The following is a 57,671-nucleotide window of genomic DNA, read 5'->3' on the forward strand; positions in this document are numbered from 1 at the left end:
GTAAAGCATTTTGGAGATTTTTTCTTTATGAAATACGTCGTCATCCATCAAGTAATTGATATATTCTCCCGAGGCCAGGTCGAAGCATTTGTGCCAGTTTTCAAGAAAAAGGTTTTTCTCGTTTTTATAGTATTTAATCTGAGAGAAAGACGACAAATAAGCTGCTTCCAGCATTTGTTGCACTTCGCTATTAGAGCTGTCGTCGCAAATGACGATTTCGATATTCGGGTAGGTTTGTTCAAGTACGCTGTCGATGGCTATTTTTAACGTATGGGGCCGATTATAAGCGGGAATCACGACACTAACCAACGGATGTACCAAGATAACTCCACCTTTCATAAAAATGAGTTGTGACCCTCATTGTACGATAGGATTGTTCCTCTCAGACTATGCAGTCTTAAGCGAATTGTGTATTCATATAAGGCTTTTGGGTGGACAAATAGGAGAGCAGCGGAATACACTACGTAATGTGAAAGAAGAGAATGGAGCGACACTTGGGTCCAACTTGTGTTCGACATTTGGGAAAGGGGGAATCAACTTTGTCATCGGACTTCATTCCTTTATTGACGGTTCATCTGTTTTTGACAGACAAGATTTCGAAGGATAAATTGAAAGAACCGATCCTGGGGTTGAAAGAAAACCACATCACCGTGAAAATGTATGGACCTGATGATCCATTAGTCGATGCCGTTCCCCGGAAGCCGCGTGTCTATGTTTCCATAGGAGATGATTGGAAACCTTTTGCAACCCTGAATTCGCTGCCTATTCAGGAAAAAAAACGTTGGCTGCACTTCCATTCGCCGGACGAACTCGAATCGCATAAATTGTTTTACTGCTGGATCAGAGCCACGGATCCTCTCCCCGAAAACAAAGCCGTACCTCCTGCCCGTTTTTCTTCCGATACGCCTCTCATATCCGTGTTCACGGCCAGCTACAGGTCAAAAGAACGAATTCAACGTCCTTATCGATCGCTTTTAAATCAAACTTACCCGAACTGGGAATGGGTCATTGTGGACGATTCCGGAGATAACGAGGAGACTTACAAGAATGACCTGCTTCCTTTGAATGACCCTCGCGTGCGCAGATACCGCCAGGATTCCCGCAATGGCTATATTGGGGCGATCAAAAGGTATGCCGCAGGCCTTTGTACAGGGGAAATCTTAGTAGAGGTGGATCATGACGACGACCTGATGCCCGATTGCCTGGAGAAAATCGTTAAAACATTTCAGCAAAATCCCGAATGCGGCTTTGTTTACGGGGATTGCACCGAGGTATACGCAGAGAATCTTCATGCGCATTGGTATGGCTGGGATTGCGGTTTTGGATACAGCGTCTTTTATCGGGTTTGGCTGCGTGAAATGAACCGCTGGCAGAATGCACACAAACATACGACGATCAACGGCAAGACCGTACGCCACTTAGTCGGGCTGCCGAATCATCCCCGTGCATGGTCCCGGGATTGTTATCATCTAGTGGGAGGTCATCGCGATGAGTTGCTGGTGGCCGACGATTACGACATGTTGATTCGGACGTTTCTTTGTTCCAAGTTCGCGGCAGTTCCTGATTTACTCTATATCCAATATCGGAACGAAAGAGGAAGCAACACCACGTTTCTAAGAAATAAGCAGATTCAGATCTTGGTCAGAGAACTGGAACGGGTATACCACGATAGAATTCAATCGAGGCTGACCGAGCTGGAGCTGCCGGAGCATCTGCCGAATTGCCGCATATGGGAGACCTCCGTACACGATCCTGCCCGCAAAACGGCTCATGTCATTCATGAAGATACTTCTCGAGTGTCGATATTGTTCCCGATTCCTTACTCTCATCCGGAAAGAGAGCATACTCAATTAAGTAAGACCTTGCAAAGGGGGATGAAGGCGGGCTTTAAGAATACCGAGGTTATTGTTGTAGGCCATATCCCCAAAGAAGTGGAATTTTTCGCTTCCCAAGCGCCTGCGGGGGCAATCCGCTGGTGGCCGATGGAGCCGGACGATTCTTTGGAGACGTGTATCCAGTACGCGAAGTATTGTGCATCCTGTAAAGAGAAAGTGGTTGTGATGCCTTAAAAGACCGGGCGAACGAGATAGGAGATCAACGACCATTTTCGAAATGTGTATCATGCCAGCGGAAAACCCCTACGTTACCAATGAAGCATCCCCCGTAGAATGGCTGGATACAATTTGAACCAGACGCCGATAAACGTAAAAAATTTATAGAGGATTATTTTAAAACAGTCCTCGAGGGATACAGATCAGAGACCCAGATCGAAGATTCAATGTTAGATAAATTGCCTTTATTTCTCCAAGTAAATCTCTTCGAAAATATTATTGATCAATTTGTGGTAATGCGAAACAACGGAAAAGATCCGGAGTGTCATGAGGAGCTGTCGTATCGCATAAAATGCTTGGAAGATATCCCGTATATGGGATTTTTCCATGAGATATATTCGAGTGATGAACCCTTTATGTATGAAGAACGAAATATTTAAGCTTTGTGTGCGGATTGCAAATGGCGAACAGCCGGCTCTTTGAGGCCTGCTGTTTTTTTTAGCTTTTTTTCGTGAAGATGAAAGGTAGAAGAAAAATTCAGTGAGGTTCCGCGCTTCGTTCGCTGAACTAATTTACGTACATAATCGTTTTGTTGCGCGTGTCATTCTCGTTTTATCTTCATTGGATATAGAAACTATTCCGCCCGATTGAATCCTTTCATGATCAGCCATATTGCCAATATCAATTGTTGAACAGCGATCGGCACGTTCAATAACATGTAGGTTGCGTCCAGACCGATGAAGCGAATCATAAATAATAGGCTTGCCAATATAGATAGTGCTGAACCTATCAGACCCGGAACTGACAGCCAGCGTGGAACGATTTTGGTCTGGACAAATATACAGGTAAATAAGAACATAGCCAAAACAAAGGCCAGTGTTGTTGCGACATGGTTCACCAAATCACGACCGTCCCGCAACAATTCGCCCAGGGTGTGGAAATAGGATACGTTCAGAGCATCAACTGTTGCAAATTCTTGACTTACTGTCAGTAACAGCAGCAGAATGATAACTCCAATCATAATGAACACACCCGCGATTATGCCGCAAGCAACAGATCCAAGAGCTAAACTTTTATGATGTTTGCTTATTATCGGATACAGCAAAATCGGAATCCCAACATAGGCAACAACCATTAACAACTGTGAAAACGCTCCTATCAGTACTTGACTTTCATTTGTAGAAGCGTTGACCAGGTAGTCTGCTCCATCAATAACAGGCACAACACTACATATCCCTGCAACCAACCCGACTATGAATAACAACCCAACCATTACAGTAGACTTTCTACTTGAATGGATACTCTTCCTCAGCATAATGAACCTCCTTTTCATATCTATCGTGGGGTCTACTATCAAAATACTCCGAGTCGCTTACTGACATGACAGGGTCGGGAAGGAAGAATTTCTAAGTAAAGTTGTATCAATCAAGTTGGAGTGTAAACGCAATGAAGGGAAGGCGTCACAAGGGTTTCAAACAGATCAATGAAAACATGAACGAGTGGCTAGATGAAAAACGCAGCAGATATGCTTTCTCAATCTGTACCTAACAATATTACTTCGGAAATGGGTCTGGCGCTGTTGGATGTCGCAGATGTAATCCGCCCTTATCGGGAAGTTACCAATAGTTTACATAATGTGATTATGATTAACTTTTGTGATGGACTGATTCAGTTGAAGGGTGGACAGGAGACCCAAGACGCGTACTCTGCTTTTCTGTTTATCTATACAATGGCCACGTCACCGAAGTTGGCGGATTGATGACCCATGGGGCCGTTATCGCACGGGCATATGGCTTGCCAACAGTTGTTGGTGTAGAGAATTGCTACCAGGCTGAGCAGAGATGGACCATTAATTCGCGTGCATGGAACAGAAGGGGATATCGAAATATTGTAAAACAGCAGCGTATAAACAAAAAGGATGAGCAAGATCCACATTTGTTGATGGATTTAAACTCATCCTTTTTACAATTATAAATAATCGCATTCTATTTCTGAAAGCCTTAATTATATGCAATGTTGCTGCTCGTTACAGCAGACTCATCAGCTTCTAATCGATTCGGATCAAATTCATTCTCCATCTTGGCGATAACTACTGTTGCTACACCATTTCCGATCAAATTCGTTATTGCGCGAGCTTCGGACATGAAACGGTCAACACCCAGCAGTAGGGCCATGCCTGCGATCGGAATTGATGGGAAAGCAGCTAAAGTTGCAGCAAGTGTAATGAATCCTGATCCTGTAACCCCAGCAGCACCTTTGGAAGTTAGCATCAATACGAACAGAAGGGTAATTTGCTGCCAGATGCTTAGATCAACACCAGATACCTGAGCGACAAACAGCGCAGCCATTGACAGATAAATCGATGTACCGTCCAGGTTGAATGAGTATCCTGTTGGAATAACGAGTCCCACGACGGATTTGGAAGCACCGTATTTCTCAAGCTTTGACATCATTCGCGGCAGAGCAGATTCGGATGAAGAGGTACCGAGCACTAGTAAGATTTCTTCTTTAATGTAAGAGATAAACTTGAAGATGTTGAATCCGAATGCTTTGGCGATGAATCCGAGTACGACGATTATAAATAGGAACATGGTCAAATAAACAGAACCCATCAGCTTGCCAAGTGTGAACAACGAGCCAAGACCAAATTTGCCAACCGTATATGACATTGCACCAAAGGCGGCAATTGGTGAAACCTTCATAATGATATTTACGATACCAAAAAATACGTGTGAGAGCTTATCGAATAATGAAATGATGGCTTGCCCTTTTTCACCAATAGCTGTTAGAGCAAAACCAAACAGGACTGCAAATAACAATACCGGAAGAAGCTCACCGCTAGCAAAAGCCCCGATAACATTATCAGGCACGATGTTCATGATGAAGCCCATTACACTATTCTCATGCGCTTTCTCCGCATATTGGGCAACGTCACCTGTAGCCTTTGAAATATCGATTCCAGAGCCTGGCTTAACTAAATTTACTACAAGTAGGCCAATTGCAAGTGCTATGGTTGTTACAATCTCAAAGTATAGTAATGCCTTACCACCGATGCGACCGACCTTTTTCATATCGCCCATACTAGCGATTCCATGTACGACGGTGAAGAAGATGATTGGTGCAATTACCATCTTAATAAGCTTGATAAAGATGTCTCCAAGCACCTTCAGTTCAACGGCATATTTAGGGAAAAATTGTCCGAAGAGAACCCCAAGAAGAATCGCGAATAATACTTGAACGGTCATGTTTTTCATGATTTTTTTATCTTCATGTTCTTACCCCTCGCTTTCACCATTGTAAGCGCTTTATTCGATGTGCTTAAGTGTAAGAGAGAGGGGAGAAGGTGACAAGCATATGGTCATATTGTTCTTTTTGGTCTTTAAGGCCCAGAGATTTCGCTCATTACATCAGCCCCGATTTTCATTGCGAAATCTTTATAAAGCTCCTTTGAGGCTATCCTCCATTCCGCTGTTTGTTCTTTCGTTAATATGGAAATCTGCAAATTCTGGTTCGTATTAATCTCGTTCATATGCGTCTCATTTCTAGCTGCTTTCTTATTTGCCTGCTCTGTTGTTTCATCCAGTGCTTCCATGAGCAGCTGTTGCACATCAGAAGGCAGGCTATCCCAGAAGGATTTGTTGAAAATAACGGCATAGCCCAAATAACCATGATTGCTAATCGTCATATATTTCTGCACTTGGTAGAGGCGTTTGCTTACGATATTCGATATCGTGTTTTCCTGACCATCTACTGAGCCGTCGGCTAGATTGCGATAAGCGTCGTTAAAAGGAATAACACTTGTCTTCCCTCCCCAGTTCTTCATGTGCCGTTCAATTAATGGACTTGGTTGTATGCGAAACTTTAGTCCTTTGAAATCTCGAGGCCCCAGAATAGGCCGTACATTGTTCGTCACTTGTTTAAAGCCATTGGACCAGAAGGCGACTCCCTTCATGCCATGCGGTTTAAGCGTTTGGAATAGCTTGTCTCCAAGCGAACCATTCAGCTTGCTTTCAACCTCATTCTGATCTTTGAAAGCAAATGGCAGATCCATTACTAGCCATGCTGGATCGATCTCGCTCATAGTTGAGAAGGATGGGGCTATCATTTGAATATCACCACGCTGAAGTGCAGCAACTTCATTATTCTCACCATATAGCATGCCATTTGGGAACACTTGTATCTCGACGCGATCCTTTGATTTCTTCTTTACTAGATCAGCGAATTCAGCTGCAGCGAGGCCCTTTGGTGTGTTCTCAGCAACTACATGACTGAATTTGATGACGATCCGTTGCTTAAGTCCAGTTTGTTCATCATCCTGATAGAGCTGTTCATTCCAGTTTGGTTGATATCCGACGAGATATGCAGCTAACAATCCAACAATAATGAACATTCCAATACTTGCAATCGCTTTCAAATTTGTCTCCTCCCAGTTGCTAAATTAGACTTATTATTGCACAATAGCAGATAAAGGTAAATATTTCGAAAAGGAGGGCGCTAAACTTGAACCGAATAGGAATCTACTGGAAAATTATTTTGCTTTCATTCGGTTTGGTTCTGTTCTCCCTCCTTATTGCTGTAGAGGTCTTGCTTGGAAGCTTGACTAGCGTCAAAGAAGAGAGCTTACGTCAACGGCTGATTACGACTGCCCAAACCGTTGCTAATCTACCGGGAGTGGCAGAATATATCAATCAGCAGAATGGAGCTGAGCATATTGCTCCCGTTGCTGACAAAATTCGCATGCTGAATGAGGCTGATTATATTGTCGTGCTGGATATGAATCGCAAGCGCTTATCACATCCTCTATCGGACCGAATAGGAACTTATTTTAGTGGCGACGATGCGGATGCAGCTTTTGCTGAGCATATGTACGTTTCCAAAGTAAAAGGTGAAGCAGGTGTTGGCTTGCGGGCATTCGTGCCGATCATGAACGCGAAGCATGAGCAGGTTGGCGTTGTAATGGCAGGAGGACTTCTGCCTACCATGAAGGATATTTTTCCCGAGCAGCTCAGATCGGTTATGGTAATGATTATATTGGCGCTTTCGTTTGGAATGATGGGCTCAGCGATGCTTGCTAAACATATCAAGAAAGAGATGTATAATTTAGAGCCGCATGAAATTGCCTCGATGTTTCGTGAGCACACGGCTGCATTCCAAGCTATGCATGAAGGAGTAATCGCCATCGACAGCAAGGAGCGAATCACGATTTTCAATGAACGGGCCAAGCACATTTTTGGCGTGTCCAAGGATGTGCTTGGACTGAACATTTGGGATGTGATTCCCGATTCTCGCTTGCCCGAGGTACTTAAGGTAAAAACACCGCTCTTGAACCACGAATTGCTGGTTGGCGATACGCTCATCTGGAGCAATCGAATACCCATAATCGAGCAGGGTATTACACAGGGAGCCATAGCGATTTTCCAAGACCGAACGGAGGTTACGCATATGGCAGAAGAACTGACAGGTGTGCGAGAATTTGTGAATGCCTTGCGAGCCCAAAATCATGAGCATATGAATAAAATGCATACCGTTGCTGGGCTTCTCCAGCTTGGAAAACATGAAGAAGCATTAAGATATTTGTTTGAGGTATCTGATCAACATGAAGAGACAACAAGATTTATGCAGGAGCATTTTGAGGATGATGGAGTTGCAGGCTTACTGCTTGGTAAGATCAGTCGAGGAAATGAGCTTGATATAGATGTGATCATCGATCCGAATTGCGGTTTGCGTCAATTTCCAGATTCGCTTGATCGACGAGATATCGTGCTGCTGGTAGGCAATTTGATTGAAAATGCATTTGATGCACTTTCCAATATCAAGGTTGATCAGAAGGCAGTGTATCTGTACATTGGGCAAGATGAAGATTATTTATCGATCTTAGTTGAGGATAATGGCTGTGGTATGACAGAAGACACGAAAGCAAGAATGCTGGAACGCAGCTTCTCGACCAAAAGTGGAGAGCATCGTGGAATAGGCCTATTTCTGATAAGTGGGATTATCGCAAAAGGTAAAGGGCTACTTCGGTGTGAATCCTCCCCAGGACTCGGAACATCAATGGAAATCGTTTTTCCGATGAAGGAGGCGGCAAGAGATGCAGGAGCAATGTAAACATATCGTGCAAGTATTGCTGATTGAAGATGATCCAATGGTTCAGGAAGTGAACCGCATGTTCATCGAAGGGGTGAATGGTTATAAAGTTATTGGGACGGCAGGTAACGGTCAGGATGGCTTGCGGATGATCGAAGAACTGAAGCCCGATCTAATCTTTCTGGATGTGTTTATGCCTTCATTTGATGGAATTAGTACGCTGCAGGAAATTAGGGCGCGTGATCTACCAGTGGATGTGATCGTAGTTACGGCTGCTAAAGAGACGGAAACATTACGAGCGATGATGCGAAACGGTGCAGTAGATTATATTATCAAGCCATTTAAACTAGAGCGGGTTAGACGGACATTGGAACGTTATCGTGATCGATACGAGACGTTAACCGACGATCATACAGTTACCCAAGAGCAGCTTGATCGCATTCTGCAAATGGGAGATGAGATCCGAACGGATAGCACTGTGAACGATGGATCTTCTCTATTAGGGCAGAGTGTAATACAAGAGAAGAACGTTATCGAATCATCACCACCTGCTGAATTGTTTATACCTACGGAAGAACTGCCAAAGGGATTAAATCCAGTAACACTTAAACAAGTGCTTGCAGTAATGGCTGATAAAGGTGGGAAGCTATCCGCAGAAGAAACAGCCGAAGGGGTTGGGATTGCAAGAGTGACAGCAAGAAGATACCTTGAATATTTGTCAAAGATAGGATATGTCTATCTAGAGGTGAATTATGGAGGCGTAGGGCGACCAATTAATCGGTATACGCTTCATTCAAGACCAAAAAGACTAAAATAATCCGAAACACGCCTTATCGTGAATCTTACAATTACAAATCAAAATGTTACACCAAAGTAGTGTAGGCTAATGACTCATGAAGCAGATGAAGGTTGCCATTGCTTATTGCAATGAAATATCTGGTATGTTAATATTGCGCTAACACTTACGATAGGAGTTGAAGAGGATAATGTAAAATTTCTTGCTAACGTTTAAAGAATAAAACAAGTTCTATTTGTGCTGTTTTGTTCTTTATTGGCAAGAAAGTTACCTTATTCTTTTCACTCAAAGAATATATTCTTATCTGACTCTGCGTAGGGTTGGATTTGTTTTATTTTTTTGAGCTGTAAGAAAGGTCAACTTTCTTGCAGCTCTTTTTATTTGTGACCAAGGAGGTTTCTGGAATGTCATTGATCAAGGTAACAAACTTGACGTTTGCCTATGACGGCAGCTACGACAACATTTTTGAGCATGTAAGTTTACAAATCGATACCAACTGGAAATTGGGCTTTACGGGGCGGAACGGCCGGGGCAAGACTACGTTTCTCAACCTGCTGCTCGGCAAGTATGAATACAGCGGAACGATTTCCTCTAATGTCAGTTTCGAGTATTTCCCGTTCCACGTCGAACACAAGGAACATTATACATTCGACGTGGTAGCAGACATCTATCCGGACTATGAACACTGGCAGCTTATGCGCGAGTTTTCGCTGCTGAAAATGTCAGAGGATGTGTTGTACCGACCATTCAACTCGTTATCCAACGGAGAACAGACGAAGGTAATGCTCGCAGTCCTGTTTTTGAAGGAAAACAGCTTTTTGCTTATCGACGAGCCGACCAATCATCTTGATCTGCATGCTCGGAAGCTGGTAAGTGATTATTTGAACGGCAAGAGCGGGTTTATATTGGTGTCACATGATCGGGCGTTTCTCGTCAATTGTGTGGACCACATTATTTCAATCAATAAGACCAATATCGAAATCCAGAACGGAACTTTTTCAGACTGGTGGGAGAATAAACAAAGACAGGACAATTTCGAATTGGCTGAGAACGAGAAGCTGAGGAAGGACATTAAGAGGCTGTCCGAAGCGGCCAAGCGAACGAGCAACTGGTCGCACGAGGTAGAAAAACGAAAAACGGCACCCGCAACTCTGGCTCCAAGGTCGACAAAGGATACATCGGCCACAAGGCCGCCAAAATGATGAAGCGATCCAAATCGATCGAGCAGAGACAGAACTCCGCTATCGAGGATAGATCCCAGCTTCTGAGAAATGTCGACAGCTCGGAAAGTTTGAAAATATCGCAGATGACTTATCATAAACATCAATTGGTCGAGCTTGACCGCGTTTCGATTCATTATGGTGAAAAGAACGTGTGCAACGACATTAGCTTTACTATCGAGCAAGGGGATCGCATCGTGCTCTCCGGTCCGAACGGCTCAGGCAAATCCAGCTTGCTCAAACTGATTTGCGGCGAGGAGATTCCTTATACCGGCGCGGTTCGAAAAGGGAGTCAGTTGAAAATTTCCTACGTTTCACAAGATACCTCGCAGTTGCAGGGCAATTTGTCGGAATTCGCCAGATCCAGCGAGATTGACGAAAGCTTGTTCAAAGCGATTTTGAGAAAACTCGATTTTTCACGCTTGCAATTTGAAAAGGACATCGCTTCTTATAGCGGCGGTCAGAAGAAGAAAGTTCTGATTGCGAAAAGCCTCTGCGAACACGCTCATTTGCATATTTGGGACGAACCGCTTAATTTTATTGACGTCATTTCCAGGATGCAAATCGAAGAACTGCTGCTGGAACATTCGCCAACGATCCTTTTTGTGGAGCACGACAGCGAGTTTTGCAAACATATCGCAACTAAAACTGTGGAATTGAACGTTTAACAGGTTTAATAAACTATAGGAGGATGAAAACGATGATCATTGAGGTTGAGGTTGTAGATGATACTGTGAACCGGTTCCTACCGGCTGACCCGGTTCACAAAAAATAGATCTGTTGCCGGAGGTTTACCAATCTATCGACAGATGCACATAGCGATTCTATCAGCGAACGCATCGTGTTTAGTTGGTTAAAGACGCATGAAAGCGCCGGATGACGGTTGCTTTTCATGTATTTCTCCGGCAGTAAGGAGAACACATGAAACCAACCTCGAAATATGAAACGATTAAGCAGATCTTGTCCGACTTCAAGCAGCCTGCGTACCGGTATAGGCAAATTATAGATGCTATTTTCGAACAAAAAGTTGCTGAATACGAACGGATCACTATACTGCCTGCATTTTTGCGAGAAGAGTTGGCCCGGACGCTTGGTCCGAACGTCTCCAGCGTTATTCCGGTAAAGGAGCTCACATCACAGCAGGTCAGCAAGGTGCTGTTTGCCATCGGTGGCGGCGAACGCGTAGAGGCTGTAAGACTTTCCTATAAACGGGGATGGAAATCGTATTGTATTTCCACGCAGTGCGGCTGCGGGTTCGGGTGCCGTTTTTGCGCCACGGGTACCATCGGCCTAAAACGAAATCTGACTGCCGACGAAATTACCGATCAATTGCTTCACTTTCACTTGAACGGCCATGCCTTGGACAGCGTGTCCTTCATGGGCATGGGGGAGGCGCTCGCCAACCCGCACCTTTTCGAAGCGCTGGCGATTTTGACTAACCCGCATCTCTTCGGTTTAGGACATCGAAGGATTACGATTTCAACCATCGGCCTGTTGCCAGGAATCGATAGGTTGACGCGGGAGTTTCCTCAGGTCAATCTAACCTTCTCGCTGCATTCGCCGTTCGACGAACAACGGAACGAACTGATGCCGATTAATAAGCGTTTTCCGCTTCGCGACGTGCTGAATGCATTAGATCGCCATATCCAACATACGGGAAGAAAGGTGTATATCGCGTATATTCTTCTTCAAGGGTTCAACGACTCGACGGAGCATGCGAAAGCACTTGCCGCTCATTTGAGGGGAAGAGGATGTTGGGAACACCTCTACCATGTGAACCTCATTCCCTACAATTCTACAGATGTGACGCCTCAGAGCTACTTGCCATCTGACCCCGAAAGGATTAATACGTTCGTGCGGACGTTGAAAATATTCGGTGTGAATGTAACGATCCGAACTCAATTCGGAGCAGATATTAATGCGGCATGTGGTCAGTTATACCGAGCTGATTCTAAAATGAATGGATAGGAGAGATATGGAATGAATACTTTCGTTCTCGATTTTCAGGAAATGAAAAATACACAGCTATTGCTCGTTGGCGGAAAAGGGTTGAATGTAGGGGAGTTATCAAAAATGGAGGGAATACAAGTACCGGAAGGATTTTGTGTGACAACAGCAGGATATCAAAAAGCAATCGAGCAAAACGAAACGTACCATGCTTTGCTCAATCGACTAACGATGCTACACGTAGAAGATCGAGATCAAATTGGTGAAATCAGTAGGGAGATTCGACAAATCCTTTTGGAAGTAGAAATTCCTTCTGATGTAGTGAAAGAAGTAACTCAATATCTCTCCCGGTTTGGCGAGGAACATGCATATGCCGTGCGTTCTAGTGCGACTGCTGAAGATTTGCCGCATGCCTCTTTTGCTGGTCAACAAGACACCTATTTACATATTATCGGCAAAGAAGCCATCCTGCAGCATATCAGCAAATGTTGGGCCTCCCTATTTACGGATCGCGCAGTCATTTACCGGATGCAAAATGGATTCGACCACAGTCACGTTTATTTAGCTGTTATCGTTCAAAGGATGGTGTTCCCACAAGCTTCAGGGATATTATTTACCGCTGATCCGATTACTTCAAACCGTAAGGTGATATCCATTGATGCCAGTTATGGACTTGGAGAAGCACTGGTCTCTGGCCTGGTCTCTGCCGATTGTTATAAAGTAAAGGAAGGAGAGATCATCGAGAAGAGGATCGCGGCCAAAAAATTAGCGATCTATGGACGTAAAGAAGGCGGAATAGAGACACAACAGATTGATCCTGAGCAGCAAAAGACTCAAACTCTTACGGAGCAACAAATCTTGCAACTAGCACGCATCGGAAGGCATATCGAAGCCTATTTTGGTTGCCCGCAAGATATCGAGTGGTGCCTGGTTGATGATACCTTTTACATTGTCCAGAGTCGGCCAATCACGACATTATACCCGATTCCTGAAGCGAATGATCAGGAAAATCGCGTTTATGTCTCTGTCGGTCACCAACAAATGATGACCGATCCCATGAAACCGCTGGGATTGTCTTTTTTCCAGTTAACCAATCCAGCACCCATGCGTAAAGCCGGTGGCAGATTGTTTGTTGATGTGACACCCATGCTGGCTAGCAGAGACAATACATTACATTACCTGGGTCAATCCGATCCGCTTATCAAAGACGCACTGATGACCATAATAGAGCGAGACTTTATAAAAACGTTACCAGATGAGAATATAAAACCAAGTCCAATCAAAAGCATTACAGATACGATTCGTGAAATTGAAAACAATCCGTCAATCGTTCCTGATTTGATTCAGCGTAGCCAAGCATCGATCGAAGCGTTGAAACAAAATATCCAAACGAAATCAGGATCGGATTTGTTTGATTTTATTCTTGAAGATCTCGAGCAATTAAAGATGTTTGTATTTGATCCGCAGAGTTTACGTGTGATTCTGGCTGCAATGGATGCTGCAACATGGATCAATGCAAATATGAACGAGTGGTTAGGTGAAAAACACGCAGCAGATACACTTTCTCAATCTGTACAGGACAATATTACTTCGGAAATGGGTCTGGCGCTATTGGATGTCGCAGATGTGATCCGTCCTTATCCGGAGATCATTGAATATTTGCAACATGTCAAAGATGAGCACTTTTTGGATGAACTGCTTACGTTGGATGGCGGGCAGAAAGCCCGAGACGCGATCTATGCTTATCTCGACAAATACGGAATGCGATGTGCCGGAGAAATCGATCTTACCAGAACGCGCTGGATCGAAAAACCAATTACGATTGTCCCGTTGATTCTTGGCAACATCAAAAACTTTGAGCCTAATGCGAGCCAGCGGAAATTTGAGCAAGGGCAGCAAGAAGCTTTGAAAAAAGAACAAGAGTTGTTGGAACGATTAAAGCAATTGCCGGATGGCGAACAAAAAGCGAAAGAAACAAAACAAACGATCGACTTCATCCGGAATTACAGTGGGTATAGGGAATATCCGAAATACGTCATGGTTAATCGTTACTTCGTGTATAAACAGGCTTTGCTGAAAGAAGCCGAACAACTCGTACAAGCGGGCATCATTCATGAAAAAGAAGATATCTTCTATCTCACTTTGGAGGAACTTCACGAGGTTGTACGCACAAATAAACTGGATTACCACATCATCAGCAAACGGAAAGATGATTACAACTATTATGAAAAATTAACTCCGCCACGTGTTATCACGTCTGATGGTGAAATCATTGCAGGGGAGTACAAACGAGAAAATCTCCCGTCTGGAGCATTAGTAGGTCTGCCTGTGTCTGCCGGGGTAATAGAGGGACGCGCACGTGTCATCTTGAAATTGGAAGATGCTGATCTAGAAGATGGAGATATATTAGTCACCGCTTTTACGGATCCTAGCTGGACCCCCTTGTTTGTATCTATCAAGGGTCTCGTCACCGAAGTTGGCGGACTGATGACCCATGGAGCCGTTATCGCACGGGAATATGGCTTGCCAGCAGTTGTTGGTGTAGAGAACGCTACCAAGCTGATCCAAGATGGACAACGAATTCGCGTGCATGGAACAGAAGGGTATATCGAAATATTGTAATGGCTGAGTACGTCAAGTAATAACCTTGTCATTAGGAGGTTTGTTATTCAAAGCCCATATGCTACTGTCGCGGGCAACGACAAAAACATATGGGCTAATCGCTTTGCGGCAAACATATGCGCATAATCGAGGAAATGAGAATTGAAGGGAAGAAAAGGGGATGAGGGTGTTAAAAGCGCTGTTATCTGCAACCTTAATCTAAAAGGTTCTATGCAACAAACTCCAACACCTTCCAGGCACATCGGATTGAAACATTTCAATGCTTCCTGTATCAGACATTGTCACATAGCAGGTTCTTCCATCAGGCCCCCCAAATGTAAGGTTGGTGCAGTTTTTACCAATAAGATAAATTTCACCCAGCAATTGACCATCAGGGGAAATCTTCGCTACCACACCTTTTTCAGGGCGAGTAACAAACAAATTGCCTGCCACATCACAACGCATTCCATCAAGTCCAAAATCCCGAAACTCTATCAATAAGCGTTTATTACTCAATTCATTCGTACTAGATAGATCATATACCCATATTTTTCTTTCCAATGATTCATTCACATATAATTTTTTCCGTCAGGACTCACCTCAATTCCATTTGGCGTTCCCATATTCCTTTCTAATAAATGCGTGTTTCCATTTGTAAGAATTCGCCACAATTGTCCCTTATTTTGTTGGAACCAGTTAGGGTCACTAGCGAATAAAACACCTTGTTCGGTTATCGCTAAATCATTAGGCTGATTCATTGAAGGGTTATTAGCATGTATACTGATCTCTTTCGTTTCAAGGTTAACGGCGAATATATTATGTTTTTTATAATCTGCAATGTACAAAGTTCCATTAGGGTCAATACGTGTCCCGCATCCGATACTATCCGGGGGCAATGCAATAAAGACACTGCTTTTTCCATTTGGAGTTACTTTGCCAACCGTGCCATCTCTTTGATAATTTACGGCGTAAATATTCCCGTCTTTATCGCATGAAGGACCTTCTATTTTGTTTGTAAATCCATCCGTTAGAATTTTGCTCTTAAATAACTCAAACCGCATGGTTAAAATCTCCTTTCCTTAATACCTGGATTCACTTAGAATGTTATTTACCGCTAAGTCAAAAAAGTACGCTTAATGCAAAAATTCTCTTATCGAAAGACGGTCGGTGCAATAATTGCAAGTTAATGACATGACCAACAATCGACCATGCAAAGTAGGTAACTTTTGCGTTTTGAGTGTGAATTACGGCGGGCTCAGGCACCTAAGTGTAATCCGAAGCTATTTGTCGATATAGACATTGTGACTTTTGTTTACAGTTTGAGCGATTTCAAAAGCCGAGGCAGCTTGGCCAAATGCTAAAACAGCCCGCAATTTATTGATACAAAGAACTCTAGTCCAATCCCATTTATCATTTTAGGGCTTACTTTTTCAATCACTGGGTTATTATGGTGCCTATTTATTGCCTATTTCTCCTCTTATGTTACCCGAAAAATAAAAGCAAACCAAAGGCTGAGTGCGTATTTAAACAAAATTACCGGCATACTCTTTATTGGATTAGGTTTACATCTTCTTCGAACCAAAGCTCCTCAATAAAGCTCAAAAAAACATTTTAAGTAGACGATTCTTTACAGTCAGAACAAATCGTAACGTTACAGTCCGGCCCGTATTAGTTTTGCGGGTCTTTTTGTTTTTAGCATAGGTGTAAAGGAATAACTACGGTGCCTACTTCTGTATCTTTATTTAACAAGCCGACCGGCTCATTCATAGTTGTCACGATGTTGTATCATTGGGTTGATGATCGGCGGGAGGAGCCTTTTACAAAAAATCCGAACGACCGGCACGAGCTAATGGTACAGATGTATTATCCTACAAGTAATAAAGGCGAGGGAAATCGTGAGCCTTATATCCGAAACGCGCATGAGGTTGCAAAGGGATTGGAAGAAGATTTGTCCATCCCGGCATTCGTATTGAGTCATCTGAATTTGGTGAAATCGAATGCGTTCACGGAAGCCCTTCTATCAGACGCAGAGAGCCGTTATCCCGTATTGATCTTTTCCCATGGTTTAAACGGTTTTCGCAATCAAAATACGTTTCAGGTCGAAGAGTTAGCAAGTCAAGGTTATATTGTGTTATGTATCGATCATGCCTATGACGCTGCGGCTACCGTCTTTCCAGACGGTCGAACCGCATACTTTCAGTCCGGTAATCTAATTAATCTTGCTGAAAGAGATCGCCATCTCCAATTATGGAAGGAAGATGCCGCTTTTGTGCTAAATCAAGTGGAGAAGCTTAATCAAGGGGATGTAGACGACCGCTTTACGGGAAGGATCGACACCACTCGAATCGGGATGTTCGGCCATTCTTACGGTGGAGCTACCGCTGCACAAATGCTTTTCGAAGACAACCGTATCAAAGCAGCAATTAACATGGGCGGTCTGTTATATGGGACAACGGTTACAGAAGCAGGAATCGGCAAACCGTTTCTGCTCATGAGTGCAGAGATCAACGAAGATCCAGATGAGGATCACACAGCATTCAAGGTTCGCAATGAGCGCGCTCTTGCCGGTAGAGACATGTCGATAGTCATTCCTCACACGGATCATACGAGCTACTCTGATTTTCATTTGATTTCACCTTCTTGCGAAGTCCAGGCGAAGATCCGCGACGTGTTCATCGTATTATTAACGAGTTTAGCCTCGCTTTTTTTGACCTTTATGTGAAACAGACAATCGACAGCTCGGCATTGGACAGACTGGCAGCCATTTACCCGGAAGTCAATTTTAAAATGAATTAGCGATGTATCTCAACATCAGGTCTCAAGTCCATTTTCATGACGGAATATTTCCATTTCAATAAACTTGACGATGATTGGAGAATGGATTAGAATGACTCCAACAAAACGTTTACGTATTTAAACCTTTCGTTACAACGTCATGAAGAAAGGATAGAATATGGGAAAACAGGCATTCGAACAATTTCGCACATGTATCCCTTTTTTCCAATTGTTAGTTGATCCGCATCGCCAAGATATCATCCTGTGGCTTAGTGAACAGGGGCCAATGTCAGTTGGTGAAATTACAGCCCAATCTACATTATCGCGTCCTGCGATTTCTCATCATTTAAAACTGCTGCGGGATCAAGGCTTAGTTACAATGGAGAAGATCGGTACAGAGCGTTATTATTCCGTAACCTTGGATACTGCTGTTGATTCGTTAAAAAAACTATTATTGTTACTTGAAGATGAGTGCCTTTAGAATAAATCTAAAGGCATTTATAATCATATATATGTCGAAGAGTTTGAACGTTTAGATATTTAGGTGTTCGGAATTGTTGAATGGATAAGAGCATAAGGTGTTTATGCGGTGAGAATAGATAAGGAGTGATTCGGAATGAATCAAATAGAGAAGGTGGACACTGAATGCATTCTTGCGGAACATAAGAAATTTTTTCAAAAAGGGGCAACACGTACTCTAGAATTTCGCCTTGAACAGCTGAAAAAATTAAAAGAGGGTATTAAGCGTAATGAAGATAAAATTACACAAGCACTGTATCAGGATTTAGGGAAAAGCGAATATGAGGCGTATTCAACGGAGATCGGCTTTATATTGGATAGTATTAAGAACACGATGAAGCATGTGAAGAAATGGATGAAGCCCCAGAAGGCAAAAACCCCCATAGCCTTATGGCCGTCAAGAAGCCGCATAATCAAAGAGCCATATGGGACAGTACTCATTATAGGACCTTATAATTATCCGTTCCAATTGCTGATTGAACCTCTTATTGGAGTAATTGCTGCAGGAAATTGTGCGGTACTTAAACCTTCGGAACATACACCTCACACAACGCGAGTCGTTCATGAAATGTTAAACGAGATCTTTGACAAGAGTTACATCCGCGTCGTAAAAGGGGAGAAGGAAGCAACGTCAGCACTTATTCATGCCCCTTTTGACTATATCTTTTTCACAGGAAGTGTACAGGTGGGAAAGATCGTGATGGAGGCTGCTGCCAAGAATCTGGTTCCCGTAACCTTAGAACTTGGAGGGAAGAGCCCTGTCATTGTGGACAAGACTGCGAACTTAGAATTATCAGCGAAAAGAATTGTATGGGGCAAGTTTATGAATACAGGCCAAACCTGTATAGCGCCTGATTACATGTTGGTACATTCGGAAATCAAAGACGCTCTTATTTCAAAAATGAAAGAGGTCATCGTGAGTTACTATGGAGAAAATCCGATGGAAAGTAAGGACTATGGCCGTATTGTGAATGAGCGCCAATTCGATAGATTGACTTCAATTCTGGAAAAAGATCAAGATAACGTAATAGTTGGCGGTAAATCAATAAGAGAGAAATTGTATATCGAACCAACATTGCTAGAAGCAAAATCTTGGACTGATGCGGTTATGGCAGACGAGATTTTCGGACCGATTCTACCGATTATGGAATACGAGCAGTTAGATCGTGCAATTTATGCGATTAATGAACGTCCAAAACCGTTGGCCTTGTACTTGTTTACCGAGGATAAGAAATGTGAGGAAGAGGTGTTGCGAAGAATCTCATTTGGGGGAGGATGTGTAAACGATACGATTCTTCACATTGCGAATCGTTATTTGCCATTCGGTGGCGTTGGAAATTCGGGGATAGGCGCCTATCACGGGAAATACAGTTTCGACCTTTTTTCACATCATAAGAGCATTGTGAAGAAGACCACAAAAATCGATACCCGTTTTATTTTACCTCCTTACAACGATAAGAAGCTGAGATTGGTTAGAAAGTTTTTAAATTAGAATACTATCTCTTACAGATATCATTAGGACAATAACATGGATGGGAACGAGTTGAATATGGAAACGGTAGCATTAGTGGTGGGAGCAACTGGTTTGCCTTTTTAACGAGTTAGGGATCTATTGAAGCAAGGAGCAGTTTGCCGAGCAGCTGCTCCTATTGGTGTGCGACTGGTTTATTTAAAACATGGAATATATAGGTTGACAAAAGGTTGAATTACTCTTATTATACAATTAACACATTGGTAATTGTTAAAAGAGAGAAAGGGTTGTGCTTACCATGTCAAACAAAGAAGCCTTAGCACAATATGATGTCAAACAATATCGAACGCCGGATGGATATACATCGGACATTGCTGTATTTACGATATTGCCTGTTACAATCCAAGAATTCAAACCGCCCGAGATGGATCTCAAGATTATGCTCATCCAGCGGAGTGAACTTAACAGCGAAGGAAAGCCAAATATCGAAGCAGGCAAGTGGGCATTGCCTGGTGGCTTCGTCAATCCAGATGAGACTGCCTATGAATGTGCACAACGCGAGCTGCAAGAAGAAACAGGCGTTGAGAACATTCACCTTGAACATTACGGCGTTTACGATAAACCAGGACGCGATCCGCGGGGCTGGATGATTACAAATGCCCACTTTGCAATAGTTCCAGAACACAAGTTGTCCCAAAGACAGGCAAACGATGATGCTTCGGATGTTCAATTGTTCTCCGTAAAAGAAGTCATGAATCTCGAGCTTGCTTTTGATCACGCACAAATCATTGCAGATGCGATTCATGTGATTCGCCAGAAGCTGCTCGAAACGACTGTCGCCAAGGAATTTCTGCCCGAAGAATTCACATATTCGGAGCTGCAAGCCGTTCTCCTTACGGTCACAGATGATTCCGCAATTGCGTTGGAATCGGCATTTGCAAGAAAGATCAAATCTTTGCCCTTTATCCAAGAGGTTGAAGGGAAGAAGACAACCCGAACATCGAAACGACCGACACAGTTGTACCGATTCGTCGAAATGGATCTGAACAAATCCATTTACCATACCAGAATGTGATTGATAATAGATGATTACAATAAGATGGTGACTAAAGTAAATAGCATTTCGAAATCGATGTGTGATGGGTAAGGTGCTATTCTAACTTTATTGTCACTACTCTTTTTACCATATTCAATTAACAATTATACAATAGTTAAATTAGAGGAGGAGTCTAGAATGAACAAGAAAAAAGCGCTCATTCATATTGACTATACAAAGGACTTCGTTGCTGCGGATGGGGCATTGACTTGTGGAGAACCAGGGCAAGCGATTGAAGGGCGAATGACTGAAATTACGAAAGAGTTTATTCTAAGCGGTGATTTCGTTGTTTTCGCTATCGACATGCATAAGGAGAATGACGCATTCCATCCGGAAACGAAGCTGTTCCCGCCGCACAACATTGAGGGAACCGATGGTCGAAAGCTTTTCGGTCAATTGGAGGATCTGTATCAAGCAAATAAAGACGCAAATAATGTCTATTGGATGGACAAAACAAGATACAGTGCATTTGCTGGAACGGACTTAGAACTTCAACTTCGATCAAGAGGAATCATTGAACTTCATCTTGTAGGCGTTTGTACAGACATTTGCGTACTCCACACCGCAGTAGATGCTTACAATAAAAGCTTCGATATTGTCGTTCATGAGGATGCCGTTGCAAGCTTTGATGCAGAAGGTCATGTATGGGCGCTTAGACATTTCAAAGGATCGCTCGGAGCTGCAGTAGTCAAAAAGGAGGAAAACAAAGATGAATAAAATTGAGCTTCCGGTTTTCAATCATGGTGATGACAGTCTCGCGCTGCATACCGATAAATATCAAATTAATATGGCGCAGGTCTACTGGCAACATGGCATGCATAACCGTAAGGCAGTATTTGAAGTATACTTCCGCAAGCTTCCATTCCAGAACGGATATGCGATCTTTGCAGGCTTGGAGCGGGTCATTCGTTATTTGAATGACTTTTGCTTTACCGAGAGTGATTTGAGTTATCTTCAGGAAGAAGGATACAACGAAGAATATCTGGACTACCTTCGGACGATTCGCTTCACAGGAACCGTTCATTCGATGAAAGAAGGGGAACTGGTTTTTGCGAATGAACCGATTATGCGAATTGAAGCAGCACTAGCCGAAGCACAGCTCATTGAAACTGCGATCCTAAATATCGTTAATTATCAAACCCTTATTGCAACAAAGGCATCTCGTGTGAAGCAAGTTGCGGTTGATGATCATTGCATGGAGTTCGGAACTCGAAGAGCGCAAGAACTGGATGCCGCGATTTGGGGGACGAGAGCTGCTTACCTTGCGGGGTTCGAAGCAACATCGAATGTAAGGGCAGGGAAGTTATTTGGCATCCCTGTCTCAGGCACACACGCTCATGCAATGGTTCAAGCCTATCGTGATGAATATAGGGCATTTAAAGCCTATGCTGACACGCATAAAGACTGCGTATTCCTTGTTGATACCTATGACACACTGAGATCCGGTGTCCCTACGGCAATTAAAGTGGCGAAAGAGTTCGGTGATCGAATCCACTTTAAAGGCATCCGACTTGATAGCGGAGACTTGGCGTACTTATCGAAAGAAGCTCGCAAAATGCTTGATGAAGCAGGCTTTCCGGATGCCAAAATCTATGCATCAAACGATCTTGATGAACAAACCATCATGAACCTAAAAACACAGGGGGCTAAAATTGACGTGTGGGGCATTGGCACCAAGCTGATTACAGCGTATGATCAACCCGCTTTGGGTGCCGTATACAAGCTGATCTCGATAGAAGACGAACACGGAGATATGGTCGATACGATCAAAATCAGCTCGAATCCTGAAAAGATTACGACCCCTGGACGCAAACGTGTATTCCGCATCGTCAACAAGGCGAATGGGAAATCGGAAGGCGACTACATTGCATTGGAACATGAAGAACCGCAGTCGGAACAGCGCTTGCACATGTTTCATCCCATTCACACGTATATCGCAAAATTCGTAACGGGATTTGAAGCGAGAGAACTTCATCATGCCATCTTTGAAAATGGCGACTTGGTGTACGATGTACCTACGCTTGATGAAATTAGGGAGTTTGTAAAAGAAAATCTCAATGTGTTGTGGGATGAATATAAACGTACTCTCAATCCAGCAGAATACCCGGTTAACCTCAGTCAAGCATGCTGGAATAATAAGATGCGATTGATTGAAGAAGTACGAAATAAAGTTCAAGCGGCTCTCAAAGCTTAGAAGGAGGCTGGATGCGGTGGCGAAAATCGGTATTTACGGATCATCCTTTGACCCGGTCACGAATGTCCATCTTTGGACAGCAAGCACCGTAGCGCATCGCTGCAAGCTGGACAAGGTGATTTTCCTGCCTTGTTCCAGTAAGCGGCAAGATAAACAGTTGAACGTTTCGGATGAACATCGGATGAACATGGTTCGTACTGCGATAGAGGGCAACGACAAATTTGAAGTTGACGATTTTGAAATGAATCAACCTGCTTGGGAAATCGCGACGTACCAAACTATGAAGCATTTTCGAGCGAAATATCCGAATGACGAAGTGTATTTCATCATGGGGGCTGATCTGCTCGTCGATATCGGTGAAGGGAAATGGAAGCGGGCAGAAGAGCTAATTCGTGAAAATAAGTTCATTGTCATGGCAAGAGACGGCATCAATATGCTGTCGGCCATTAGCAAATCTCCAATTCTTCGGAATGCAGATGATGGCCATACGTTTCATTTGATCGACAAGGGGCTGGCCATGGAGATCAGCTCTAGTTATATTAGAGAAGAATTCAAAATGGGCGGAGAACCTCGCTACTTGGTTCCTGATCAGGTTTACGAATACATTAGAATCAATCGCCTATACAAATAGTGAAAGGGGAAGCGGGATATGAATAAGCAAACAGATATTATCAACGCACTGCATGTAAAACATACGATTGTACCTGCGGAAGAAATCCGTATTCGGGTAGATTTCCTTAAAGATTATTGCCGTACAGTTAGAGCGAAAGGATTTGTCTTAGGAATCAGCGGGGGGCAGGATTCGACACTTGCAGGACGATTATCCCAATTGGCGGTTGAAGAGCTTCGTGCAGAAGGCTATGAAGCCAAGTTTATTGCGATCCGTCTGCCTTATGGGAGACAACAAGATGAGGATGATGCCCAGCTTGCTTTGCAATTCATTACTCCTGATGATACGCTTACGTTCAATATTGAGGCTCCTGTAAATGTATTTGCAGAAGCATATAAGAGTGCTGACGGAAAAGCCCTTACGGATTACCACAAAGGGAACGTGAAGGCAAGAATGCGAATGATTGCACAGTATGCTGTCGCAGGCGAGCATCAATGCCTTGTAGTGGGAACCGATCATGCCGCAGAAGCAATCACTGGCTTCTTTACCAAGTTTGGTGATGGGGGAGCTGATATTCTCCCGCTAGCTGGACTTACAAAAAGTCAAGGGCGTGAACTCTTGATCGAGCTGCACGCACAAGAACGTCTATATCTGAAGACGCCAACAGCCGATCTACTCGACAACAAACCGCAGCAATCCGATGAAACTGAGCTTGGTTTGGAATATGCCGTACTTGATGAATACCTAATCGGCAACGAAGTTGCTCCAGACGCGAAATTGAGTATTGAGAACCGCTACGCGGTGACACAACATAAACGGGAACTGCCTGTAACACCATTCGACCAATGGTGGAAGTAAGGAAAACAGACTAGATTCTCGTAAGCTACTAAGCTAAGAGCCTCTTTTTCGAAAGGGGCTCGTTGGTGTAGATGGCTGATTGACTAGCATCATGATAGTAGGAGCTGCGAACACCACGGTTTTTCTAAAGTGATGCAAAAATAGAAGTACTAGCCTAAAAATTAAGCGTTAGACTGAAGTATATCAAGTAGGGAACTAACGAGGCGATGCTGGTTGTTCCTAGAGGATTAGCATATTTCATATAACAGGAAGGCTGGCACTTAGTTCAAGCAATTCCACCATATTATGGGGCGTTTCTATCTCCTTAACAATTGTCCTCTAAATGTCTAGGCTGGATGTCTGCTCTCGAAGCTTTCATGGATGAACTGTCGTACTTAGCTTGACAATCCGTCTTATATAAAAGAAAATTGCTGAATGTAAAAGCCGGGGCTTGCTGCCTATGAGCTTGATCCGGGCTTTCTGAAACACGGGAGCAGACCCGCTCGGGGATCTGCATGAGCACTTCCTTTTTCCAATGATGGTCACTCTCTGAATCGGGGTCGCGCCAAAAACATGTAATTTAGGATTTAGCATCCGTTTATAGCATCAATAAATAATGCTGTACCTGCTGCTTGCTGTAGGCGACGTGTTTATTATCTCTTTCTAGTTTGCTAGCCATAATACTTCCTTCAAAAATTGCAACAATGAAGGAAGCCACCGCTTTTGTATCGATATTAGGCTTTAGCTCTCCGAGTTGAATACCTTCTTCGATAATCTCTTCAATCATGTTGAGAAAGGTGCGGAGCACGCGAAGCGCCTTTTCCCTTAGAAGCGAGTTGGTATCATCACTGTCTACGGCGGTATTCAGCAACGGACATCCCCCTTTTATTGGGGGATTATTTATTACATCTTCATATACATCAAAAAGGGAGCCTATTTTCCCCTGAACGGTAGTAGCATTGGATATCGCTTCAGCAAAATGTTGAGCGACCGTTTCAATCGCGAAATCAAACGCCTCTGAAGCAATCTCATCTTTACTTTTGAAATGCCGGTAAATTGCCCCCTTTTGCAGTCCTGTAGCCTCCATAATGTCATGCAATGAACAGCCAGCATACCCTTTCTGATTAAATAATTCTGCCGATTTTAGGACGATGTGCCTTCGTGTCTGTTCACCTTTACGCATAATATCCTCCATCATTTATTCTGTTAAAAAAGTGTAACATATTTCAGTTGTACATGAACATACAGTAAGTTACCATAAAAGGGACTGATCGGTCTCTTTTAAATGGAGAAGAGAAGAGTAAATTGACACCAGAAATTTAGTTAACGAAGGAGGAATCATTATGAAAATCGCAATCATGCTTTTCGATGGAGTCACAGCATTAGATGCAATTGGTCCATACGAGGTATTTGCTGCAACGATGAAATGTGAAGTAAAGTTTGTCGCTAAGAAAAAGGGTTAATAAAATTGGACTCAAGTATGGGATATTTGCACGCCGATTACGATTTTTCTGAAGTTGATTCGGCTGATATTCTGGTTGTTCCAGGCTGCAGTCCGCCAAATTATAAAACTCCAATGAATGATCAAGTTACGTTAAATTGGATTCGTCAAATCCATAAAACAACGAAATGGACAACGTCAGTTTGTAACGGATCTTTGATTTTAAGCGCCGCAGACATATTAAACGGAACCATAGCCACTTGTCATTGGGGATCCTTTGACCTGCTCAGATCGCTTGGCACCATTCCAACTGATGAGAGAGTGGTTCGACAGGGTAAAATCGTTACAGCAGCCGGTGTATCCTCGGGTATCGATATGGCACTCCATATAGTAGCATGGGAGTTCGGAGAAGATATCAGTAAAGGGGTCCAATTGATTTTGGAATATGATCCTCAACCTCCATTCGATGCTGGTTCACCCAAGAAAGCGCCCGCATTACTGGTTGAACAAATAAGAGGGATGTTGCAAGAGTTTGATAAACGGTAGCCCAATGTATGACTTAGGGCCAGAACGGTTGGACGAATAATAACGATAGCCCAAGAAAGACAGTTAAAGGCAGCCGACTTCCTTTGATCAGCTGCCTTTTATGATCTTGTACGGTGAACCGTTAATTAATAGGGATCGGCTTCGTGGCTTTTCTTTACAGCATCTTTTGTTGCTTCGTTCGCAGATAATGTACCTTGACCATATTTCGATTTGCCCGATTCCTGGCCAGGCACTTTATTTTCCGCCTTTATTTCCTGAAGTTCTTTCATTTTCTTTTCAATACCTTCCTTCACACGTTGGCCATATTGTTCATCGGCTTGTGTGAAGTGATCTATCATAGCTTCTTGGATTCGTTTATCGCAAATTGCAAGTGCTTCAGAAAGGTTTTTGATCAATTCATCGCGTTCCCAATCTTCAAAGCTACGGTACGTGTGTCCAGCCTGACCGTAGTTGTTAGGACGGTCAATTGGCGCACTCATTGCTGCCGCATGATACATAGGTTGGTGTGGTACACGATCTTCCTTGCTTGCTTCCTGAAAGCCGCCGAGCATGGATGGCTCATAGTTAATATGTGGATTTCCTCCAGATTCTTTCGGATCACGGATATCCATTTGGCCACGCTGCTGATTCGTGCGAACAGGCGCTTTTGGCGCATTCACAGGCAATTTCAAATAATTCGCACCTATTCGATAACGCTGCGTATCAGAGTAAGAAAAAGTACGGCCTTGCAGCATTTTATCGTCTGAAAAATCCATTCCATCAACGAGAACCCCTGTGCCAAAGGCTGCTTGCTCAATCTCTGAATGGAAATCTACTGGATTTCGATCAAGAACCATCCGACCCACCGGCAACCATGGGAACCTATCCTCTGGCCAAAGTTTCGTATCATCAAGCGGATCAAAATCGAGCTCCGGATGATAATCATCCTCCATGATCTGTACAAAGAGCTCCCACTCCGGATAATCGCCACGCTCAATCGCTTCATATAAATCTTGTGTCGCATGGCCGACGTTCTTCGCTTGAATCTCGTTTGCCTCTTCTTGTGTTAAGTTACGGATCCCTTGCTTCGGCTCCCAATGATACTTCACCAACACAGCTTCTCCCTTGTCATTTACCCATTTATAGGTGTTTACACCGGAACCTTGCATGTGACGGTATGTTGCCGGTATACCCCATGGAGAAAATAGGAAGGTAATCATATGCGTTGCCTCAGGTGTACGGGAAACGAAATCAAACATCCTCTGAGGGTTCGGCACATTCGAGGCTGGATCTGCTTTAAACGCGTGAATCATATCAGGAAACTTCATCGCATCACGAATAAAGAAAATTTTAAGATTATTTCCGACTAGATCCCAGTTTCCATCTTCTGTATACATTTTTACCGCAAACCCGCGTGGGTCACGAGCCGTTTCTGGCGAATCCTTCGCCCCTGCAACTGTAGAGAAGCGAACCATAAGTGGCGTTCTCTTCCCAGCACCCGAAAATACTTTTGCACGAGTATACTTCTCTGCGGGTTCGTTTCCAACTTTTCCGTATGTTTCAAAATATCCAAATGCTCCTGTTCCTCGTGCGTGAACGACGCGTTCCGGTATCTCTTCACGGTCAAAATGGGAAATCTTTTCGATAAAATGGTAATTTTCAAGTGTAGCCGGACCGCGATTACCAATTGTACGGATGTTTTGGTTATCCTTCACAGGATGGCCCTGGCGTGTTGTCAATGTCTCACGCTTTACATCTTGTTCGTTTGAAGCATTCATATCTTTTGGTTCCGCCAAAATAAAAACCTCCTTATCATAGATAGCTTTATCTTTCACATCTAATTGGGTAATTTATACAGCAACTAGGGGGTTGTAAAACAATCTTATAACGTTAATTTATCTATATTTCATAACCATCTGGATTATTTATAAATCCCCATACTATTTAAAGTTATCGAGCCACCAGCTCTCTCATGCTTGGCACGTTCGTTGCGAAGGGAGACATCTTATATTTTGGCAGTTCGACAATATAACAGGGCTTTCTACACTAATTTTTATTTCATAGTTTTCAAAATAGTGCATTAGAACCTAATTTGGTTATTTATGGAATGATATAATCATTGTCGGTGATGGGTATTTATTCCATCACACATTTTCATTCCAGGAGGGTTTCCCAATTGTTCAAGAAATCATTAATACTCACTACAATGGCCGCTGTACTATCTTGTAGAATTCTCCCGGTAACACAAGCATTTGCTGCTGCAAAGACTATCCCTGTAACATCTGTAGCTGTTAATGTTACGGACGGACAAGTGGAAGCTTCCGGAAAGTTGGGTGTGCTGGTTAGAGGTGCTCTCGGTGTAATTAAGGGAGCCGTTAAAACCGGTGGCGATGTACTCTACAATGTTGTAAAATGGCTTGATAAAGATACGGCAAAATATTTTGCCAACAACTCCAGCAAAATCATGAAAGGTATCGATAATGCAATAGCCAAAATCGATACGGCAAGGGATTATGCAACTGGAACGATCAGAACCATCGTTCTTGATGGCCTTCGCATAGCAGGTGTTCCTGATTCATACGGTGTGGCAATTGCTGAAGCAATTGCTACGACAGTTGACTGGCTTCTGCTGTAATTAAATTCGATATAGAGGGGGAGGGATCTTCAATGTTCCTCCCTTTCTATTTATGCACTTGAGGTGAATGGAACAATGGAACAACGACTTGCGGAGTTAATAGAACTAGTTAGAAATCAAAGCAATCAAATTCTTGAGATGCAAGAAAAAATAAATGTATTGGAAGATAAAGTGTTACGTTTATCGATCTGTAAGATCTCCAATGGAAACTATCCTTACTACGATTTTATTTTGTCCTACGGCATGACACCTGATCAACAAACTCGGATCAATAGGTTGTTTATGGCTTTATCCGAAAAGCTCGTCGGCAATAGATTACCTTCTGGTCTCAAGAAAGAGGGTTATTCCACTGCGTTTTTATTCAGTGATGAATCCATTCAATTGGATGACGTAAAAAAGGCAATCACAGATATATGGCCTGTTACAGATGATGACCTGCTATTGTCTTTAATAAAAGCGATGAAAGACCAAGGAATGCAGATTGAGGTTTGTGATTATCTGCTTTCCCAAGCGTAAATAACCATACATTTCGATTAGATTGGTTGTGACCTATTATGAGAAAGTTCTGTTTTCTCTTTTTAATATGTTTGTTGGCTGCATCTTTTACTTTTGCAGAGGAATACATATCAGCTCAAGAAGCTAAAACAAAGTATTTAATTTCATTTCAGACCTCGATTGATTACAACCTAATTCATACTCTGGAAGGCAAGATAGTAAGAGAATATCAAGAAATGCCTGTTGTACTGGTGGAAATTTCAGAGGGCAAGGCTTCGAAACTAAACGACTACTCCCAAATTCAATTTTATGAGCCAGATCTCAAAATCAAAGGTACACCAGAAATCGAAGCTCTTTCCGAGAGCGGCATAAACCCTGAAGGGACAGTCCCCTTATCACAATCAACTCAGGAAATCCCTTGGGGAATTGAAAAAGTAAATGCGTTGAAAGTTCAAGAGAAAGGTTTTACTGGACAATCTATAAAGATTGGAATCATAGATTCTGGAATTGACTATAAACATGACGATCTATTGGTATTCGGTGGTATAAGTTTCGTCGACGGAAACCCAGATTATTTAGATGATCACGGACATGGCACTTCAGTGGCAGGAATTATCGGTGCCCGAAATAATGATATAGGTATCCTAGGTATTGCCCCGGAATCTGAACTGTATGCAATTAAAGTCTTAGATTCAAATGCTAATGGAAATATTAGTGATGTAGTGTCGGGGATAGAATGGTCCATTCAAAATAAAATGAACATCGTTAATCTGAGCTTGGAGACGACTACAGACAGCAAAATACTGAAGAAAGCTGTGAAAGAAGCTTACAAAAAGGGTGTGTTACTGGTATCAGCCGCCGGAAATTATGGATTCAACGAAGGCGATACAATCGCTTACCCCGCTGCATATAAAGAGGTTATCGCTGTAGGGGCAATAAATAGCAGAAATGAACGGACATTTTATTCGGCCTCGGGTAAAGACCTAGAATTGATGGCTCCTGGAGCAAGTATATTTACTACGTCACTGAATAACCAATATGCGATGAACCTAGGCACCTCAATGGCCTCTTCGCATGTGGCAGGCGTAGCTGCCCTGATTTGGCAGGCTAACCCCCAACTTGAAAATAAAGACATCCGTAAGATTTTGGATAGGACAGCTACCGAAATGGGTGAAAAAAGACTGTATGGACATGGCCTTGTTGATGCATGGAAGGCCTTAGATGATATGACGAAATAGAATAGCAGAAACAAACAAAGGGATCGATAGTTATCGATCCCTTTAATCTTCAAATAAATGCCTAAGTACGATCTGCCGATTCTCTAAAAACCTCCGGGTAATCTGATAATGATCGGTATCTTCATAAGCGATCTGTGATATAGGGTTGCTATCGAAATTGATGATTTGGGCGTCTGGGTAACCTAATAGAATAGGTGAGTGAGTTGCTATAATGAATTGTGATGAATCAGACAGATCCTTAATTATTCGAAGCAGCGACAGTTGTCTTGCTGGTGATAGTGCTGCCTCTGGCTCATCTAACAAGTATATTCCTCTTTCTTTGAATCTATGTTTGAACAAGCTCAGAAAAGATTCACCGTGAGACTGGCTGTGAAGGGAACGACCACCATATGAATGATATCCCCCTATGAGGTCGATGTGTGAAGCAAATTCATAAAAAGACTCTGCTCTCAAAAAAAGCCCGTAGTTATTTTAGGGAACCAGGATAATCTTACGAAATTCCCAAGCGCAGCTTCAGAAGACTCTACAAAATAGGCATTGTTTCTTCCTCCGCCTGCTGTATTGAACCCGCATTGATAGGCCATCGCTTCTAATAGTGTCGATTTGCCCGAACCATTTTCACCTACAAAAAAGTAACTTTATTTGAAAAATCTATGGATTCCATCCTCTTTATTAACGGCAGGGAAAATGGATACGCATGGAAGTTATTCATTCTTTCCTTTAAGATCGTTACACTTCTTAGAAACATTGTTTTCCTCCTTCTAGGGAAGAAATTTTTTTCTTAATTATTCGCTGCATATTAATTTTATCAGTTAAGGTAAAAATACCATGTCCTCTAATGTAAATCAAGATTTGAGGTAAGCCGTGAGGGAAGAACCGGGATTTTGGAATAGGGAGAACGGACGCTCGAGAATTTCATTCACGTTCTTAACTAGAAGAAAACTAATAAAAATGAATCAATCGCGTTGTTACCGATAAATTTCATCAAAGTGGATCTAAAAAAGGGGCTGAATGGATGACAGGCTTTTTATCGTTAACCGAAAATGGACAAGAACATTGTGTGACATCAATAAATAATCAGTTGATTATATAAGTAATCGCTTATATAATAAGCATGAAATCAAGGAGGTGAATCGGCACATGATAATCTCAATAGAAGAAATGGCAGAACAGTTTAAGTTGTTAGGTGATAAAACTCGACTTAGAATTGTCTCACTTTTATCTCAACAACCGATGTGCGTCTGTCATTTAGTTGCGCTATTGCAAACGACTCAACCAAATATTAGCCAGCATCTTCGTAAATTAAAGGACGCGGGTTTAGTGGTCGAGGAGCGAAGAGGACAGTGGATTTTTTATTCTCTTTCCATTGAGGGTAAACCTCATTTAAAAGAAGCAATTGAATATTTGCCGAAGGTAGGGGAAAAAGAGCAGGAAAAATTAAACGCGTTGGTGTGTGAATAAGGAGGTGGATGTTATGAGTCAAGGTAACACCAAGAGACTCTCTTTTCTGGATCGCTATCTCACCTTTTGGATCTTTGGGGCAATGGCCATTGGATTAGGGTTAGGGTATCAGGTTCCTAATTTCTCCGAAGTACTTTCCAGCATGCAAATGGGAACAACTTCGGTACCGCTAGCTATAGGTCTGATTGTGATGATGTATCCGCCGCTTGCAAAAGTGAAGTATGAAAAGCTTGGACGGGTGTTTAAGGATTGGAAGGTACTCCTTCTCTCCTTAGTGCAGAACTGGATTATCGGTCCGATTCTGATGTTCTTCTTAGCTATTTTGTTTCTAAATGATATGCATGAATACATGATCGGACTAATTATGATTGGGCTTGCAAGATGTATTGCGATGGTCTTGGTATGGACTGATCTGGCTAAGGGAGATCCTGATTACACAGCAGGTCTTGTTGCATTCAACTCGATCTTTCAGATCCTGTTTTATTCCGTTTTTACGTATGTATTTATTACAGTGCTGCCAGGCTGGTTTGGGGTTGAAGGCGCTGTTGTTGATGTCTCCATGAGACAGATTGCAGAGAGCGTGCTAATCTACTTAGGAATTCCGTTTGCAGCAGGGCTGCTGACACGTGTGATTGGAATCAAGCTGAAGGGTCAACAGTGGTATGAACAAGTGTTAATTCCGAAGATTAGTCCACTGGCCCTGATTGCACTACTATTTACGATTATCTTGATGTTCACGCTTAAAGCAGAATTAATTGTTGAGCTGCCACTTGATGTAGTTCGTATTGCGATTCCAATGATCATCTACTTTGTGGTGATGTTCTTAGTATCCTTCTTCTTATCGAAAAAGTCAGGAACCTCCTATCCAGTGGCTTCATCCTTATCATTTACGGCTGCAAGCAATAACTTCGAACTGGCGATAGCTGTAGCGATTGGCGTATTTGGTCTGGATTCAGGAGTTGCATTCGCCGCGGTAATTGGGCCGCTCGTTGAAGTGCCCGTATTGATCGGGCTTGTAAATGTATCGCTGTGGATAAAGCGGAAGTATTTCGAGTCTGCACGAAATAAGTAAGAGCTAGGAGAGATTAAGGATGAGTAAGCCATTGATTTATTTTCTATGTACAGGAAACTCTTGTCGGAGCCAGATAGCAGATGGATGGCTAAAAGCATTAGGCAGCGATCAATACGAGGTCAAGAGTGCAGGGTTAGAGGCGCATGGTTTGAATCCAAGAGCGGTTCAAGTGATGAATGAAGCTGGAATTGATATATCGAACCACACCTCTGATGTGATCGATTCTGAGACTCTCAATCGTGCAGATTATGTCGTAACCCTCTGTGGGCATGCGGATGAGCACTGTCCTGCGATCTCAAATCCCCGAGTGGTGAAATGGCATTGGGGATTTGATGACCCGGCGAAAGCCGTTGGAACCGAAGAGGAAATCATGACTCAATTCCGTGAGGTGCGAGATGCAATCAAAGCCAGAATCGAAAGTTTCCTAGTAGAAGGAAAATAATCAACGCTTTGAACCGACCCTTGTGGTCGGTTTTTACTTAGGGCATGAAGGAGTACGTAACATGAAAGGCACAACTGATTTAACCCAAGGTAAGATAATGCCGACTTTGATGAAGCTATCACTTCCAATCATAGCGACCAACTTCATCTCTACAACTTATGGACTTGTCGATATGATGTGGGTCGGCAGGCTCGGAAGTGGCCCTGTTGCAGCTATTGGGACGGCGAGCTTCTATATTAATCTAGCGATCGCTTTGGCCACGATGATTACGATCGGAACGGGGATAAAGGTGTCCCATTGTATGGGAGCAGGCGAGGGCGATAAAGCAAAGACCTATATCAAAAATGGATTCATTATGTCTGTCTTGCTAAGCCTTCTTTATATGGCATTCGTCTTTTTGACAAAGGATCAGCTTATCGGGTTCTTTGATTTAGGTAGTGGTGAAGTTGAATTGATGGCAAAGCAGTTCTTATTAATCTCCATCTTGGGTACTGTCTTTTCCGTCGTAAATATGTTGTTCGCGACCATATTGAATGCGATGGGAAACAGCAAGCAGCCGTTTCATATCTTCACGGTTGGCCTTATTCTTAATATCATTCTCGATCCTTTTCTGATTTTTGGCGTAGGATCATTTGAAGGGTTGGGCGTTGTAGGGGCAGCTATTGCGACTTTGATGGCAAACCTTCTTGTGACGGTATTATTTATTATTCGAACAAGACATTCCGAGTTGATTACCAAATCATCCGCATGGAATAGCAGCCTTATGAAAGAAGTCATTCGACTGGGACTACCAATCACCATTCAACGGGTGACCTTCACATTGATTTCCATCATCATCGCAAAGATCATTGTGCGCTTTGGTTCGGATGCAATTGCGGTTCAAAAAGTCGGTATTCAGATTGAATCAATTTCCTACATGACCATAGGTGGGCTGCAAGGCGCTATTGCTGCTTTCTTCGGACAAAATTATGGAGCGCGTCGATTAGATCGTATCCAGCAGGGATACCAACAAGCTTTGCTGCTGACATCGGGATTCGGTATCTTTATTTCGATCATCTTTATTCTCTTCCCTGGGCAGCTCTTCTCTGTATTTTTATCTGATGAGGCGAGTTTAGCGCTAGGGACGGATTACATGCGGATCATTGGTTATTCCCAACTGTTTATGTGCATGGAGCTTATGACGGTAGGTGCCTTTAACGGAATCGGGAAAACCCATATCCCACCGATTTTCAGCATTACCTTTACAGCATTACGAATACCACTGGCTCTGATTCTATCCGAACCATTCGGCTTGAATGGGGTGTGGATGTCTATTGCATTAAGCAGTGTGTTCAAGGGAATCGTTTTGATCTTCTGGTTTAGGAGAACACTGCGCAAAATGAAAGTTCCACAAATTTCGGCTTAACATATGAATGAAGGAAGGTTCAACATGTGAATTTGCTACATCGTGATATCATACAACAAATCGTCGATAAATCGTTAAATATGGACTTGTTTCGAGGTCAATTTGGCTTAGAGAAAGAGAATGTTAGGGTAGATCATGAAGGTAAATTGGCGCTAACCCCACATCCTAAGACGTTTGGAAGTAAAACGGAGAATCCCTATATCCAAACCGACTTTTCAGAGAGTCAGATCGAGATGATTACCCCATCTTTTGACTCGATTGAAGAGACCTATCGATTCATGGAAGCTATCCATGATATTGTGTCATTAGAGCTTGATGGGGAGTACTTGTGGCCAAGCAGTAATCCTCCAATCTTACCTGATGAAAAAGAGATTCCTATTGCTAAGGTAAATGATCCTGTTGCGGATGAATACCGACATGAATTAGCAGATAAGTATGGTCGCAAAAGACAACTGCTAAGTGGAATCCATTATAATTTCTCGTTTGATGAACGGCTCTTACGAAAGTTGCATGAAACGCTAGGGCAAGGTGAAGCCTACAAGGACTTCAAGGATGCAATTTATTTTAAGATCGCACGCAACCTGCTTCGGTACCGTTGGTTGCTCATCTATTTAACAGGGGCAAGTCCAGTCTTTGATAAGACCTATATTTACAAGTGTGTGTCATTAGGCCATTCAGATGATAACAAGAGCTACTACTTCCCGAATATGAATTCGCTGCGAAATAGTGTATGTGGCTATCGGAATGAAAAACCGTTCTATGTATCCTTTGATTCAACACATGACTACGTTCGGGATTTGAACAGGTTAATTCGGCAGGGCGAATTGCTAAATGCAAAGGAATTCTACAGCCCCGTTCGCTTGAAAACAGCCAAAGGGTTGAATCCTTTGCAAGAACTTGTAGAAGACGGAGTAGCTTATTTAGAGCTGCGCTTGATTGATCTCAATCCACTACATAAGATTGGGATTAGTAAAGATACGATGTATGTTATCCACCTATTCATTCTCTTTATGCTGCTCAAAGAAGATGAGCCTTTCGGTACGGAAGACCAGAAGATGGCGGATCTCAATCATGATCAGGTGATCACGGGAGGCATGGAAGGGAACTTATATGATTCTAGGGGCTCCCGCAGCACGATGAAGGAGTTGGCACTTGCTTGTATCCGTGAGATGCAAGAAATGGTGCGGCTTTTGAATCCTGACGGGGAAGAGTTGATCCAAATCCTAGATGGGGAGATGCAAAAAATCCTTTATCCCGAGTTGTGCTTTGCCTACAGGATTAAGTCGGACATTCAGAAATCCACTTATATGAAATATCATCTGGCTAAAGCCAAAGTGTATGCCGAAGAGAGCGAGAAGAGTGGGTACCGTTTTGTTGGATATGAAGATTTAGAATTATCGACTCAATTGCTTCTAAAGGCAGCTATCAAACGTGGGATTACGTTCAAATTAATCGACCGAGACGAGAACTTCGTTCTGCTTACTAAGGGAGATCACAAGGAATATGTAAAGCAGGCTACCAAGACATCGCTTGATTCCTACAGTACGGTATTGATCATGGAGAATAAAATTGTGACGAAAGAAGTTCTAAAAGAGCGTGGCATTCGAGTACCGAATGGGGATGCCTTCCGTAGTCAGGAAGAGGCATTGGCTGCCTATGAAACGTACCGTGACAAAGCTATCGTCATTAAACCGAAGTCCACCAACTTTGGGTTAGGTATCACCATATTTAATCGTTCGTTCACGAAAGAGGACTACCAAAAAGCATTCGAGATGGCGTTTAAACACGATCAGACGGTTCTGTTTGAAGAATTCATGACAGGTAAGGAGTATCGATTCCTAGTCATGGGCGATGAAGTTGTAGGGATACTGCATCGCGTACCGGCGAATGTCGTGGGTGACGGAGTTCACACGATTGAGCAGCTCGTCCATGAAAAGAATAAAGATCCGCTACGGGGTCGCGGTTATAAGACGCCTTTAGAGAAAATACAGCTAGGCGAAGCAGAAACCATGTACTTAAAGAATCATAACCATCAATGGAGTGAGATCCCTTCCTTAGGTCAAGTTGTCTATTTACGGGAAAACTCCAATATCAGTACAGGTGGAGATAGTCTTGACTATACCGATGAAATTCCAGAAAGTTATAAGAGATTAGCCATTGAATCAGCAAAGGCCGCAGGGGCTACTTTATGTGGAGTAGACATGATGATTGATGATATTACAATTGAAGCATCCGATTCCAATTACAGTATTATTGAGATCAACTTTAACCCAGCCATTCATATCCACTGCTATCCATACAAGGGGAAGAACCGTAAGGCGGATGAGAAAATTATCGACTTGCTGTTTGGAGAATTGGCAAACTAATTATGAATAGCCGATCTGCTTATAGCGATCGGTTTTTTTCTTTGTAAGTAAAAATAAAAAACTATGGGTAGTGGGTACCTAGTGGTTAATGGATTCAAACCAATCTTCTGCCCGGTTATTACAAACCGTATGGAAGATTGGTTTTGATGATATAAGAAGCTGCTTATACTTTACGCTTTGCGACTTCTTGATATAATGTCTCCAGATGTTGTTGAACGCTTCGAAGTTCATCCTTTCCTCTTAATGTAATATCGTATAGGGAACCTGTGATCGTTAGATAACCTTCGCTCGTCAGATGATCCAGCTCTTGTTTTACTTGCTGTGGACTACATTGATAGCCGTGGCTGTTCATTTCAGGTTGGATCTCCTCAGGTGCAAGTGCATGTTGATTCGCATGATACAACAGGTGAATGCGTGTAAATGCGTTTTCGAAATCTGAATGCATGGTGAAAAATCCCCTTCTCATAAATGGTATTCAATCACAGTTATCATTGTTTTTCTGTCCCTGCATTATGCATTCCCCCGACGAATCGGTTGAAAAATATACTTGATCATGGTTAAACTTCTTGTATGATCAGCTAGCATTCACTTTACAACAATCAACGAGGTATAAATCATGACAAAAACCATTCTAATCGTCGAAGACGAGCATATATTGCGGGAAATTATGAAAGACTATTTTAGCAACGAAGGATATAACGTTCTAGAAGCAGGGGATGGCAAAGCAGCATTACAAATATTTCAGGAAAATAACGTGGATCTGCTTATTCTTGATATTATGCTGCCAGAATTAGATGGTTGGTCTGTATGTCGTCGGATTCGAAAAATTTCAAATGTTCCTATTATTATGCTGACCGCTCGCGTAGATGAGGACGATACATTGCTCGGGTTTGAACTGGGGACAGACGACTACGTTACCAAGCCTTACAGCCCTCCAATCTTACTCGCACGAGCGAAGCGATTGCTAGTAAACCGACAAATGCAAGAAATGGACAACGAAATGATCACTAGCAGCGGCATTTCAGTCTATGTGCAGTCTCGTACGGTTACAGTAGATGGAGTTAGCTGCAGCTTGACTCATACTGAATTTGAAATACTTGCGTACTTAATGAAGCACAAAGGGATTATTATCACGCGCGAACAATTGATAACGAAAATATGGGGTTATGACTATGAAGGCGATGAACGGACGATCAACAGTCATATACGGAATTTGCGTCAAAAACTAGGGGACAAATCTGATTGCATCGTTACGGTTGTTCGGTCTGGCTATAAATTTGAGGAGATAACATGAAAAAAGGGATCGTATTCAAATTATTTGTGTTAACAACAGCGCTATGTTTGCTTATCCTCGCCATCATTTATTTTGGCCAAACCGTATTTTTCAAGAAATATTATGTCCATCAAAAGGTAGAGAATGTGAAAGCAAGCCTTGAAGCATTCGCTCAAAACTATGCTAACCCAGACAATCACACGGTAGAGATACAGCGGCTGGAACAGGAATTTTATCGAGAGCATAATACATGGGTAACTGTACTGGATCAACTCGGCAATATAAAAGAAAGCAATGATGACTCGATCGAAGTGAAAATAAATGGCGTTAGTGGTGGGGATTTCGCTGCCAAAACCATCACAATCCCTTTATATAGCTTTAATGATTTTCAGGGAATCCGACAAGGACATGAATTTCTACGAAAAGGGACCGACGCCGTAATTCAAGTCCTTAGAAAAGGGATAGAAGTTATTCCTTATCGAATGAGCATATATAACTTCGCACTTACGTGGGAGAATAATCAAATTGCAAACAAAGAACATGAGCTCTTTCCAAATGGAAATGAAGAAGATTGGAATAATGAGAAATTCCCCAGTCTTTACTTAACCGGTACCATAACGAAAACGACACTTCCTGCAAAAAATGAACCTATACGATTCATTTATTCGAACCATCTGTTCTTAGACCGAATCAGAGCATTTCAAGCAGAATTGCTATTGAAGAATGTAGAAGCGGCAACCGCTGCATTAGAGGGTGCGTACGAAGAGAATGAGATCAAATATAAACAGTTTGTTATGCCTATAAAAGACAAAGAGGGGAAGGACGCATATCTATTTGCAATGACCTCCCTGCAGCCAGTTGATGAAGCCGTGCAGATGATCCAGGATTATTATGTTTATCTCATTGTATTCGTTCTGGTGCTCATATTGCTGGCCTCATTCTATTATTCCAAAGGTATCGCCAGACCTTTATTGCGAATCAATCAAATGACCAAGAAAATAACGGAGCTGGATTTCTCTGAAAAGCTTCCGATTACGTCAAAGGATGAGATCGGGGCTCTCTCCCGCAATATTAATGAGCTATCGGACAAGTTGCATTCCTACATCCAAAAGCTTCAGCATGACATTGAAAAGGAAAAGCAGTTGGAGCATACACGCAAGGAATTCATTTCCGGTGTGTCACATGAATTGAAAACCCCTCTGAGTGTCATCCAGAGCTGTCTGTCGATATTGAAAGATGGGGTAGCGAATCACAAGAAGGATTACTACTTTGCTGCGATGGAGAGTGAAGTGAAGAGAATGGATCTTCTCATCGTGGACATGTTGAAATTAGCGAAATATGAATCAGGTACCTATAAAATACAACTGGACACATTCCGTATCGATACAGTCATTGATGAATCGTGTAAGAAGCTCTCTGCAGAAATCGCAAAAAAGCAATTGAACTTACATGTATCCCTTGCTCCGATCGAAGTCGTGGCCAATCAGCTCCTCATCGGTCAAGTCATCGTCAACTTTATCAATAATGCGATACGCTACACTCCAGAGGGGCATTCCATTCATATTTCCATGAATGAGGAACAGAAATCGGTGAAGGTATGTATTGAAAATACAGGTGTCCATATACCGTCAGAGAAAATCGAGAAAATATGGGATCGCTTTTATCGGGGAGAAGCTTCCCGCCATCGTTCTACTGGAGGAACTGGCCTTGGGCTAGCCATTTCCAAAAAAATATTGGAACTACATGAGGTTAATTACGGTGCACGCAATACAACAGATGGTGTTCTGTTCTTTTTCTACCTCAAGAAAAGCAACTTCTAAAAAAGCCATAAGCCAAACCAATTCAGATTCGGTATCCAGGAGCAGTTCTTGTCAACATCAAGAACTGCTCTTATTTTATTTCAAATCAATCTCTTCTGCACTTTATCTGCATCTCTCCACATTAAACTATCCATTGTTATGAGGTAAGACAACACATACATCAATGGACAAAAAAGGGAGTCACAGGAGAGGAAGATGATAATGTTGAACACATGGAAAACGATACTGCTGGCAGGGATGCTTGTTATTTCCCTAACTGCTTGTGCAAATCAAAATGGCGGAACATCTTCGATGGCAGTTGATACAGAAACCTCAACGAACAAAGACGCAACAACGCTAAAAGAAGCCGCAACATCAATGAATGAAAATGATGAATTGAAATCGTTGTTCAAAAAAAGTGTATTCTTTGGCGATTCCATTACAGAAGGGTTTATGTTTCATGATGTTTTAGACATCAGGAATGTATTTGGAGAGGCCGGCAAAACAGCCTTCTTCGCGGTAAAAGACAATGACGCGGCCAAGCTGGTCGAGAGAAATCCTGAGCATTTATTTATCGCTCTCGGCTCAGATGACATCCTCTGGCCAACGGATAATCCGTTGCAGTTCGCGATTCAACAATATGGCTTGCTGCTCGACCAGATCAAAGAGAAGCTCCCTTCAACCAAAATAACGATATTGTCGGTAACCCCGGTAACAGAGAAAGCATTAAAAGAAGAGCCGCGGTACTCCAATATTGCCGCTTACAATCAAATGTTGAAAGAACTGGCTGGCAAAAAACAAGTGAAGTTTGTAGATGTATCCTCTATTGCTGAGCAGAATCCAGCTCTCTATGAGGAGGACGGCATTCATTTCAAAGCTGAATTTTATCCGCTTCTGCTCGACTTTCTGAAAGGCGAACTGTAATACGCTTCGCATGAAGGAGGTCGACGAGTGTTGGTATTTAGCAGTCTGATTTTTTGTACCTGTTTTTGCCGATGACCCTTCTCATCTATTTTATAGCACCGAATCAACTGCGAAATGTAATTTTGATTGTAGCAAGCTTAGTGTTCTATGCATGGGGAGAACCTGTTTACATCTTTCTCATGATCTTTTCAACTGTAATCGATTATGGGTATGGGTTGCTTATTGATAAATATCGGTATCGAAAAAGTACAGCTAGAGCATTGTTGGTCTGTTCCCTTGTCGGAAATCTTGGGATTCTCGGTTTCTTTAAATATTACGGATTTCTGGTTGAGAACCTCAATTCGCTGTTTGGCTTGCATGTAGAAGTAACGACACTCCCGCTCCCTGTAGGCATTTCCTTTTACACATTCCAAACCATGTCTTATATTATCGACGTGTATCGAGATAAGGTTCCCGTTCAGAAAAATCTGATCGCTTTCGGCACCTATGTGACGATGTTCCCGCAGCTTGTTGCAGGGCCTATCGTTGCATACGGTGATGTTGCGAAACAACTTATACTGCGAAAGATTACATTATCGCGATTTGGGGAAGGCACACAATTGTTCGTTAGAGGCCTTGCAAAAAAGGTGCTGCTTGCGAATCATATCGGCATGCTCTGGTCAAGCATCAAAGCATCACCTGCGTCTGACTTAACCGTAGCATCTTCTTGGATCGGCATTCTTGCCTTTAGCCTGCAAATCTATTTCGACTTCAGTGGATATTCAGATATGGCGCGCGGCCTTGGCAAAATGTTCGGTTTTGAGCTCACAAAGAATTTCAATTATCCGTATATTTCAACCAGTGTCTCAGAGTTTTGGCGTAGATGGCACATATCACTAGGTTCTTGGTTCCGGGAGTACGTATACATTCCTCTAGGCGGGAACAGGGTAAGGGGCGTGAAGCAGTTCCGCAATTTATTTGTTGTATGGTTCCTGACCGGATTGTGGCATGGTGCAAGCTGGAATTTCATCATATGGGGTCTTTATTTCGGATGCTTTATTGCGATTGAGAAGCTGTTCCTGCATAAATGGTTGATGCATCTCCCTCGCGTAATGGGGAATTTATATACACTTTTCATAGTCATGGTGGGATGGGTATTCTTTGATCTAGATGGTTTATCGGCAGCCATCTCATTTCTAGAAGCTATGTTTGGCTTCAGCACATACCATTATGCTGATAACAACACTTATTATTATTTGTCGACGAATCTAGTTGTATTGCTGCTTGCAATGCTAGCAGCTACGCCGTTGCCGAGGAAGATGTTGTCAGCACTGAAAAAAAGATACCCATTAGGGAGCGCAATTTTATCGCCAATCGTTTATGTTCTATTCCTGTTACTCTCAACAGCTTATTTGGTCAATGACACGTATAATCCCTTCTTGTACTTTAGATTTTAAGAAAATGGTACATCACATCTTACTAAGGAGGTGATTTCACTTGAATCGTTATGACAAGTTGTCTCAGTCTGTTATCGCTGTATTGTTTCTTTCACTAATCGGCCTTATTTTCATACTCAACCTGATCCTGCCGAAGCGGGAATTCTCAGAGGAAGAAAATCGGAAGCTTGAGCAGTTACCGACGTTTTCATTTCACAGCTTTATTTCGGGGAAGTTCACATCCAACTTTGAGAAGTTTATGACGGATCAATTCGTAGTTAGAGATGTATGGGTCGGTGTAAAGTCAAATGCGGATCAAGCGATAGGTAAAAAAGAAAGTAACGGTGTGTATCTTGGTAAAGACGGCTATTTAATTCAGAAATTCGCTGAAATAAATAAAAAAGAGCTCGAAGAGAAAATTCAATCGATCAATGCTTTTCATTCTGCGACGCCTGACCTTAATAAGTATGTAATCCTTGCTCCAACCGCTGTTAGTGTGCTGCAAAGCAAGCTCCCTACATACGTATCTGAGAATCGAGAGCTGGACGCTCTTCATACCGTAAAAACTTCTTTGAATCCAGGGATTCGCTATGTTGATGTATACCCAGTGCTCTCTTTGCATCAGAATGAACCGATCTATTATAAAACCGATCATCATTGGACAAGTAAGGGTGCTTACTATGCGTACCAGCAGCTAAGCAATTGGATGGGGTTCAAGCCGGTGAAGGAAGAGGAATTCGATATACAGACGGTAACATCCGATTTCTATGGTTCCTTATATTCAAAGAGCGGATTTAGGAATTTGCACCCGGACAGCATAGATTTGTATGTGCCGAAGCACGAAGGGAAGGTAACCGTCGATTATGTCGAAGAGGAACAGTCCACGAATTCGATGTATGCGATGGACAATGTGAAGAAGAAGGACAAGTACACCGTATTTTTTAACGGCAATCATTCTATGATTCAGATTAAAACAAGTAATCACGAAGGAAAGAAACTGCTGGTGATCAAGGATTCCTATGCGAACAGCTTCGTACCTTTTTTAACATCGCATTTCAGTGAAATTTATATGGTTGACCTTCGATATGATGAAGGAGATGTTGCTGCGCTTGCGAAACAGCATCAAATCCATGACATGTTGATTCTGTATAACATGAATACATTCATTGAAGATCCATCGATCAATTATATAGCGAACGAAGAAGGGTAAGGAAGGAGCGGGATCATGCCCATGAACTTTTATCATCATATTGCTAGAAATAAACGTTTCTTTGCATTACTCCTATTCATCTTTGCAATTAGCGCATTAGTAGGATGTGCTTCGGAGCAGTCAGACATTAATGTGTCTGCTGCCAAGATAGAGGATCAGATGAAACAATCGGTCAAGTTCGATAAGCTGAAAAAGGGGACGCGCATAAGCTGAAGAAGCTGTACGACCTTGGTACAGAACAAGTTGAGGACTTCTTGGTATATACTGCTTCTTCTAACGTCAGAGCGGATGAAATTGTTGTCATTAAAGTGAAGGATGAAAGTCAGATAGATAGTGTCAAGGCAAGTATTGCACGAAGAATCGACGCTCAAGCAGTTAAATTTAAGGATTATCGCCCTGATGAATATGCTCTTCTTGAAAAACACGTACTAAAGGTGAAATCTCACTATGTTCTGTTTGCGGTCTCAGCTGATGCTGAGCAGATCGAAAAGGCATTTGACGAAGCATTAAAGTAAAAATAGGTTACTGAACGATTCGGCCTATTGCGGGAAAGCATCAAACAGGTCGTATGTACAAGATTTATATGGTTATCGGCTGCATCAGAACATTTTTCTGGTGCAGCTTTTTGTATAGAAGGACTGATTATATCGGAAGGGTTATAAAACATATCGTCCATCGCCGCTATGGTTTTCTTGTACACTTAGCAGCAAACTTATGTTACCATCAAATAGGTATTATATTCCATAAGGACTTATAACGTCAAAAATAGATTGTTGAGCTAACCATAAATAAATTAGTGGAGATGTCCATGATCAAAGTACTTGTGGTCGATGACGAGAGCAGCATCCAGGCGGCCTTAGTGTACGCGCTGAGCAGGGAAGGTTATGAGGTGGAGACAGCAGCCGACGGTCAGGAGGCGCTGGAAAAGGTGGAGACGTTCTCGCCCGAAGTTATGGTGCTCGATGTCATGATGCCTCGTGTAAGCGGTTATGACGTATGCCGCAAGCTGGATGGACAGCCGCGGCCTGCGATTCTGCTGCTGACTGTCAAGAATGATATTGTCGATAAAGTGCTGGGGCTGGAGCTGGGCGCTGACGATTACATGACCAAGCCTTTTGATATGCGGGAGCTGTTGGCCAGAGTCAAGGCTCTATCACGCCGGGGAGGTTATGTACAACAAATGCAGCAGGAGCAGCAACAGGATGTGCTGAGATTGGGGGATTTAACCGCAGAGATGTTCAGCCGCACGGTATCTATCGAAGGAGAACTGCTGGATTTAACGCCTAAGGAATTTGATCTGCTGGTCTTGCTGATGCGCAATCCGGGTCGAGTCTATTCACGGGAAATGCTGCTGGAGAAGGTATGGGATATGGATTTTGCGGGCGGCACCCGCACCGTAGACATCCATGTACAGCGGCTGCGCAAAAAGCTGGGCACTCACCATGGACTTATTCAGACCGTGTACGGAATCGGCTATAAAAGCACGGGTCACCCTAGATGACCGGAAAATTTCGACTGGGCCTAAAGGGGAAAATGTCTTTGCTGCTCGCCCTGCTGCTGGTTTTTGCGTGACCTGCCTGAGCGTGCTGGTGCTGAGCGGCATCCGGGAGAACCAGCGAACCATGCTTGAGCAGTCTTTTACCCGCCAGGTAGAAGCTGCTAATCTGCGCGTGCGGGAAGAATATCTGACCGAAGACAGGATGCCGCCGAATCAGTTTATGCAGCAGATGGGTCAACGGCTGGCCGTGGATTTGGGCGCACAAAGCGGCATGGCGGTGACTCTGTATACGGTGGATGGCTCCATTGCCGGCACCTCGCTGCCGTTTCATCCGCAGGCCGATGTGCAGGATGCGCTGCAAATTACAACACAGGGGCAGTCGGCGTACATTACCGAAGGGGATCAACTATTGTTTCTGGCTCCCCTGTACAATGCCGAGCAGCATCTTGGCACGGTGCAGTTTCATGCTTTGCTCACCGAGCAAAATACGTTTTACGCTCAAATTCGCCAGTTGTTTCTAGTTGCCGGAGGCATCGTGCTGGGTGTCGGTTTTCTCATTGGTTACGTGTATGTCCGGCGGCAGGTCAATGTCATTGACAAAATGAACAGGGCGGCATCGCAAATTGGGCAAGGCGATTATCTATCGGGTCCTTCGGTAGTCAGAAAGGATGAGCTGGGGGAGCTTGCACAAGGAATCTATGAGATGAGCAGGAGCATCTCCACGTCAGTCGGTGCTCTGCATGAAGAAAAGCAGAAGCTGCTAGAAACGGTGGGGAGACTGCGAGAACTGGAGCAGCAGCAGAAGCAGTTCATCGGCAATATCAGCCATGAGCTGAAGACACCGTTAACCTCGATTATCGCGTACGCCGACCTATTGAATATGTACAGCGATGATCCTGCCCTGTTGGATGATGCCGGAAGGCGCATCCATAAGGAGGCACAGAGGCTGTACAGTCTTGTAGAGAAGGCGCTGCAGTTGTCAGCGATGGATGTTTACGAGTTTGAGACACATGCGATGGCGGTGTCGCTGCAGCCATTGCTGGAGGAAGCTGTGGCCCAGCTGCAAGGAAAGGCGGACATCTGCAGGGTTACGATCCATACTTCGCTTGCTGCAGGTGAGGTGTGGGCCGATCCGGAGAACGTAATGCATATCATGCTAAATTTGCTGGACAATGCGGTGAAATATAACCGACCAGGCGGACAAATTCACCTGCTAAACTACCCTGTAGCGTCAGCAGACGGAGCACATCGGATGATCATCGAGGTTGCCGATACAGGAATCGGCATTCCAGAGGAAGCTGTATCCCGCATTTTCGATCCGTTCTATACAGTCAGTAGAGACCGATCAAGAACCAGTGGCGGAACAGGACTTGGGTTAGCGCTGGTTCGCAATCTGGCTGAGAAGCAAGGGGGAACGGTGCAGCTTGCCGAGACGGGATCGGGCGGTTCGCGGTTCAGGGTTGAGCTTCCACTACATGCTCCTGGTTTGAAAGTTCAATCTATACTCCCATACAAAGGCGAAGCCCGGAATGAATGAAATCATCCGGGCTCTTCACAATGGTTAAGCGTTCAGCTTTCTGAATTGTTTACAAGTTCGTTACAAGCCAGATATGTTTGCGCAATATTGTCTCGCTATTCTAAGGGCATGGGGGAGCTTGCAGCCGGTTGGTTCGGAAGGAGACAACAACTGGATCAAGCGACCTGGGTCTGAATAACATTATTGAGCAGGAGGACCCCGATGAAGATCAACAAAGGAATATACAGCGCCGTACTGCTTGCCGCGACTTTCCTGTCATCCGGCATCTTATTCGGCTGTAACGCAGAGCAGAAGATCAGCACGCCGGTTACAATAGGCCAAACCAGCGCCGGAGAGGGAGGAGGAAAACGTGAACTGATAGTCGTCAAGGAGAGCAAACCGCCCGCTGAGCAGGGAATTTCCGTTCAGCGCATACACCGGATTGATGGCGCTAATATAGAGAAATGGCTGTCAGACCATGAACTGGATATCCAGGTAACCACGTTGGAGAAGCAGGTCACCGCTGCGAAAGAAGCGCAATATAGCTACCACCGGTTCCGTTATGATCTAGAGACAGGAGAGCGGCAGAGCATCAAGGAACAGACAGGAGCGGGTCAGGATGAGGTCATCAAATCATTTCGATCACCTGATGGGAAATATAGCTTCATTCAGACTTGGAAGAATAAATATGAGGCCGTGAATGCGATCAAAAATATGGTTACAGGCGAGCAGCGTGAAGTCGCGGTCGACAATTATATGGAAGTAGGCGGCTGGCTCAATAATGACTCCTATATTCTTGCCGCCGGCTCGATGGAGGGCCGAGGCGAGATATGGAACATATCCGTGGATGGTACCCGGAAAAAGATCGATCTGCAGGATCCCGAAATCGAGATTTTCACCGAATTTGCTGTGGGTAACGGGAAGATTTATTACACAGATGCCAAAAGCCGTCTGAAAAGCTTCGCCCCTACACAATCTAAGCCAACCCTGCTTGCGGCGGATGTCTCCACGTTGAGCCTGTCTCCCGACAGTCAGCGGATTGCCGTCTCCACGGCAGGAAGCAGTGGGAAGGAAGAATCTCGTCTGCTCATCTACGATACGGGTGGTCATGTACAAGGTTTGCTAATTGGGAAAGGTGATGTGCTGACCTACCCATCCTGGTCTCCCGATTCCTCCAAGCTGGCCTTCGCGGTTTATACCGAGGATAAGGGCGGCATGAATGGTGTCTATATTTTTGATACAGTCTCCGGCAAGGTATCGCCGCTAGGGTTGACGTACTACCCGGCATATCCGTTAAGCTGGAACCCTTCCGGCTCCAGACTGGGTATCACCGTGAATGACAAAGAAAAGCTTACCGTAACCCATATTGTCGATTTCAAAATGTGAATTTGTTCAATAAAGGAGAGATTCATTGTGAAAAAAACACTTCTGTCCGCTATCGTATTGGGAATGACTTTATCGGGAGCCGCTGGTGTATATGCCGGAAGCAAGCTGGAGAAGATCAACGTTTATCTCAATCACGGCATTACCTTTCAAGTAAACGGAAGCGATCAATCTTTAACAGATAGTAATGGCAATAAGCTGGTGCCGATCACCTATCAAAATACGACGTATTTGCCTGTGCGGGCCATTTCCGACATGACTGGAATCAATGTCGGGTACGATGCCGCCAGCCAGCAGATTCGGCTGAAAACGAAGCAGACCGGCGATAGCCAGCCAGCAGGGGAATGGACAACGATCAATTACAATAAAGCACAGATAAAGGCGATCAAAGAGGCTTACGCTGATTTTGAATCCTTTGAAACGGCCTATGCTCCAAAGCAAATGGCCAAAACCGACAGCTATGTTAAAGCTGTAGCTTCGAGCGATGGAGTCAATTTGATTTTTAAGCATATGACTGTTAATGTGTCGCCACGTGATTATTCGAGCGACTATACATTCAAGGAGGTAAAGCTGTCCAACGGCGTCAGCGCCAAGTGGTATACACCTTCCAAAACGCCGTTGCTTGGTTTCAAACTGGACGACCGGACGGTGACAATCAGTTCCCCTGATGGGACCCTGAGCAGCAGTCAAATCGAACAGGTCGCTGTTAGTGTAGCGAAACTGACTGATAATTAACAAAATCCCCCCTGATGAAGTTGAAATCAGGGGGGATTTTTTAACCCGAAACAAGGAACTCGATCAACGGGCACACTTAGATACATAAAAGGTGAGGCAAACAATACGGCTATTCAAAATTTCACATTAGAGACGTTTATCTTTCTGGAAATTTAGACGGAAGTGTTTTGCATCGCTGTATACACTGAATTTATATCCTTTCTCTTTATAAAATGTAATGATTTCAGGAAGTGCTTGTAAGGTTTGAGCTCTTTCATGCATCAGCACCACTTCTACTTGTTCAGTTGTCTGCTTTTTAACATTTTCGATAATCTGATTCGGATTATCCTTCAACTCCCAATCATGTGAATCAACAGTCCAATCCCAAACTTTTAAGCCAGCCGCTACGATTTGATCCCTTATATATTGACTTTTTAGTCCTGGTACGGAACCGTAAGGTGCTCTTACTAGCTTAGGATTTGTATTGGTAATCACCTTAATAAGAGATAGTGTCTCTCTCATTTCGGGTACAAACTGTCCGTCATTATACAGCTTCTTATGGTTATGGGTCATACTATGTGCTCCAATATAATGTCCTTCTTTACTTGCACGCTTCACATTCTCCTGAAATTTAGTAGTTTGTAGGTTATTGCCCTGCATAAAAAATGTTGCTTTTACATTGTATTCTTTTAGTACATCTAGAAATTGTCCAGTTAATTGACTAGGGCCATCATCAAATGTGAGATAAACAACTTTCTCTTTTGCCAATCCATCAATTGTAATAGGATTTGATTTTCCTAATATAAAGAACAAATTAATTGAAGTTATAAGAACAATGCAAAAAGTTAAGGCCACCTTTCTTGCTCTACTTTTTCCAGTACCATGACTTGAAATGCTCATTTTTCTACTCCATCCTTATTATGAAATGATTTTACATGAAAATGGAAATGTCCCATACATGAACAATAAGAAGAGTAATAGATGGAGATGTAGAAGAGATGCAGATAAGATATAAATCATTTCAAGAATATCCGAAGGGACGGAATCAAATCAGTAAAACACTCGATATGGAGAGCGTCTGCACCCAGAATTGGATCTCCTCTGCACCCGATATTGATTTTTCTATTCTATGATATGGGTATCTTGCAAGAAGGAGATATTGCATATGAAAAGGGTTCAACGATGGGGAAGCATTATTCTATCAGCGGCGATTCTATGGACACTTGTAGCCTGCGGCGCGGCAGACGACAAGGGTCAACTCCGCTCGCTACGACACAGGCGCCTGCGGGCAGCGTTCAGGATTTGTTCTGCAGCAGCTTGTTCGTAGGCGACTCCATTATCGGGGGAACGATGACCTGCTGCCTGAAGCGAACGAAATGGGTTTAACTGTTGGCTCAGACCATCCAGGCTGCGGCTGTGAATAAGGAAACCCATTATTAGACTCTATCGTGCAAATCATGGTAGGGTCTTAATCATTTTCTTCATGGATACTCCACATCGTCGGAACGAATCATTGTTTCCACAACATGATCTTAAACCGTCTTACCTTGAAGATGAAAGTAGTGATTCTCTGTTAAACAAAGGTTTACACGACATTGCATATAAGGTAGTATATAGATGTTAAATCGATCAGAAATTACCATTATAAATGTGTGAATGAAGGAGATTGAAGTCTTGTATTGGAGGTGATCTGAAAATTCAACCCGTTGCCCATCAAGATATGTTGCTTAGTTTCATTACTTCTTTAATAAGACAGCATCCTTGTTGATGAAGAGAAAGCTAAGAAGGAGGCATAATGATGGAAGAGGCTGCACGCAGCGAGAAACATATCGTGAAGAAGGCGATATTCTCAACTGAGATTCGCAAGAAAGTGCAAAAGCTGCAGAAGAGGAACAATTGGTATAACTTTTTCGCAATTAGTTACGACTGGCTCATTATTGCAGGAGGAATCTATTTGGCCAAAGCTTATCCAAGTTGGTGGATGTACTTGATTAGTTTCTGCTTAATTGGCAGTAGGATGAGGGCCTTCGACAACTTAATGCACGAGGCCAGTCATATTTTATTATTTGAGAACCGCAATTTGAATAAGTGGATGGCTTGCTTTTTTGTAGCATTTCCCGTCTTTACTTCCTACACGACTTACTGCAAATCACATTACATGCATCACAAGCACCTGTGGGATCCAGAACATGACCCTGATACGAAGCGCTACGCGTTAATCGGGCTGGATAAGCCCCAGGACAGTATCAAACAATTTCTGTTTCGTCACATCCTCAAGCCCTTAACCTTAACACATGTTCCCAAGTATATTTACGGAACGATTCGTGTAAACATCCTATCCAAGGAAGAACCATGGTCAGAAAAGCTTGCCAAATCAATTTATTGGCTTACAATAATAGCAAGTAGTATTTACTTCGGCTTTTGGAAAGAACTCTTATTATTCTGGTTTGTGCCATTGCTAACGACCTTCCAGATCTTTCGATATTGGGCTGAGATGGCAGAGCATTCCGGTCTGAAAACAGACAATGAACTGTACGCAAGCCGCAACACGTTCGGCAATCCAATTGAACGTTTTTTGATTCACCCACACCACGACAATTTCCACCTTGTTCATCACCTGTTTCCGGCAGTACCGCATTACAACTTGAAGAAAGCACATCTGCTGCTAATGGAGGACGAGGAATATAGGAATGCACATCACTGCACTGGATTTTTTAAATCATTTGTTCCCGGTTTTTTTAGCGCCATTGAAGACATCTGTGGAAGGCACTTTGGCCGCAATAAAAGAATTGAATAGCATCTCAGCAGGACAATAGGAGGAAGGATCTTGACTGTTGCATTTTTTCATGGCGTTGCATTAGCTTTCGGACTTATTATTCCACTAGGGGCGCAAAACGTATTCGTTTTTAATCAAGGCGCATTGCAGAAAAGATTGTCACGAGCATTACCCGTAATCCTAACTGCCGCATTATGTGACACCCTGCTTATCTTGCTGGCTGTGTTGGGCGTCTCCCTCGTTGTGTTGCAGCTTGCATGGCTGCAGCTTATTCTCTTTGGTGCTGGGCTAGTGTTTCTAGTCTATATGGGATGGTCCGTCTGGAAGAGTGAGCCTCCTAACACGGAGCAAGACGGGAATGTATTAAGTGCGAAGAAGCAGATATTATTTGCTCTATCTGTCTCGTTGCTAAATCCTCATGCGATCTTAGATACGATAGGCGTCATTGGCACAAGTTCACTTAGTTATACGGGGAATGAAAAGCTTATATTTACTGCTGCATGTGTCGTTGTATCTTGGTGCTGGTTTTTTGCGCTCGCGATTGCAGGGAAGGTCGTAGGAAAGTTAGATAGCAATGGAAGGTTAATCCGTAATATCAATAAGATTTCAGCCATTATTATTTGGGCAGTCGCGATATACATACTGAAGCAACTGATTGAACAATTGATGGCATGAGGGGTTACCTGTAGTTGTCGTATGACAGTACATAGTGACATCATTTCAAACCGCGTAAAAGCGGTTTTTTCTTTTGTACTAATAGTCAAATGAATAAGACAACTGGTTATGCGACTCCCATCGGTGAATCGATTTAAAAAAGTTAGGGAACGCTATGTTTTGGAATGATACGCAGGCAAAAGCAGCGTTTCCCATTACAAAATGAGGAGTGAACGAGATGGCTAAACACAACGACCGTAACCGAAACGATGATTCTAAACAGAACACGGCTGGTATTGGTACTGGAGAGGCTGTAGGAACAGTAAGTGGTGGTGCCGTAGGTGCTGTAGTTGGTTCCGCTTTGGGACCTGTTGGTACCGTTGTAGGAGGTATCGTAGGCGCATCGTTGGGCAACAAGGCAGGCGATAATGTTGATAATAACAACGGAACTGAACAAGGTAAACAGGACTAGCTCCATATTTTAGTGAGGAAAATCAGGGCGCCGAGGAAACTCAGCACCCTGATTTGTCGGATGACCATAACATAGTGACATCTCAAAATCGTGTAAAAGCGGTTTATTTTTCTTTATGTCATAAGCTCCTGTGGGTATATACCTTCAGGAGCTTTTACCTTTTCAGTATGGAAACATTAAATTTCAAGACTTCAACATGGTTTCTACACAATATGGGTTTAAAATGCAGATAGAAAAGCAGATAGGAGGGGAAATGTCCACTGATGATGATTGTAATGCTGGTTAGTATAGGCAGAGTTCATGAACACAGACATTGCAACAGAGCAGTCTTCAAATGACGAGCAATGGACAAAATAAAGATGGAAATTTATTTTTTGAAAGATAAGGAGAAAAATATCAAACAAAGGCGATTTTTGCAAGAGAGTGCGCTCTTATCTTGAAATGAAAAGTTTATAACGTTAACATTTGAATTAGGATTGAAGAAGCGGGTGAGCAATATGTCAAAAATTCGGGTGCTTGTCGTAGATGATGAATGGAATATGCGTAATTTGCTGCGCATTTATCTCTTAAAGGAAGGCTTTGAAGTTAAGGAAGCCTCATCTGGTTACGAGGCGTTGTCCATCATGAAGCAGAGTAAATTTGATCTTGTCATTTTGGATGTCATGATGCCAGGAATGGAAGGTTGGCAGGTTTGTAAAGCAATACGTGAGACCGAAACAATACCTATCCTCATGCTCACGGCTCGCTCTGATACAAAGGATAAAGTTCATGGACTCGGGATTGGAGCTGATGATTACGTAACAAAGCCTTTTGAACCCGAAGAGTTAGTGGCGCGTGTTTTTTCCTTGTTAAGGCGTTCTATGATCAACCAATCGCAGAAGATTCAGCATACAATTATGGAATTTCATAATCTAAAAATAAACGCAGAAGCTCGCGAAGTTTATATTCATGAAAAAAGGATTGATTTTACGCCCAAAGAGTTTGATTTGTTTCTGTATCTAGCGAAAAATACGCAACGGTCTTTTCCACGAGAAGAGTTAGTTGAACGATTATGGGGTTATGAATACACCGGTGACACTCGTGCTGTTGATACCCATATAAAAAATATCCGAGAAAAACTGCAACACGCAGGTCTTGGCTACAACCCCATTGAAACCGTGTGGGGGGTAGGATACAAATTTACAGCCCAAGGGGTATCGAGATGAGGAAAAATCGAATTGGGGTGAAACTTGGTTTAATCATCATTTCAGTATTCTTTATCGTCATCTCTTTTTTGGGCGTAAGTATCTATCAGATGTTCTCTAACTTTTATCATTCGGAAATGAGAACGGAGGTTGCAGAGATGACCTCTCATTTCATCTCGATGGCAGAAACAACGAAGTCTCCCTCAGAGGAAATGATCATGACCTTCGCAGATTTTTCAAATGTGAGTATGTTTTATATCAATTCTAAAGGCGAAATAACTCTTCATACAGGTGAACACAGTGCTTCAGACCGATCGTTTATCCATCCAGAAGATATTAAGAAGATCTTCTCTGGAAATTCCATTAACTTAGAACACCAAGATCCATTAGGCAATCATTATGTCGTGATTGGACAACCGATCTATCACGATAATCAAGTATCTTCAGCAATTTATGTAATGGCCTCCACCCTAAGTATGGATAAGTCTCTTGCTGCTGTGCAAAATCTGCTGCTCCTTTCAGGAGTAGGAGCCTTTTTACTTGCCATCGGTATAACTTGGGTAATGGCTCAACTCTTTTCCCGACCGCTCATTCTTATGCAACAAGCGACAAAGAGAATTGCCGTTGGAGAGTTAGAAACACGATTAGAGATTCAACAAAAAGATGAAATTGGTGATCTAGCGGAGGCGATCAATAATTTAGCAAACGACTTACAGCGATATCGAGATACGCGGCAAGAATTTTTCGCCAACATTTCTCACGAACTCCGAACTCCGATCACGCACCTTAAAGGATATGCCAATGTGGTAAAAAACCATTTGTATCAGACAGAAGAAGAGAAGGACCGTTATCTAGACATCATTTATCAAGAAGGTGTTCGCCTCCAGCATCTGGTCGACGATCTGTTTGAACTTTCGAAGATGGAAGAAGGTAAGGTCAATCTTGTCATCGAGTGGGTCGATATAAATGACATGATAAATCAGGTCGTAAATAGAGTAACTTTAAAAGCAAAGGAAAAGGACTAGCACTGGTTGTTCATCTTACGGATTCAATTCCGCTAATCCGCGGGGATGGAATGCGAATGGAACAGATCATGATCAATCTATTGGAAAATGCGATACGTTATACGGAACAGGGTACGATTCGAATCCATACGAGTTACACGCATGATACGGTTTCTGTTTCCATAAAGGATTCAGGCATTGGTATTCCAGAGGAGGAGCTTCCGTACATTTTTGAACGTTTCTATCGAGCAGAGAAGTCCAGATCACGGCAAACTGGCGGTACAGGGCTCGGACTATCCATTGTGAAGAAATTAGTGGAGCTGCAGGGTGGGAACATTCAGGTTACCAGTAAGAAGGGGATTGGTACTTGTTTTACGGTTCAATTTGCTCTACCGACGATACAGGAGGGGTCGATATGAAAAAAGTCGACTGGTTGATTGCCGCATTCTTTGTGACGATTGGACTGGTGTGTTTAACCGTGTCGGCTATGTATTATCAAGGAGATACTTTCATAAGTAGAATGGATTATTTCAAACTGAAGACATGCCTAGGGATCGTTGTCTTAGGTTTTCTCATTTATCTCATTTGCCGAATACTTCGATTAAAAAAGCATAAGCGAAATAGAAAGTGACTTCAATGAGGAGTCACTTTTTTTTGGATCTACGCCAATCTACACAATTTCAACATATTTGAAGATTATGATGAAAGTAATTCATCAGACAATTTACTTTTGGATAAGTGATTGACGCTTGAAAGGAGGTGACAACATGAAAAACAAGTTCATAGCGATAGTTGGTGCAACTGTTCTGACTCTTGGAATCGGATCTGCTGTTTATGCGGCAGATGTGAATCCAGGTACCTTTAAAGACATGCTTCCTTTCATGAAAGAAATGCATCCAAATTTAAATGATTCAGAATTGGAGCAAATGTACAACAATTGTCATCAAAGAGGGGGAAATTCTAACTCTCAGGGAATGATGCAAAATAACTCAATGATGCAAGGAAAAGGCGCAGGATCGATTTAATGTACGATTAATCGCAAAAAACATCTAATTGATAGAAATGTGACCCGTATAATATGAAAATTATACGGGTCATTCGCGTTTTCATAAGTTCATGCGTTCAGTTGGCCGACAATTATTTAAACGGAGTTTCGCCCAATGTGCCTTATGCGTCGCCGTATTATGGAGATTTAATATTAATTAAATGCAAGAAAGACAGATCTGCAAACCGTCCCGCAGTAGTGAAGAAAGTCGCGATCCGGTGACGGTTTTTCTCCATCTTAAAGTTGCACTTGCTGTCGTAATCTATTCTCCTTATTATGGAACATAAGAACTGCCCCTTGCAAGGAGTGCTCAAGTCATGTCACAAAAAATTTTGATTGTCGAAGACGATATTCATATCTCGAAAATTATTAAAATGAACCTCAATTTAGTAAACTATGAGACAACCGAGGCTTACGACGGCTTGGAAGCACTGGAGGCGCTGAAGCGGGCGCCGTTCGACCTCATCCTGTTGGATGTGATGATCCCGCATATGGACGGATTCGAATTGATGGAGAACATTCGTCCCTACCGCATTCCGGTCATTTTTCTGACGGCGAAAAATTCGGTATACGACAAGGTTAATGGGTTGAAGCTCGGAGCGGACGATTACATAGTCAAGCCCTTCGAAGCGATTGAACTGCTAGCCCGGATCGAAGCCGTGTTACGTAGATACGGCAAAGAAGAGCGGCTGATGGCGTTTCAAACGATTCAAGTGGACTTGGACAAAAGGGAAGTCCTCAAACAGGGGATACCCGTCGAGCTAACGCCGAAAGAATACGACTTGCTCGTCGTTCTGCTGAAAAACAAAAATATTGCCCTCTCCAGAGAACAGTTCATCGAAAAAGTATGGGGATACGACTATTATGGGGAGACGAGAACGGTCGATATGCATATCAAATCGCTTCGCAAGAAATTGGATCTCCAGGATCATATCAAGACGATTTACAAAATGGGCTACCGGCTGGAGGACTAGGTGATGAAGTTTTGGCAGAAAATTTATGTCTTCACGATCCTCTTATTTCTAATCATCTTTCATGCAGCTTCCATCACGGTCATTGAGCGGAGCCATAACAAAATGCTCGGACAAGAAATCAACAATGCGATGAGTCAAAATATGAGTATCCATTCGAGCGTTGAAGCGATTGTACCGATTTTGCGCATCTATGACTCTATTGATTACGAGAAAACGGTACTAACGAGAATTGCCAATGAATTTATACATAAAAACAGCGATAAACGGGTGTACCTGGATATCAGGGACGAAACGAACCGGTCGGTGTTCAGCAATATGGATTTTCCGCTGCCTGCCGAGCGCAACGAGCTGGACAAGCTGGAGGATAATGAAATCCGCTATATTTTGCGGGACATTGACGAGCGCACGATTCTCTTCACTTCGAACCTGGCGAATATCAATCATAAACCTTATGTGTTTACTTACATGGTAGATGTAACTCCTGTATATCAAGATCGGGTGGATCAGTATCATTTTTTCTTTAAGGTGGATTTGGCGGCCTGCTTCCTG

At 43.0% G+C, this 57,671-nt stretch carries 49 protein-coding genes and 9 pseudogenes (1 of these 58 running past the window's edge); 48 read left to right on the top strand and 10 right to left on the bottom strand.

Going from position 1 to position 57,671, the window contains the following annotated elements; all coding sequences use genetic code 11:
- The coding region (locus tag PAV_RS24425) for a glycosyltransferase family 2 protein (RefSeq protein WP_157267270.1) at positions 1-321 on the bottom strand (321 nt) is incomplete at its 3' end.
- Positions 322-539: 218 nt separating this feature from the next.
- On the opposite strand from PAV_RS24425, the gene PAV_RS24430 reads away from it, so the two are divergent.
- Positions 540-2,069, top strand: coding sequence for a glycosyltransferase (locus tag PAV_RS24430; RefSeq protein ID WP_040736791.1), 1,530 nt, complete (start codon positions 540-542; stop codon positions 2,067-2,069).
- A 616-nt stretch (positions 2,070-2,685) separates the two neighbouring features.
- Here PAV_RS24430 and PAV_RS24440 read toward each other — a convergent pair.
- Entirely contained in the window at positions 2,686-3,366 is a 681-nt protein-coding gene (locus tag PAV_RS24440; protein WP_005550628.1) for a DUF4386 domain-containing protein, read from the bottom strand.
- A 164-nt stretch (positions 3,367-3,530) separates the two neighbouring features.
- Between PAV_RS24440 and PAV_RS24445 the strand changes: the two are divergent.
- A pseudogene (locus PAV_RS24445) lies at positions 3,531-3,783 on the top strand (hypothetical protein); the annotation flags it as partial.
- Positions 3,783-3,945, top strand: a pseudogene (locus PAV_RS37765) (PEP-utilizing enzyme); the annotation flags it as partial. The pseudogenes PAV_RS24445 and PAV_RS37765, both read left to right, overlap by 1 nt.
- A 106-nt stretch (positions 3,946-4,051) precedes the next feature.
- Here PAV_RS37765 and PAV_RS24455 read toward each other — a convergent pair.
- Together PAV_RS24455 and PAV_RS24460 are read right to left on the bottom strand one after the other, a co-directional pair.
- Positions 4,052-5,305 carry a dicarboxylate/amino acid:cation symporter gene (locus tag PAV_RS24455; RefSeq protein WP_040736797.1) on the bottom strand — a complete coding sequence of 418 codons (1,254 nt, stop codon included), beginning with the start codon at positions 5,303-5,305 and terminating at the stop codon, positions 4,052-4,054.
- A gap of 125 nt (positions 5,306-5,430) precedes the next feature.
- A complete protein-coding gene (locus tag PAV_RS24460) occupies positions 5,431-6,465 on the bottom strand; it encodes a DctP family TRAP transporter solute-binding subunit (protein ID WP_005550636.1) in 1,035 nt (344 codons plus the stop codon).
- 86 nt (positions 6,466-6,551) lie between these two features.
- Here PAV_RS24460 and PAV_RS24465 point away from each other — a divergent pair, with 86 nt between their 5' ends.
- From PAV_RS24465 to ppsA, 5 genes and pseudogenes are all read left to right on the top strand, one after another.
- Complete coding sequence (locus PAV_RS24465; protein ID WP_005550638.1) at positions 6,552-8,156, top strand: ATP-binding protein; 1,605 nt, start codon at positions 6,552-6,554, stop codon at positions 8,154-8,156.
- Complete coding sequence (locus PAV_RS24470; protein ID WP_005550640.1) at positions 8,140-8,952, top strand: response regulator; 813 nt, start codon at positions 8,140-8,142, stop codon at positions 8,950-8,952. The genes PAV_RS24465 and PAV_RS24470 overlap by 17 nt, the downstream gene beginning before the upstream one ends.
- Positions 8,953-9,335: 383 nt before the next feature.
- A pseudogene (locus PAV_RS24475) lies at positions 9,336-10,819 on the top strand (Lsa family ABC-F type ribosomal protection protein).
- Positions 10,820-11,072: 253 nt separating this feature from the next.
- The gene (locus PAV_RS24480) at positions 11,073-12,119 is read left to right on the top strand and encodes a Cfr family 23S rRNA (adenine(2503)-C(8))-methyltransferase (RefSeq protein WP_005550644.1); all 1,047 of its coding nucleotides are present in this window, start codon (positions 11,073-11,075) and stop codon (positions 12,117-12,119) included.
- A gap of 12 nt (positions 12,120-12,131) precedes the next feature.
- Entirely contained in the window at positions 12,132-14,720 is a 2,589-nt protein-coding gene (ppsA, locus tag PAV_RS24485) for a phosphoenolpyruvate synthase (protein WP_005550645.1), read from the top strand.
- Between the two features lie 198 nt (positions 14,721-14,918).
- On the opposite strand, the pseudogene PAV_RS24490 reads toward ppsA, so the two are convergent.
- Positions 14,919-15,760: pseudogene (locus PAV_RS24490) on the bottom strand (SMP-30/gluconolactonase/LRE family protein).
- Between the two features lie 306 nt (positions 15,761-16,066).
- On the opposite strand from PAV_RS24490, the pseudogene PAV_RS34270 reads away from it, so the two are divergent.
- The 9 genes and pseudogenes from PAV_RS34270 to nadE all read left to right on the top strand — a co-directional run.
- A pseudogene (locus PAV_RS34270) lies at positions 16,067-16,294 on the top strand (LysE family translocator); the annotation flags it as partial.
- 146 nt (positions 16,295-16,440) lie between these two features.
- Positions 16,441-17,495, top strand: a pseudogene (locus PAV_RS24495) (alpha/beta hydrolase family protein); the annotation flags it as partial.
- A gap of 157 nt (positions 17,496-17,652) precedes the next feature.
- Complete coding sequence (locus PAV_RS24500) at positions 17,653-17,955, top strand: ArsR/SmtB family transcription factor (RefSeq protein ID WP_005550649.1); 303 nt, start codon at positions 17,653-17,655, stop codon at positions 17,953-17,955.
- A 135-nt stretch (positions 17,956-18,090) separates the two neighbouring features.
- Positions 18,091-19,485 (top strand): aldehyde dehydrogenase, encoded by a 1,395-nt coding sequence (locus PAV_RS24505; protein ID WP_005550650.1) that lies wholly within the window; start codon positions 18,091-18,093, stop codon positions 19,483-19,485.
- A gap of 277 nt (positions 19,486-19,762) precedes the next feature.
- Positions 19,763-20,539, top strand: a complete 777-nt coding sequence (locus PAV_RS24510; RefSeq protein WP_005550651.1) for an NUDIX hydrolase — start codon at positions 19,763-19,765, stop codon at positions 20,537-20,539.
- 159 nt (positions 20,540-20,698) lie between these two features.
- Positions 20,699-21,277 carry a cysteine hydrolase family protein gene (locus PAV_RS24515; protein ID WP_005550652.1) on the top strand — a complete coding sequence of 193 codons (579 nt, stop codon included), beginning with the start codon at positions 20,699-20,701 and terminating at the stop codon, positions 21,275-21,277.
- Positions 21,270-22,754: a nicotinate phosphoribosyltransferase gene (locus PAV_RS24520; protein ID WP_005550653.1), complete on the top strand. Its 1,485-nt coding sequence runs from the start codon at positions 21,270-21,272 to the stop codon at positions 22,752-22,754. The genes PAV_RS24515 and PAV_RS24520 overlap by 8 nt, the downstream gene beginning before the upstream one ends.
- Positions 22,755-22,770: 16 nt before the next feature.
- A complete protein-coding gene (gene nadD, locus PAV_RS24525; protein ID WP_005550654.1) occupies positions 22,771-23,385 on the top strand; it encodes a nicotinate (nicotinamide) nucleotide adenylyltransferase in 615 nt (204 codons plus the stop codon).
- Between the two features lie 18 nt (positions 23,386-23,403).
- Positions 23,404-24,222 (top strand): ammonia-dependent NAD(+) synthetase, encoded by an 819-nt coding sequence (gene nadE / locus PAV_RS24530; RefSeq protein WP_005550655.1) that lies wholly within the window; start codon positions 23,404-23,406, stop codon positions 24,220-24,222.
- Between the two features lie 577 nt (positions 24,223-24,799).
- Here nadE and PAV_RS24535 read toward each other — a convergent pair.
- Positions 24,800-25,384 (bottom strand): TetR/AcrR family transcriptional regulator, encoded by a 585-nt coding sequence (locus PAV_RS24535; RefSeq protein ID WP_005550657.1) that lies wholly within the window; start codon positions 25,382-25,384, stop codon positions 24,800-24,802.
- Positions 25,385-25,544: 160 nt separating this feature from the next.
- Between PAV_RS24535 and PAV_RS24540 the strand changes: the two are divergent.
- A pseudogene (locus PAV_RS24540) lies at positions 25,545-26,188 on the top strand (DJ-1/PfpI family protein).
- Between the two features lie 125 nt (positions 26,189-26,313).
- Here the strand turns inward: PAV_RS24540 and PAV_RS24545 are convergent.
- Positions 26,314-27,945 (bottom strand): catalase, encoded by a 1,632-nt coding sequence (locus PAV_RS24545; protein ID WP_238555921.1) that lies wholly within the window; start codon positions 27,943-27,945, stop codon positions 26,314-26,316.
- 398 nt (positions 27,946-28,343) lie between these two features.
- Here PAV_RS24545 and PAV_RS24550 point away from each other — a divergent pair, with 398 nt between their 5' ends.
- From PAV_RS24550 to PAV_RS24560, 3 genes are all read left to right on the top strand, one after another.
- Positions 28,344-28,802 carry a hypothetical protein gene (locus PAV_RS24550; protein ID WP_005550665.1) on the top strand — a complete coding sequence of 153 codons (459 nt, stop codon included), beginning with the start codon at positions 28,344-28,346 and terminating at the stop codon, positions 28,800-28,802.
- A 75-nt stretch (positions 28,803-28,877) separates the two neighbouring features.
- The gene (locus tag PAV_RS24555) at positions 28,878-29,318 is read left to right on the top strand and encodes a hypothetical protein (protein WP_005550667.1); all 441 of its coding nucleotides are present in this window, start codon (positions 28,878-28,880) and stop codon (positions 29,316-29,318) included.
- 38 nt (positions 29,319-29,356) lie between these two features.
- Positions 29,357-30,535, top strand: a complete 1,179-nt coding sequence (locus PAV_RS24560) for a S8 family peptidase (RefSeq protein WP_005550669.1) — start codon at positions 29,357-29,359, stop codon at positions 30,533-30,535.
- A gap of 42 nt (positions 30,536-30,577) precedes the next feature.
- Here the strand turns inward: PAV_RS24560 and PAV_RS24565 are convergent.
- Positions 30,578-31,283, bottom strand: a pseudogene (locus tag PAV_RS24565) (AAA family ATPase).
- A gap of 392 nt (positions 31,284-31,675) precedes the next feature.
- Between PAV_RS24565 and PAV_RS24570 the strand changes: the two are divergent.
- The 5 genes from PAV_RS24570 (at position 31,676) to gshAB (ending at position 37,281) form a co-directional block, all read left to right on the top strand.
- Complete coding sequence (locus PAV_RS24570) at positions 31,676-31,996, top strand: ArsR/SmtB family transcription factor (protein WP_005550673.1); 321 nt, start codon at positions 31,676-31,678, stop codon at positions 31,994-31,996.
- Between the two features lie 13 nt (positions 31,997-32,009).
- Positions 32,010-33,068, top strand: a complete 1,059-nt coding sequence (gene arsB / locus PAV_RS24575) for an ACR3 family arsenite efflux transporter (protein ID WP_005550674.1) — start codon at positions 32,010-32,012, stop codon at positions 33,066-33,068.
- Positions 33,069-33,087: 19 nt separating this feature from the next.
- Positions 33,088-33,510 (top strand): arsenate reductase (thioredoxin), encoded by a 423-nt coding sequence (arsC, locus tag PAV_RS24580; RefSeq protein ID WP_005550675.1) that lies wholly within the window; start codon positions 33,088-33,090, stop codon positions 33,508-33,510.
- A gap of 61 nt (positions 33,511-33,571) precedes the next feature.
- On the top strand, positions 33,572-34,915 hold the full coding sequence (locus PAV_RS24585; RefSeq protein WP_005550676.1) for an MATE family efflux transporter: 1,344 nt from the start codon (positions 33,572-33,574) through the stop codon (positions 34,913-34,915).
- Between the two features lie 26 nt (positions 34,916-34,941).
- On the top strand, positions 34,942-37,281 hold the full coding sequence (gshAB, locus tag PAV_RS24590; protein WP_005550678.1) for a bifunctional glutamate--cysteine ligase GshA/glutathione synthetase GshB: 2,340 nt from the start codon (positions 34,942-34,944) through the stop codon (positions 37,279-37,281).
- 163 nt (positions 37,282-37,444) lie between these two features.
- Here gshAB and PAV_RS24595 read toward each other — a convergent pair whose 3' ends face one another.
- On the bottom strand, positions 37,445-37,726 hold the full coding sequence (locus PAV_RS24595) for a hypothetical protein (RefSeq protein WP_005550679.1): 282 nt from the start codon (positions 37,724-37,726) through the stop codon (positions 37,445-37,447).
- A gap of 171 nt (positions 37,727-37,897) precedes the next feature.
- On the opposite strand from PAV_RS24595, the gene PAV_RS24600 reads away from it, so the two are divergent.
- The 11 genes and pseudogenes from PAV_RS24600 to PAV_RS24645 all read left to right on the top strand — a co-directional run bounded on the left by PAV_RS24600 (position 37,898) and on the right by PAV_RS24645 (position 49,034).
- Positions 37,898-38,575, top strand: coding sequence for a response regulator transcription factor (locus PAV_RS24600; RefSeq protein ID WP_005550681.1), 678 nt, complete (start codon positions 37,898-37,900; stop codon positions 38,573-38,575).
- Positions 38,572-40,374 carry a sensor histidine kinase gene (locus PAV_RS24605; protein WP_005550683.1) on the top strand — a complete coding sequence of 601 codons (1,803 nt, stop codon included), beginning with the start codon at positions 38,572-38,574 and terminating at the stop codon, positions 40,372-40,374. The genes PAV_RS24600 and PAV_RS24605 overlap by 4 nt, the downstream gene beginning before the upstream one ends.
- Before the next feature lie 195 nt (positions 40,375-40,569).
- On the top strand, positions 40,570-41,277 hold the full coding sequence (locus PAV_RS24610; protein WP_005550684.1) for a GDSL-type esterase/lipase family protein: 708 nt from the start codon (positions 40,570-40,572) through the stop codon (positions 41,275-41,277).
- Between the two features lie 30 nt (positions 41,278-41,307).
- Positions 41,308-42,713 (top strand): annotated as a pseudogene (locus PAV_RS24615) (MBOAT family O-acyltransferase).
- 40 nt (positions 42,714-42,753) lie between these two features.
- The gene (locus PAV_RS24620; protein WP_005550686.1) at positions 42,754-43,902 is read left to right on the top strand and encodes a DHHW family protein; all 1,149 of its coding nucleotides are present in this window, start codon (positions 42,754-42,756) and stop codon (positions 43,900-43,902) included.
- A 15-nt stretch (positions 43,903-43,917) separates the two neighbouring features.
- Positions 43,918-44,115, top strand: coding sequence for a hypothetical protein (locus PAV_RS36505; protein ID WP_005550687.1), 198 nt, complete (start codon positions 43,918-43,920; stop codon positions 44,113-44,115).
- 5 nt (positions 44,116-44,120) lie between these two features.
- A complete protein-coding gene (locus PAV_RS36510) occupies positions 44,121-44,417 on the top strand; it encodes a DUF4358 domain-containing protein (protein WP_238555922.1) in 297 nt (98 codons plus the stop codon).
- Positions 44,418-44,710: 293 nt separating this feature from the next.
- Entirely contained in the window at positions 44,711-45,403 is a 693-nt protein-coding gene (locus PAV_RS24630; protein ID WP_005550689.1) for a response regulator transcription factor, read from the top strand.
- Positions 45,345-46,937: a sensor histidine kinase gene (locus PAV_RS24635; RefSeq protein WP_005550690.1), complete on the top strand. Its 1,593-nt coding sequence runs from the start codon at positions 45,345-45,347 to the stop codon at positions 46,935-46,937. The genes PAV_RS24630 and PAV_RS24635 overlap by 59 nt, the downstream gene beginning before the upstream one ends.
- A 201-nt stretch (positions 46,938-47,138) precedes the next feature.
- Positions 47,139-48,302, top strand: a complete 1,164-nt coding sequence (locus tag PAV_RS24640; RefSeq protein WP_005550692.1) for a TolB family protein — start codon at positions 47,139-47,141, stop codon at positions 48,300-48,302.
- A 27-nt stretch (positions 48,303-48,329) separates the two neighbouring features.
- On the top strand, positions 48,330-49,034 hold the full coding sequence (locus PAV_RS24645; protein ID WP_005550693.1) for a stalk domain-containing protein: 705 nt from the start codon (positions 48,330-48,332) through the stop codon (positions 49,032-49,034).
- A gap of 126 nt (positions 49,035-49,160) precedes the next feature.
- Here PAV_RS24645 and PAV_RS24650 read toward each other — a convergent pair whose 3' ends face one another.
- On the bottom strand, positions 49,161-49,913 hold the full coding sequence (locus PAV_RS24650; RefSeq protein ID WP_005550695.1) for a polysaccharide deacetylase family protein: 753 nt from the start codon (positions 49,911-49,913) through the stop codon (positions 49,161-49,163).
- 282 nt (positions 49,914-50,195) lie between these two features.
- Here PAV_RS24650 and PAV_RS24655 point away from each other — a divergent pair, with 282 nt between their 5' ends.
- From PAV_RS24655 to PAV_RS24705, 11 genes are all read left to right on the top strand, one after another.
- Entirely contained in the window at positions 50,196-50,399 is a 204-nt protein-coding gene (locus tag PAV_RS24655; RefSeq protein ID WP_238555914.1) for a hypothetical protein, read from the top strand.
- Positions 50,400-50,811: 412 nt separating this feature from the next.
- Positions 50,812-51,810 carry a fatty acid desaturase family protein gene (locus PAV_RS24660; RefSeq protein ID WP_005550697.1) on the top strand — a complete coding sequence of 333 codons (999 nt, stop codon included), beginning with the start codon at positions 50,812-50,814 and terminating at the stop codon, positions 51,808-51,810.
- A gap of 30 nt (positions 51,811-51,840) precedes the next feature.
- Positions 51,841-52,464 (top strand): LysE/ArgO family amino acid transporter, encoded by a 624-nt coding sequence (locus PAV_RS24665; protein ID WP_005550698.1) that lies wholly within the window; start codon positions 51,841-51,843, stop codon positions 52,462-52,464.
- A 217-nt stretch (positions 52,465-52,681) separates the two neighbouring features.
- Positions 52,682-52,915 (top strand): glycine zipper domain-containing protein, encoded by a 234-nt coding sequence (locus tag PAV_RS24670; RefSeq protein ID WP_005550699.1) that lies wholly within the window; start codon positions 52,682-52,684, stop codon positions 52,913-52,915.
- A gap of 497 nt (positions 52,916-53,412) precedes the next feature.
- The gene (locus PAV_RS24675) at positions 53,413-54,120 is read left to right on the top strand and encodes a response regulator transcription factor (protein WP_040736805.1); all 708 of its coding nucleotides are present in this window, start codon (positions 53,413-53,415) and stop codon (positions 54,118-54,120) included.
- Positions 54,117-55,124 (top strand): sensor histidine kinase, encoded by a 1,008-nt coding sequence (locus tag PAV_RS24680; RefSeq protein ID WP_005550701.1) that lies wholly within the window; start codon positions 54,117-54,119, stop codon positions 55,122-55,124. The genes PAV_RS24675 and PAV_RS24680 overlap by 4 nt, the downstream gene beginning before the upstream one ends.
- Positions 55,125-55,180: 56 nt before the next feature.
- A complete protein-coding gene (locus PAV_RS36515; RefSeq protein WP_005550702.1) occupies positions 55,181-55,522 on the top strand; it encodes a sensor histidine kinase in 342 nt (113 codons plus the stop codon).
- The gene (locus PAV_RS24690) at positions 55,519-55,734 is read left to right on the top strand and encodes a hypothetical protein (protein WP_005550703.1); all 216 of its coding nucleotides are present in this window, start codon (positions 55,519-55,521) and stop codon (positions 55,732-55,734) included. The genes PAV_RS36515 and PAV_RS24690 overlap by 4 nt, the downstream gene beginning before the upstream one ends.
- A 136-nt stretch (positions 55,735-55,870) precedes the next feature.
- A complete protein-coding gene (locus PAV_RS24695; protein ID WP_005550704.1) occupies positions 55,871-56,128 on the top strand; it encodes a hypothetical protein in 258 nt (85 codons plus the stop codon).
- Positions 56,129-56,465: 337 nt separating this feature from the next.
- Complete coding sequence (locus PAV_RS24700; protein ID WP_005550705.1) at positions 56,466-57,122, top strand: response regulator transcription factor; 657 nt, start codon at positions 56,466-56,468, stop codon at positions 57,120-57,122.
- A gap of 3 nt (positions 57,123-57,125) precedes the next feature.
- Positions 57,126-57,671 carry the start of a sensor histidine kinase gene (locus tag PAV_RS24705; RefSeq protein WP_005550706.1) on the top strand. Its footprint extends 894 nt past the window's final position, so the window shows 546 of its 1,440 coding nt (coding positions 1-546); its start codon is at positions 57,126-57,128; the stop codon falls past the right edge of the window.

It is taken from the genome of Paenibacillus alvei DSM 29 (genome assembly GCF_000293805.1).
Taxonomy (GTDB): domain Bacteria; phylum Bacillota; class Bacilli; order Paenibacillales; family Paenibacillaceae; genus Paenibacillus_B; species Paenibacillus_B alvei.

Bases quoted from the DNA above. Each gene is read 5' to 3' on its own strand.
- ppsA (WP_005550645.1), top strand. From the start codon at position 12,132: ATGAATACTTTCGTTCTCGATTTTCAGGAAATGAAAAATACACAGCTA.
- PAV_RS24630 (WP_005550689.1), top strand. From the start codon at position 44,711: ATGATCAAAGTACTTGTGGTCGATGACGAGAGCAGCATCCAGGCGGCC.
- PAV_RS36505 (WP_005550687.1), top strand. From the start codon at position 43,918: ATGCCCATGAACTTTTATCATCATATTGCTAGAAATAAACGTTTCTTT.
- PAV_RS24610 (WP_005550684.1), top strand. From the start codon at position 40,570: ATGATAATGTTGAACACATGGAAAACGATACTGCTGGCAGGGATGCTT.
- PAV_RS24510 (WP_005550651.1), top strand. From the start codon at position 19,763: ATGTCAAACAAAGAAGCCTTAGCACAATATGATGTCAAACAATATCGA.
- PAV_RS36515 (WP_005550702.1), top strand. From the start codon at position 55,181: ATGGAACAGATCATGATCAATCTATTGGAAAATGCGATACGTTATACG.
- PAV_RS24675 (WP_040736805.1), top strand. From the start codon at position 53,413: ATGTCAAAAATTCGGGTGCTTGTCGTAGATGATGAATGGAATATGCGT.
- PAV_RS24500 (WP_005550649.1), top strand. From the start codon at position 17,653: ATGGGAAAACAGGCATTCGAACAATTTCGCACATGTATCCCTTTTTTC.
- PAV_RS24700 (WP_005550705.1), top strand. From the start codon at position 56,466: ATGTCACAAAAAATTTTGATTGTCGAAGACGATATTCATATCTCGAAA.
- PAV_RS24455 (WP_040736797.1), bottom strand. From the start codon at position 5,305: ATGAAAAACATGACCGTTCAAGTATTATTCGCGATTCTTCTTGGGGTT.
- arsB (WP_005550674.1), top strand. From the start codon at position 32,010: ATGAGTCAAGGTAACACCAAGAGACTCTCTTTTCTGGATCGCTATCTC.
- PAV_RS24505 (WP_005550650.1), top strand. From the start codon at position 18,091: ATGAATCAAATAGAGAAGGTGGACACTGAATGCATTCTTGCGGAACAT.
- PAV_RS24440 (WP_005550628.1), bottom strand. From the start codon at position 3,366: ATGCTGAGGAAGAGTATCCATTCAAGTAGAAAGTCTACTGTAATGGTT.
- arsC (WP_005550675.1), top strand. From the start codon at position 33,088: ATGAGTAAGCCATTGATTTATTTTCTATGTACAGGAAACTCTTGTCGG.
- PAV_RS24535 (WP_005550657.1), bottom strand. From the start codon at position 25,384: ATGCGTAAAGGTGAACAGACACGAAGGCACATCGTCCTAAAATCGGCA.
- PAV_RS24635 (WP_005550690.1), top strand. From the start codon at position 45,345: ATGGACTTATTCAGACCGTGTACGGAATCGGCTATAAAAGCACGGGTC.
- nadE (WP_005550655.1), top strand. From the start codon at position 23,404: ATGAATAAGCAAACAGATATTATCAACGCACTGCATGTAAAACATACG.
- PAV_RS24555 (WP_005550667.1), top strand. From the start codon at position 28,878: ATGGAACAACGACTTGCGGAGTTAATAGAACTAGTTAGAAATCAAAGC.
- PAV_RS24670 (WP_005550699.1), top strand. From the start codon at position 52,682: ATGGCTAAACACAACGACCGTAACCGAAACGATGATTCTAAACAGAAC.
- PAV_RS24640 (WP_005550692.1), top strand. From the start codon at position 47,139: ATGAAGATCAACAAAGGAATATACAGCGCCGTACTGCTTGCCGCGACT.
- PAV_RS24660 (WP_005550697.1), top strand. From the start codon at position 50,812: ATGGAAGAGGCTGCACGCAGCGAGAAACATATCGTGAAGAAGGCGATA.
- PAV_RS24595 (WP_005550679.1), bottom strand. From the start codon at position 37,726: ATGCATTCAGATTTCGAAAACGCATTTACACGCATTCACCTGTTGTAT.
- PAV_RS24585 (WP_005550676.1), top strand. From the start codon at position 33,572: ATGAAAGGCACAACTGATTTAACCCAAGGTAAGATAATGCCGACTTTG.
- PAV_RS24570 (WP_005550673.1), top strand. From the start codon at position 31,676: ATGATAATCTCAATAGAAGAAATGGCAGAACAGTTTAAGTTGTTAGGT.
- PAV_RS24600 (WP_005550681.1), top strand. From the start codon at position 37,898: ATGACAAAAACCATTCTAATCGTCGAAGACGAGCATATATTGCGGGAA.
- PAV_RS24690 (WP_005550703.1), top strand. From the start codon at position 55,519: ATGAAAAAAGTCGACTGGTTGATTGCCGCATTCTTTGTGACGATTGGA.
- PAV_RS24655 (WP_238555914.1), top strand. From the start codon at position 50,196: ATGGGGAAGCATTATTCTATCAGCGGCGATTCTATGGACACTTGTAGC.
- PAV_RS24560 (WP_005550669.1), top strand. From the start codon at position 29,357: ATGAGAAAGTTCTGTTTTCTCTTTTTAATATGTTTGTTGGCTGCATCT.
- PAV_RS24520 (WP_005550653.1), top strand. From the start codon at position 21,270: ATGAATAAAATTGAGCTTCCGGTTTTCAATCATGGTGATGACAGTCTC.
- PAV_RS24515 (WP_005550652.1), top strand. From the start codon at position 20,699: ATGAACAAGAAAAAAGCGCTCATTCATATTGACTATACAAAGGACTTC.
- PAV_RS24695 (WP_005550704.1), top strand. From the start codon at position 55,871: ATGAAAAACAAGTTCATAGCGATAGTTGGTGCAACTGTTCTGACTCTT.
- PAV_RS24650 (WP_005550695.1), bottom strand. From the start codon at position 49,913: ATGAGCATTTCAAGTCATGGTACTGGAAAAAGTAGAGCAAGAAAGGTG.
- PAV_RS24680 (WP_005550701.1), top strand. From the start codon at position 54,117: ATGAGGAAAAATCGAATTGGGGTGAAACTTGGTTTAATCATCATTTCA.
- PAV_RS24605 (WP_005550683.1), top strand. From the start codon at position 38,572: ATGAAAAAAGGGATCGTATTCAAATTATTTGTGTTAACAACAGCGCTA.
- PAV_RS24480 (WP_005550644.1), top strand. From the start codon at position 11,073: ATGAAACCAACCTCGAAATATGAAACGATTAAGCAGATCTTGTCCGAC.
- PAV_RS24545 (WP_238555921.1), bottom strand. From the start codon at position 27,945: ATGAATGCTTCAAACGAACAAGATGTAAAGCGTGAGACATTGACAACA.
- PAV_RS24470 (WP_005550640.1), top strand. From the start codon at position 8,140: ATGCAGGAGCAATGTAAACATATCGTGCAAGTATTGCTGATTGAAGAT.